Raw genomic sequence first — 57,139 nt, forward strand, 5'->3', positions numbered from 1 at the left:
CCCTGCCGGCGGAATGGCATCAGGCTCGGATGAGGGCCGGCTGGATTTCAAGAATGCCGTACCGGAATTTGAGAAGATGCTGGAAGCGGCTCAGAAACAATATGCTGGCGACGAAGCCATGACCCGGGCACTGAATCAGGTGGCGGTAAAGTGGAAATTCATTCGTCAGTCCATGGTAAAGTTCTATGAAAATGCGGTGCCGTTCCTGATTTACCGCTATACCAGACAGATGGTGGAAACAATGGAGCAGGCGATCAGTCTGGCATCCACAGATATGGCCAAGCCTACCTTCGGGCCAGTTGAATAGTCTTAACTGCCAGCTTGGCATGCATTCAGGCCCCCGCTAACGGCGGGGGTTTTTCGTGGGGTAAAGAAAGAGGAATTGGGGTGAAAAAACAAGGATTGTGGATGTTGGCGGGGGCGCTGATGGTCGCTGTTTCCGGCGCGCAAGCAGCATTCTCTGCAACGGAACTGGCAATGATGGAAGCGGACGCCTGGCGCGCCAGGATGGGATTCCATCTACTTTCGATTCGTGGTGATAACCCGGAGGACCGGGACGCACTTAGGCAGCTGCTTGATGATGGGGAGCGACGGGTGGTTAAGCTCAAAGGGCAAGCCGAGGGCGAAGAGGTGGCCCAGGCCAGGGCTTTTAACCAGGCCTGGGATGACCTGTCCAAACGCGCGCTCGACAACCCGCTGGCATCTCTGGGTTATGCGGACTATGGCGCCATGAGCGAGATGAACACGACCACTCTTGCTGTTGCCAAGCTGGCTGAGGAGGCCGACTCCACTGACAAAGGCAGCTATCTCAATATTGCGGAGTTGTCGGTCTCCATGCAGCGCTTGGCCAGTGAATACCTTGCGTTGGCCGCCTTCCCGTCGGCAGGCATGCCGACCGGTACTGGGCTGCCGCCAATGGATTTTGCCCTTGAAGCAAAAGCCATTGATGACCAGCTGGAGAATCTAAAGAGACACTATGCCAGTGATACGCAGGCGAGCGAGGTGCTGGCATTTGTTGATCAACGTTGGGTTTTCGTGCGCAATACCATCCCGCGGATGAACGAGAACGATGCCAATAAGGTCCCTTACCTCTTTTATCGCTACGCCAGCCAGGTCGCAGAGCACATAGAGGAGCTGGTAGCTCCCTGAGCTAAAAGGTAGCACTTTCCGGTGGAGCAAAAGGGGCGTTCTTCCGGAAAGTATGGCTATGGGGGTGTCAGTATCAATCTGAGCGTGTTGCCAGCCAGTCGGCGCTGATACGCCACGCTTGGCTGGGTGCCTTGGAGCCGGAGAATACCCCGGCATGGCCGCCAGGGACTTCTTCGAAACGTTTTTCCTGGCTGCCGACCAGCCGTAGCACTTCCTTTGCGGCGCGCAGGCTGACGATATTGTCGGTGGTGCCGGCAAACGCCAGCAGGTCCTGGCGAATCGCAGAAAAATCCACACCGCGACCACCGATACGGATTTTCCCCTTGGCCAGGCTGTTTGCCAGAATCATCTTCTCGATCACTTCGCGCACTACCGCACCCGGATAATCCACCATATCGTTGAACCATTGACCCATAGTCATGTACTCGGTGACGTATTCCCGGTCGGCAATGTTCTTCACCAGATCCAGATAAGCCTGCACCACCCCTGGCGGATTGGTCATTTTAAAGCCGAAAGTCAGCAGCCCTGCCGGGATATGGAACAGCTTATCGTCCAGTGGCTCTAGACGCAGCTTGAACCAGTCGTGGAGTTGCATGGCGGGGATGGATGCCAGGCCCAGGGCCTTGCCGAAAGGACCACTCTTGTGGAAATTCACCGGGCTGGCAATGGTGATCAGGCTGCGCACCGGCGCATCCAGGTGTCCCCCGAGGTACATCAGGCAAAGCAGGCCGCCCATGCAGTAGCCCATCAGGTTGACCTGCTCCTGCCCGGAATGTGCCTTGACCATTTCCACCGCTTCCGGCAGCCAACGATTCACATACGTATCCAGATCCAGGCTGCGCTCGGCCTGGGAGGGTTTGCCCCAATCTACCAAATAGATGTCATAGCCTCGCGCCATCAGATAGCGGACCATGGAGCGGTTCGGCATCAGGTCATAGGTCCAGCAATGAATCCCCAAAGCGGGCACCAGAATCAGGGGAGTGCGATATTTATGGCGCTCAACAGGCATGGTCTCGTCATTGACTGGGATTTCGGCCATGGGCGGCAGGCTATAATGGCGAACTGCCATGATGCCGTCGCGGTAGATTTCATCCCAGGGGCATTTATCAATCTGGATAAACCGCTGCGGATGCCGCCGACGCTCGACGATATGCCCAACTGCACGCAGACTGGTCTTCAAACGGGATGACGTCGCCATGGGAGGCCTCCGACAATGAGGGGGCTGGGATACTATCGGGAAAGCAGCGTATTACTAGGGTGAAAAAGTAACACTTTGCAGAGTAATGTCGACTCGTTAATCTAGCGCGCCCGAGGCACAGGAGGCATTGGCCGTCGTGACAACTTCATCGCAATCATTTACCCGTCTGGATGTCTGTAACCGCTTTCTGGAGTCGGTCAGGCACTCAGTCGTGCTGGGGCTGGAAGTGCTCAGCGCTGAAGAAAACGCTGTAAGGGTACGCGTGCCCTGGCGCGAAGACTTGGTCGGGAACCCGGAAACCGGTGTTATGCATGGTGGCGCCATCTTCGCCATGATGGATCATGCTGGCGGCATGGCAGTCACCTGCCGTACCTTCCCGACGTTTGAAATTACCCCCACCATCGACTTTCGCGTGGATCATCTGCGCGGCCCTGAAAAGGGCGCAGCCGTATTCTGCGAAGCCACCTGCTATCGCCTCACTACCCACGTGGCCTTTGTACGCATTACCACCTGGGAAGAGGGCAATGAAGATGAGCCCATCGCAACCGGTCTGGCAACCTATACCCGACTGAAAATCGAAACGGCAGGCAAGGTGGTGGGGCAATGAAAGCACTGAAAACCCTGATTGAAGAATGCCGCGCTGGTGAGGCGGATTACCAGAGCCTGATTGACCGGGTACCCTATGCCCGCTTTCTGGGCATCCAGGTAGTGGCGCAGGGTGACGAGCTGACCTTCGTCCTGCCCAAGCATGACAATGTGGTGGGCAATCCGACCTTGCCGGCCCTGCATGGTGGGGCGGTGGCTGGCTTTATGGAGCAGGCCGCGATTATCTTCATTCTGCTGCAAATGGGTGAGCCACGGGTACCCAAGACAATCGATTTCACCATCGATTACCTGCGGGCCGGTCTTTTCCGAGACACCTATGCGGAATGCAGCGTGACCCGGCTGGGGCGCCGAATTGCCAATGTGCATATCAGCGCCTGGCAAAAAAACCGCCAGGAACCCATCACCATCGCCCGGGCCCATTTCCTCTTGTCTGATGATGCGGGCTGACGTCGCAGACTTTTGAGGATCAAGCATCCGCTGTTTTGTAGGGTGCACTGAGTCTAAGCGAGCTGCACCCATTCGGCGTTGGATGGTGCAGTTTGCTTAGGCTAAGCGCACCCTGCGTCTTCCTGAGAGATTTTTCTGGTTTTGCGTTTATTGTGATTTTGCGCCAACCTTCGTCCCGATTGTCAGAACGCGACATTGTTCCAGCAACCACATCCGCCTAGCGTTTAAGTGAACCTGTTCAGGACGCAACGTTGCGTCCTTGAGTGTGCGCTACAACGCTAAAAAGGGTGTTTTCATGAAAATAACCAACGTCACCTCTCCACCCACATCGGTGAGCATTTACGAAAACTGGGACGGCCCCGGTGCCGATGATATTGAAGACAAGCTGACCCCTGGTCATGTGCAGGATGTGGTGGAAATCTTCCAGACCCCGCTCACCGGCCATTACAACTGGGACTACTCCAGTGCCGATGGGCGTATCCGCAAGCTCTACCGCCTGGGCAAGGAACTGAACTGGAATGCGGACATGGATCTGGACTGGAGCCAGACCTTTCCCAGGAGCGAGGTGCCCCTGGATCAGTCCTTCAACCCGTTCAATGGTTGGCCTACCTTCGAGGCACTTAGCGACGACGAAAAACTGCGCTTCGGGTGGCACAATCTTGCCTGGATGCTGGCGCAGTTCATGCACGGGGAGCAGGGTGCGTTACTGGTGGCTTCACAGCTGGCAAGTTGTGCACCTTCCTACGATGCCAAGCTCTATGCGGCCAGCCAGACCTTCGATGAAGCGCGGCATGTGGAAGTGTTCACCCGCTACCTGCAGGAAAAGATCGGCATTCTCTACCCGGTGAATCCAAATCTGAAAGCCCTCCTCGACAAGATCCTCTCGGACCCTCGCTGGGACCTGAAATTTATCGGTATGCAGATCATCATCGAAGGCCTGGCCCTGGCGGCTTTCAATACCCTCAAGCTGACCGCCCATGATCCGCTTCTCAAGCAGATCATCCACTTGGTTATTCGCGATGAAGCGCGGCACGTTACCTTTGGTGTCAACTACTTGGAGGACTTTGTTGAGACTCTTTCTGAAGAAGAAAAAGAAGAGCGGGCGCACTTTGCCTTTGAGGCCTGCGTGGTCATGCGTGAGCGTCTGATCAGCACCGAGGTGTTTGAACACTTTGGCTGGGATGTGGACGAGGCCCGTGAACAGGTCCTGTCTTCCACCATCATGGCCCAATTCCGCAATCTGCTGTTCACTCGCATCATGCCCAACCTGAAACGTATCGGTCTGCTCACCGAGTCGGTTCGCCCCCGTTTCGAAGAACTGGGCATCCTTCAGTTCGAAAACCTGGTGGATGACGGCGAAGTGGACTGGGCGGAGTTGTCGAAACCTCTCTACGACGAAGCCTCCTGAGGGCTGTCTCTGTAGGCTCTTACAAAAGTCTATAGTCAGCGTAGGGTGCACTGAGCCTAAGCGAACTGCACCATTCAAGCGCCAGATCGGTGCAGTTCGCCTGGGCTCAGTGCACCCTACGTTTCAACACGCTGTCGACGTTGACGATTCCCTGCCGAACCGGTTTGGCCAGCGCCTGAGTGGTCGCTTCATAGGCCTGCTGTAATGCCATGCGCCCCTGCTCCAGCTTCTCCGGACCGCTGCGGCTCAGGCCATCAATGGCCAGGGTGATCAGGTTGGGGCGCAAAGGCGCCTGCAGGGCAGGGCTATTGGCCCGTCGCCACGGGGATCGGGATTGCAGATGGTGATAGAGTACGCGCTCGACGGGCCAGGTGCCGGCGAGACCATGCCGGTCGGCAATGCCACCATCCCAGTAGTAACCACCGTCGATCCGCGCCGGCTGGAACAGGAAGGGCACGGCGCAGGACGCATAGACGGCTTCTACCGGGTCCCCGGTGCTCAGTACCCGGGTGCGGCGGCTGCCGGCATGCCAGGCGGAAATGGCCACCGGGGTGGGGCTAAGGGCCAGGTCCGTTATCGGTAGCAGCTCTTGCAGCAATGTGCGAAAACGCTTGCCGGCTAGCAAACCAAGTCCGGGAGACGGGTCCCAGAAATGCTCCCGGGACAGCCCGAGCAGAGTGCGCTCCATTCTTTCCGGACATGCCTGGCTGGCCATGCAGGCGGCTACCAGCGCGCCGGCACTGGAGCCGCAATAGCGGGCAGGCTGTAATTCATGTTCTTTCAGGGCTTTGACGACACCAAAATGGGCAAAGAAACCAAAAAAACCGGACGACATGGCCAGGGTAAAGGGGCGCTCGGCCAACCAGTCCGCCATGCTTGGGGCGGGAAATGTCTTCATTGAACTCTTCCTCTGCGGCGACAAACCCTAACCCGGGCACCCTCAGCCATACAATCCTGTTGACCGCCGTGGCGGTTACCGCACTGGGTCAGACCCTGGTATTCACGCTGCTTCCGTCCCTGGGCCGGGCCACCGGCCTGGCGGAAATGCAGGTGGGACTGATCATCAGTTGTTCGTCGCTGATTTTTGCCTTGGCCAGCCCGGTGTGGGGCACCCTCAGCGAATCCCTGGGCCGCAAGCGGGTGCTGGTGATCGGGCTGAGCGGCTATTCCCTGGGCACGCTGATGTTTGCGGTGGTGTTCGATATTGGTCTGCATGGCGGTCTGGTCGGTGGCTTGCTGGTGGCCGGTCTGGTGCTCAGTCGCATGGTGCAGGCGGCGATCATGGCCGCCACGCCGGCCGCCGCCGCAGCTTATACCGCAGATATCACTACCCCGGAGCAGCGCACCCAGGGTATGGGGCGTATTGGTGCAGCGAACAATCTGGGGACAGTGATCGGGCCGGTATCCGGTGGGCTGCTGGCGGCGGTGGGTTTGGTCTTTCCGCTCTATGGCGTGGCGGCCCTGACCGCACTGATGGCTATCGCAACAGCCTTGTGGCTGCCTCAATCCCCACACCAGCCTACGGCGCGCACCGTGTCCCTGGGCAAGGTGCTGCGCAGTGGTCTCGGCGCCTATGCGGACCCGCGACTGCGGGACTTGCTGCTCACCGGCGTGATGCTGTTCATGAGCTTTGCGCTGATTCAGCAGACCCTGGGCTTCCTGTTTCAGGACCACTTCGGGTTATCGCCCGCGGCGGCGGCCCGCGCACTTGGCCTGACCATGATGGCGGCGGCGGTCACCTCCCTGTTTGGTCAGATTGTCGTGGTGCAATGGCTGCGGGCACCGGCCACGTTGCTGGTGGCCCTGGCTGTTCCGGCGCTGGGCGTCGGCGCCTTGATTCTGTGGCTGGCAGACCGGCAACTGGTGATGAGTTTTGCGGTATTGCTGGTGGGGCTCGGCCTGGGCTTTGGCATGCCGGCGATCATGTCTCTGGCCAGCCTGCGAGTCAGTAGTGAAGAACAGGGGCGGGTGGCCGGTCTGGCCAGCGCCTGCCCGGCACTGGGCTTTATCCTCGGGCCGCTGGTTGGCACAGGCCTGTACACCCTGGATCATCGCTGGCCCTATCTGCTGGTATTGTCCCTGATGGTGCCGCTGGCCTGGCTGGCCTGGCGGCTGGTACGTTCTGCGGCGGCTAGTGCGTAGGGTGCCAGTGGCGAGGTCCGGGTTTCGAGTCGCGAAAACCGGTCAAAATACGTCAGCTTCGTAGGGTGCACTGAGCCTAAGGCGAACTGCACCGATTCGGCGCTGGGGATGGTGCAGTTCGCCTTAGGCTCAGTGCACCCTACGGTGAAAGTTGGGGCCGGTGAGTCATCAAGTCAGGCATTCACTGACAACGACTTCCACAGATGGGCCGCCATCAGGCTGCGCCAGGGGCGAAAGTCTGCCAACCAGAGCTCGGCTTCACGGGCAGTAGGTGGCGCGGCATTGCCCAATAACTGCTGGATGGCTCGGCGTACGGCCACATCCCCATGCAGGCTGCCGTCCATCCAGGCATACCCCCTCAGCAGTGCATAGTGAACGCTCCAGGGACCCAGCCCACGTATTTCCAGCAAGCTCTTCCGTAAGGCTTCCAGGTCGGGCTGTGCCGTGTGAATCTCGGGCAGAAGGGTCTCGTCAAGGCAGAGCCGGGCAACGGTGAGCAGACACTCCGCCTTGCTGCGCGAAAAACCGCAGGCCTTCAGTGTTTCCGCGTCCGTGTTGGCAGCATCCTTGGCATCGGGGTAGCAGTAAAGGCCGTTACTGTGCCTGCGGCCCAGGCGCTGTATAAAACGTCGGCGAATGGAAACGGCGGCCGCCACACTGATTTGCTGGCCGATGATGGCCCAGCTCAGTGCCTCAAACGGTGAGGCGGATTGTGGTACCCGCAATCCGGTCTGAGTGCGCACCATTGCGCCCACCAGGGGATGCCTGCCGGTCTGCGCCTCGAATTCTTGTGTTGGCTGATCCAGGCCAAGCAAGTGACGAGCAAAGGCGTCCAGTGAAACGCTGGCTGAGGGCGCCTCGGCGTCACATTGCAAGGTAATACGGGCCTGGCCTGGCTCATGGAATGCCACTGTCAGCAGGGTGGGTACCTGTTGCCAGATGAAGGCTTTCACCAGCATCCCGGCATCGACTTTCTCGGCCACTGCTTGAACATCCCGCCGGTGAAAATCAAGGAAGGCGTCGCGATTGAAATCCGCCGGTAGCGGTAAAACTAGCTCGGCTGTTTGTTCCCTCACTCACTCTCCTTGTTTTCAAGCTCGCGTTCCAGCAGGACCCGCTTGCGCTCCACGCCCCAGCGGTAGCCGGACAGGCTGCCATCGCGGCGTACAATCCGATGGCAGGGAATCGCCACGGCTAATGTATTGGCGGCGCAGGCCGACGCAACGGCCCGGGCGGCTCCCGGTTGGCCAAGCGTTTCGGCCAGAGCCTGATAGGACAGGGTGGTGCCCGGTGGTATCTGCTGCAGCGCCTGCCAGACCCGTTGCTGAAATGCGGTGCCGCGAATATCCAGTGGCAACGACAGACTCTGTTTTGGATCTTCGACCAGTGAAATAACCCGGGCCACTTTGCTGTCAAATGCCGGATCCGGTGGCAGCAGCTCGGCGCCGGCAAAACGTGCCTGAAACTCCTCTAGCAACGGCTCCGGCGCATCACCGAGACTGATGGCACAGAGGCCCTGCGACGTTTCTGCCACCAGCAGGCTTCCCAGGCTACATTCGGCTATGGCAAAGCGGATAGCTGTCCCCGTGCCGCCGGAACGATACTGGCCGGGCAACATGCCCAGCATCTGCTTGCCCTGGCTATAAAGCTGGCTGCCGGATTCCATTCCCCACTCCTGCATGGCACCACTGATGGATGCATGGCGCTGTAAATTCCCGGTCAGTCGCCGCCGGCGCACTGCCAGCCCATAGTCCCGTGGCGAAACACCGGTGACGGCCTTGAACTGGCGCTGCAGATGGTGGCGCGACCAGCCGCACTGAGCGGCAAGCTCTTTCAGCGTCGGCAGGCTGTGGCTTTGCTCAATATGGCGGCACAGGGCTGTGACGGTGTCTGTCACCGGTGAGCCAGCCAGGGAAAACGGATTGCAGCGACGACAAGGGCGAAAGCCTGCCTGCAAGGCTTCCTGCCCATTGGGGAAAACCCGCACATTAGCCGGGTTAGGTCGTCTTGCCGGGCAACTGGGCCGACAGAAAATACCGGTGGTGATGACGCCATAGACAAAGCGACCATCCGCGCTTCGGTCACGGTTCTGGATGGCATGCCACTGTGTGTCGGTAATCTGCGCCGTCACTGTGCTCACGATCTTGTTTCCTGGGCGTTAAGAGCCTGACTTCATCATGACCCGAAGAAAATCGCGATGCACTCTGGATGTTGCGGGGGAATTGAAAAAACTGGAAGGGGAGAAGAGGTGGGTGCCGGGCACCCACCTCCAGATTGCCTTACTCGGTGTAAGGCAACAGGGTCAGTTCAACACGACGGTTTTGCTCACGGCCGCTGGCAGTACCGTTGCTGGCAATGGGCTGGGTTTCGCCGAAACCGACGGTATCCATGCGCACTTGTTCAACGCCGAAGCCGCCCAGAATATTGGCGACAGACTGGGCGCGTTGCTGGGACAGCATCAGGTTGTACTTGTCGCCGCCGGTGCTATCGGTGTGGCCGGCTACCTGAATCATGGTGGACTTGTATTCCTTCAGCACTTCAGACACTGCGTCCAGTACCGGGCGGAAGGAAGACTTCACCGTGGTGCTGTCGGTGTCGAAGGTCAGGTTGCCCGGCATGTTCAGGATGATGTTGTCGCCGTCACGGGTAACCGACACACCGGCGCCTTCCAGTTTTTCGCGCAGCTTGGCTTCCTGTACATCCATGTAGTAGCCCACGCCACCACCGGCAACGGCGCCAATACCGGCGCCTTTCAGTGCCCGCTCTTTACGCTCTTTGGCACTGTCTGACGTGGCGATACCGATCAGCGCACCGGTGACGGCGCCAATACCGGCACCCATGCCAGCCTTGGAGGTCTGCTTTTCACCGGTGTAGGGGTTGATGGTGCTGCAGCCAGCCTGCAGGGACATAGCGCCTGCAAGCGCCAGACAGCCAACGAAACGTTTCATGGAAACTCCTTGTAAGTCTTATAAGGTATTGGTTTTTAAATAGTTTGGATGTGATATGAACCATAGCCCTGACAGCATGGCTGGTAAAGCGGCGTCTTCACGAGTTTACGAATTTGTACGAAAAAAACCGAGTGGCCGTCTGTAGAGGGTTGTTATCTATTCAATACAGCCTGTAACGGCGGCACAAATCAGCCGAATGTCAGAAATAGTCCATCTACTGTCCCGCTGCGCCAGTGAAACCCCTTGCCACCAGGGCTACCATGACAGCAGCCTGTTATACGATCCTGTCAGGCTTTCCCAAACCAAGGAGTAGTTGCATGCGACGCTGGAACGGCTGGGGCGACAGCGCCAATCATTACCCGTTGAAGGCCTCTGGCCTGACTTTTCTGCAATCCCGTCTTGGCACGGCGACTCCCTTGCCGGATGCGGAAATGGCAACGGTGTTGCAGGCGGTGCCCGCGTCGCGCATGCCTGACCACCCACTGATCCGCACCGATGCAGAAACCCGTATTCGTCATGCCCGTGGGCAAAGCCTGCCAGACTGGCTGGCCATGCGTTCCGGTGATTTCGGGCGTTTCCCGGACGGGGTCGCGATGCCGACCAAAAGCGCAGAGGTGAAGCGTCTGCTGGCCTGGGCCCAGGACAATGATGTGCTGGTGATTCCCTATGGCGGCGGCACCTCCGTGGCCGGGCATATCAATCCGCCAGCCAGCGACAAACCGGTGCTGACATTGTCACTGGCTGGCATGAACAAACTGCTCCACCTGGACAAGGAAAGTCAGATAGCCACCTTCGGGGCCGGTACCCCGGGACCGGAAGTAGAAAATCAGCTGCGCGAGCAGGGCTATATGCTGGGACATTTCCCGCAATCCTGGGAACTGTCTACGGTAGGCGGCTGGGTGGCCAGCCGCTCCAGCGGCCAGCAGTCCATGCGCTATGGGCGTATCGAACAGATGTTCGCCGGCGGGCGTATCGAAACGCCGAGAGGCACCCTGGATATCCCCACGATTCCGGCGTCTTCCGCCGGGCCGGATCTGCGGGAGATGATCATGGGCTCAGAAGGGCGCATGGGGGTGATCAGTGAGGTCAAGGTGCGCGTCACCCCCTTGCCGGAAACGGAAACCTTCCAGGTGGCATTCGCTCCGGACTGGGAAACGGCCAAGACGCTGGTGCGCAGCCTGACCCAGGCCAAGCTGCCGCTTTCCATGCTGCGGCTGTCCAATGCGGAAGAAACCCGCACCCACCTGATGCTCGCCGGCCATGAAAGGCTGGTGTCGGTACTGCACCGTTACCTGTCCCTTCGTGGCTGCCGGAATGAAAAATGCATGATCACCTTCGGGGTGACCGGTGAAAAGTCGCTGGTGCGCCATACCCTGGCCACGGTTAAAAAACGCATTCGTGCTGCCGGTGGCACAGTGGTGGGTGAGCTGCTGGGCAAGAAATGGGAAGAATCCCGTTTTCGTTCCCCTTATCTTCGTCATGGCCTGTGGGAGCATGGGTATGTGGTGGATACCTTTGAAACCGCAGTGGACTGGAACCAGGTTACCCCGGCCATGAATGCCATGGAGCAGGCGGTACGCGACAACGTGGGTGAGGGCGAAAAAGTGCATGTCTTTACCCATCTGTCACACCTTTATCCGCAGGGTTCCAGTATCTATACCACCTATGTGTTTCGCAGCTCGGACAGCTACCACAACACCTTGCAGCGCTGGCATGCCATGAAAGACGCGGCCAGTGAGGCCATCGTGGCGCACGGGGGCACCATCAGCCATCAGCACGGGGTAGGGCGCGATCATGCACCCTGGCTCCACCACGAGAAAGGCGAGCAGGGTATCGCGGCACTGACCTCATTGGTGAAGCACTTTGATCCGCAGCAGCGACTGAACCCGGGCTGTTTGCTCGACGACACCCAGCCGCGTATTGAAAAGGAATCTTGATGTTAGGCAAACGCCACTCCCTGGACTCCCTCGCTGACGAAAACTGGGACCTTATTGTCATCGGTGGCGGTATCACCGGTGCCGGCGTGCTGCTGGAAGCGGCTCGCCGGGGGCATCGGGTTCTGCTGCTGGAGCAGACCGATTTCGCCTGGGGCACCTCCAGTCGTTCCTCCAAGATGGTGCACGGCGGGCTACGCTATATCGCCCAGGGGGACATTCGCTTGACCCGCCACTCCCTGCTTGAGCGAGAACGTCTGATTGAAGAGTTGCCGGGGCTGGTGGAGCGAGCCACTTATCTGTTTCCGCTACGAAAGGGAGTATTCCCCGGTCGGTTGCCCATGAAGGCAATTCTCTGGCTGTACGATTTTCTTGCCGGCATCCGTGATCACCGTTACCTGAACCGCGAGCAACTGCTGGAACGGGTGCCGGGGCTCAATAGCCAGTCGCTGACAGGCGCCATGAGCTATACCGATGCCCTCACCGATGACTGTCGCTTGGTGGTTCGGGTGATATTGGAGGCAGCCCGCCACGGTGGACTGGCACAGAATTACTGCCGGGTAGAGCAAACCGAACCCAGTGGTGAGGGTTACGCCGTCACAGTGACGGATCGAACCACCGAGCAGACCGCTACCCTTCGCGCACGACGGGTGATCAGTGCCACCGGCGCCTGGGCAGACCGCTTTTCCGGCAGCGATCCCCGCGTCCGCCCCCTGCGGGGCAGTCACCTGTTCGTGAATCCCGAACGTCTGCCGGTGAAGGATTGCCTCACTGTCATGCACCCGGACGATGGGCGCCCGGTGTTTGTGTTCCCCTGGGAGGGGGTGACCTGCGTGGGCACCACGGATCTGGATCATCCCCAGGATATGGATATCGAGGCAGCGGCCAGTGGTCAGGAAGTGGATTACCTGCTCCGTTTGATCAACAGCCAGTTTCCGAAGGTGGATCTCAATCGGGACGATATCTATTCCACCATCGCCGGAGTCCGTCCGGTCATTGCCTCAGGCAAGGGCATGGACCCTTCCAAGGAGCGCCGGGATCATGCGGTATGGGGCGAAAACGGTATCGTTACCGTAAGCGGTGGCAAGCTCACCACGTTTCGGCTGATTGCCCTGGATGCCTTGCTGGCCAGCGGACTGATCGACAGTGCCGCCCACAAGCGCGGTCAGAAAACCACAGAGCCCGGCTTTATTCCCATCAGTGATGCCCCACAAGCCGTGGATGCTTTTCTGCATGCAAATCAGGGGGACCCGGTCTTCATTCAGTGGATTCTGGACAACGAGGATGTGGTGCACCTGGATGATTTGATGCTGCGCCGTACCCGGCTGGGTCTGTTGCTGCCTGAAGCCGGCAAGGGACTGCTGGATAGCCTGCGACAACAGATTCAGTCCACCCTGGGCTGGGACGATGCGTACTGGGAAGAGGAGAGGAGACGCTATCTGGAAATTCATCAGCGCTACTATGGTGTGCCAGCCTCCCCAGCACAGCAGGCCGTAGGATGAACGCGCCGCTGCTGCTTGCTCTGGATCAGGGTACACAAAGTGCCCGGGCTATGCTGTTCGATGGCAACGGCGAGCTGATTGCCAAATACCAGCAACATATTGAGCCCTATCTTCCAGACCGCCCAGGCGAGGCCGAGCAGGACGTCAATTATTTTTGGGAACAACTGGGCCAAGCCTGTCAGGGGTTATGGCTGGAGCATGGCGAGCTGCGATCCCGGGTGGTGGCGGTGTCTCTGACCACTCAACGTGCCTCGGTGGTCTGCCTGGACAAGGCCATGCGCCCATTGCGCCCGGCGGTGATCTGGCTGGATCAGCGTCGTACCCCGAATTTTCCTCGCCTGCCTTGGTGGTATGCGGCGCCAGTGAACTTGCTCGGCCAGGGAGAAACCCTGCGCCAGTTTCAGGCCAAGGCGGAGTGCAACTGGCTGGCGGAGGATGAGCCCGAGATCTGGCAACGAACCGCCCATTTCCTGCTGCTGTCCGGCTACCTAAACTATCGGCTGACCGGTGAGCTTCGTGACTGTACTGCCTCTCAGGTTGGCTACATTCCTTTTGATTACAAAGGGCAGTGCTGGGCGCCGCCCCACGACCTGAAATGGAAAGCCCTGCGGGTAAACCGCGAGCAGCTCCCTGAGCTGGTCGCACCCGGCGAGACATTGGGCAAGGTCACCGCCGCCGCCAGCCGACATACCGGCATTCCCGTCGGCCTGCCGGTGATCGCCAGCGGGGCGGACAAGGCCTGCGAAGTGCTTGGCGCCGGTGCCTTCACGCCGGAAATCGGTAACCTCAGCTACGGCACCACAGCCACCTTCAATACCTGTAACGAACGCTACGTGGAGCCAATTCCGTTTGTCCCCGCCTACAGCGCGGCCGTGCCGGGGCGCTACAACTCGGAAGTCATCGTTCAGCGTGGCTACTGGATGGTGAACTGGTTCAAGCGCGAGTTCGCCCAACAGGAAGTGCAGCAGGCCGAAGAGTTGGGTGTCAGTGCGGAAACCCTGTTCGAGTCCTTCCTGCACGACTCGCCCCCCGGCGCCATGGGACTGGTGCTGCAGCCCTTCTGGAATCCCGGCGTGCGCATCCCCGGACCGGAGGCCAAGGGCGCCATCATCGGTTTTGGCGATGTACATACCCGGGCACACCTTTACCGGGCGATTATCGAAGGCATTGCCTATGCCCTTCGCGAGGGCAAGGAGCGCTTGGAGAAACGCAATCGGGTGCCAGTGCAATCCTTGCGGGTGTCTGGTGGTGGCTCACAGAGCGATGCCATCATGCAGATCACCGCGAACCTGTTTAACCTCCCGGCGGAACGCCCGCATACCTCTGAAACCTCCGGCCTGGGGGCGGCCATCAATGCCGCCGTTGCCATGGGGTTGCACCCGGATTACGCCAGCGCTGTCGCGGCGATGACACGCCCCGGAAAACGGTTTGAGCCAGATCCTGAGGTGGCCCGTCAGTACGATGCGCTATACCGCCAAGTCTACCGAAAAATGTACCCGCGGCTGTCCCCGCTGTACCGCTCCATCCGACAGATCACCGGTTATCCGTCGAGATAACACCGCATTGGTTTTACCACAGAAAGCTTGGCGATCACCGGCCATCATTTGCACCATAAGGCACGGGTCTCCCGTGCGCACCCAGGGTGTGGCTAACCCCGGTGTTTTTGCCTAGTCTGTGCGGGATCAAATGGGGCTTCGCATGACTTACCGCTTTTTCATTTCGCTGTTATTTTTCCTGTTGGCGCAGACCGTTAGCGCTGACAGCCTTACCCTCGCGACACTAAGAGCGGATCTTGGCAGTGGTTCTCTGCAACCGGTACTGGCCCGGCAGACGTTAGTACCGGTGCCCGACCGGGTTCTTGCTCGTTGGGTGCAGGATGTGGACATTGAGCAGTTCGCCATCACCGGATTCAACGAAAACCGGAAGCGTTTCGCGGCCCGTATCAGACTGCATTTTTCTGACGGTGGTGTGGGGTTTCTCCGCCTGGAGGGCGAACCTGGTGCCCGTTATCGTCTTACCGAGTGGTACGACTACAGCAGCGGTCTGCAATTGAGCGAACTGGTGTCCTATGGCGATCGGTTTCAAGCCGGGAGGGGGAAGGCATTCCTGACCATGTTGCAGGATAACCCCGGCTCGGCGGAACTTGCCGATCTGGCTGCAGGCCAGCCGGCACTGCTGGCATTATGGCTTGTGCAGTGTACCGGCCAGCCCTGTGAAGAGCAGGCCCTGGCGGCTCAGGCAGAAACGGGCAAACCGGCACTCTGGCAGCTGAAACACGCACTGATGGCGTCCGATCAGAATGCTTACCGGGAAATCAGCGGGCAATTGCACCTGGCGCTCGGAGATGATCCTTACCTCTGGTGGCTGGAAGGGCAGCTCGCTCTGAGTCATCAGCGTTGCGACTGGGCTCACAGTCCATTGCGGCAGGCCTGGCAACGGTACCCGGAGAACCGGTCCCTGGCTGATGTCGCCCTGCAGTGTCACCTGGTGATGTCGCAGCGAGGAACCGCCTTTCTGGATAAGCTGTCTGAAGAATTGGGTGCTGACGCCCTGGCCATGGCCATTCACCGTTATTACCAGCAGCAGGATGCGGCCATTCCCGCTATCTACCGACCCTGGACGCAACCGGGAGAGAAATGACCATGCGTGTTTCCGATCTGGCCCGCAAGGCGGGAACCACCACCGAGACGGTGCGGCATTACACCGACATTGCTCTGCTGAAACCGGAAAGAGATCCCAACAACGGCTATCGCCGTTACGGAAATACGGATTTACGGTTGTTGCACTTTGCCCTGAAAGCCCGCTCCCTGGGTTTTACGCTCGCTGATATTCAGGCCCTGGCGGGGGCTTCCCGGGAAGGGGAAACACCCTGCGGCCAGGTCCGGACTCTGATTGAAACGCGCCTGGAACAGGTAGAGACACAGATTGCCGAGCTGCAATCGCTCAGTCTGCGTATGCGCAGCGCCATGGAGCAGTGGCAGGGCAGCCCGGATTGTCGCCTGGATGATGGCCGGGTCTGTGGGTTGATCGATGCCTTCGTCGATGCCCCGGACCCGGCAGGGTAGGTCAGCTTTTCTTGTTGGCTTTTTCAGCGCCTTTACCCTTGTCCGAGGCAGCTTTCTCTGCAGCCGCTTCGGCCCGCGCCTCGGTGCGGGCTTCTTCCTTGGCCGCATCTTCCTTGATCAATCCCAGCACGTGCCAGCCTGCCTTGGGGGCAGGCTGGCTTTCCTCACTGAACACATAGATACGATCACGGGTATCGATGGCGAAAAGCGGCCACACCCGGCGGTGCGGGGTTTGCTGGTAGGCGTTGAAATCGAACTCTTCAGTGAGGCGGGTCTTGCGAATTTCCGCTCCCTGGCTCAGCAGGCTTGCCAGACGAGCATAGGTCATCTCCGCAGCGAACAGGGTGGCACCACGGTGTTCCGGCGCCACTTCATGCTTTACTTCCTTGTCACTTCTCTGGGTAGGCAGACTGAAAATATTGGGTTCCCCGAATTCCAGACGATAGCGCATAGTGGCCATGGTGTTCAGCTCACGCCGCGGGCTCAGCCCGAGCAATTTACCGTAGCCCACCAGGTCCATGTATTGGTCCGCATGCTGGGAAACCGGGTTGCCATAAAACGTGCTCAGGCCTTCCATGCGGGCTAGCCGAATGGATTCCCAGCTTGAGTCCGTCACCATGACCGGGAACTGGTTTTTCTGCAGGGCAGAACCAATCGCCCGGGCTACCGGGTTGGCTCCCACAATCAGGAACCCCCGTGGTGCTGGCTCTGCGACCTTCAGTAAACGGGCCAGAGGTCTGGCAGTGAGACTCTGCAAGGCCACGGTGCCGATGATGACCATGAACGTGAGAGGAACCAGCATTTCGGCTCCTTCCACACCATTTTGCAGCAACCGTTCGGCAAACAGGGCGGAAATGGCCGCGGCCACGATACCCCGCGGGGCAATCCAGGCGAGCAGGGATTTTTCCCGCCAGTTAAGGTTGGAGCCCAGTGTGGCGACCAGCACGGAAGCCGGGCGAGCGATCAGTTGAATAATCGCCAGCACCACCAGTGCCATCAAACCGAGTTGCTCGAGTTCCTGCATTTCCAGGCGTGCCGCCAGCACGATAAACAGCCCGGAGATCAGAATGACCGAGAGGTTCTCCTTGAAGTGGAGAATATCGTTGGTGCGAACCCCCTTGAGATTGGCCAGCACGATACCGGTGACGGTAACTGCGACCAGGCCGGATTCCTCGCTGAGCGCATTGGCCAGTACGAATTCGCCGATCACCAGCGACAGCACCAGGAAGCTGCGCAGATATTCTGGCACCAGATGCCGGCGCAGCAGCGCTGCCAGGCCCATGGCGACCACAGCGCCGATGGCTGCACCGACGGTGATAGTCTGGAAAAACAGCCACAGGGTATGCAGTAACGCACCTTCCTGCCCGCTGGCCACCACCAGCTCATAGGCCAGTACCGCAAAAATGGCACCCAGCGGATCGATGACGATGCCTTCCCAGCGGAGCAGGCGGGCCACACTGCTGACGGGGCGTACGCTACGCAGCAGCGGAACAATCACGGTTGGCCCGGTGACGACCACCAGGGCGCCAAACAGCAGGGCAAGGTCAAACGACAGCTTTAGAAACCACCAGGCAGACACGGCTACAATCGACCAGGTGACCAGCGCCCCCCATGTCACCAGGCGGCGAACGGTTTTCTCCAGGCCACGAATTTCATCGAAGCGCAGGGTCATGGCCCCTTCAAAGAGAATGATAGATACCGCCAGCGATACGCCGGGCAGCAGCAGATCACCCAGCAATTCTTTGGGTTGCAGTACCCCGGTCAGTGGCCCCAGTGCCAGGCCAGTCAGTAGCAGCGGAAGAATGGCGGGTAGCTTGATACGCCAGGAAATCCACTGACACAGGAAGGCCACAACGGTAATGATGGCCAATTGGTACGCAATCTCTAAATTCATGCAGTTTCCGTTTGGTAATGACGGGTGGCGGGGCAGAAAGTGTCAGCAGAGCAAGCAGGGTCAGTCCCGGAAGGTTGGATCACGGGCACCGATGAGGACCGGTTCCGGTCCGTTGGTAGTGTTGTCATTGCGGTTACCCATTGCGTTTCTGGAATCCCCATGGGCAGGGGTGCTTTCATTAACCCGCCAAAGCGGCTAATGGTCACAGGACAACACGATGGCCGCAACCCGTTTTTCATAACAGGAAATGAATCAGGTTCATAAAATCACTGAAGCCCAGCGACACATGCGTTAACATCCCGCTCTCATTGCCTCACTGGACATTCCATGCAAGCGCAAATCTCTCCCCGTCGATTGGCGATTTTACTGGGCACCTTGGTCGCTCTGGGGCCTCTCGCCATTGATACCTATCTGCCGGCACTGTTGGCCATGTCCGAGCACTTTGCCGTGCCGATCCATGATGTGGAAATTTCCGTGAGTATCTATGTGCTCGGTGTGGCACTGGGCCAGTGGCTGGGTGGCCCGTTGTCGGATCACTTTGGTCGCAAGCCGGTCGCTTACGTGGGGCTGCTGCTGTTTATTACCGGCAGCTTGATCATTCCTTTCAGTAATGACATCCACATGCTCTACCTGCTGCGTTTCCTGCAAGCCATGGGTGGTGGTGCATCCGTGGTGATCGCCGCTGCCTCGGTACGGGACCATTTCACCGGCCAGCAGGCCGCCGGGGTGCTCACCAGTATTGGTCTGGTCATGCTGATTGCGCCGTTGGTGGCGCCGGCGGTGGGCGTGGCACTGCTCAATCTTGCCGGGTGGCAGAGCATTTTCTTCATGCTGGCCGGTTACGGGATGATGTTGATGCTGCTGGTTCGCTTCCCGCTGCCCACGGTCCCGCGACGGCAGGACAATGAGACGCTGTGGCACCGTTTGTTCAACGCCTATGGCCGAGTACTGCGCAATCGCCCAGCCATGGGTTTTATTCTTGCCAATGCGCTGGCATTTTCCGCCCTGTTTGTCTTCATTACCGATGCGGCCTTCCTCTACATGGATTATTTCGGCATCAGCCCCGACCGGTTTCCGCTCTATTTCGGTGCCAATGTGGTGACCATGCTCGGGCTCAACCGCCTGAATGTTGTGTTGCTACGCCGTTATGCCAGCGCCGACATCATGCGTGCAGGACTAATCTTGCAGGCCCTGGCCGGGGTGGCATTGCTGGGGCTGACACTGACAGACAATCTGGTTCTCTGGGCGGTGGTGCCATTGATCATGGTCACTGCGGGTATGGTGGCGTTGGTGATCCCCAACGGTATTGCCAGTTTCCTGAGCCTGTTCGACCGCGATAGCGGTGCGGCTACCGGCCTGAACGGCACGTTGCAATTTCTGCTGGCCGGGCTGATTGGCACGGTATTGGGAACCTGGCATGACGGCACGCCGGTGCCCATGACACTGTTGATGGCTGGCAGCAGCATGGCGGCGCTGGGGGCTTTTCTGTGGCTGAGGAAAGGGGTGAAAGGTTAGAAACGATACCTCTCGGCAACCACATCAACCGCAGGGTGTATTAACCTCAGGCGTAATCCGCAAAATCCACTGCAGCAGACTTCGAATCCCAGGAAGGTGGATTACGCCTTAGGCTAATCCACCCTACGAGGACGCGAACTTGTCTGCGTCAGACTTTCCCGCCACGGGAAGCTGGCCGCAACGGCGGGGCCAGCCGAGCCGCCAGCACCAGCAAAGCCGTCACCCCCCAGGGCAGCAGCAACCACAGGCTCAACGGCAACTCCCCGTCGAACAGTTTCTGGCCCAGTGGAAACAGCGCGGCAAAGTGAATCAGGTTGGCCAGCAGGGCGGCACCACCGATCAGGAACAGGGCCTGCAGGGCCGCAGTGCGTCGAAGCAGGCTCTGGCGGGCGCCGATGACGACCAGCAGCCGGTTGTCCTTGCGCATCTGGTCAGCGGTTGCCAGCAGGGCGGCAGCCAGTACCAGCAGGGCCGCCAGCATCAGCATCAGTCCCACAAAGAAAGCGGCTCGACTGGCCTGGGCGACGATGTCCTCCAGGGTGGCAAGGATGGCGTTCACGTCCAATAGACTGATCTGCGGAAACTGTTGCACCAGACTACCCAGTTCAGTGCTTTTCTCGGGGGCCAGATAAAAACTGGTGATCCAGGTGCGGCTCTGGGCATCCAGCGTGCCCGGGGAAAACATGAAATAGAAGTTAGGCGCAAAGCTTTCCCAGTCCACGTCTCGCAAGCCGACAATTTCCGCCTCGATGGGCGTGGACGACCCGGTAAAGGTCAGCTGGTCACCCAGCTTCAGCCCCAGTGACTCCGCCAGCTCACTTTCCACGGTGACTTCACCGGGCCGCTCGACCCAGCGGCCTTCCAGTAGCTCGTTGCTGTCAGGCAGGCTATCCGCCTCGGTGAGAGACAGATCCCGGTTCAATGCCCGATCGCCTTGGTCCTGCTCCTTGGTCACGGCATCACGCACCGGCTCGCCGTTAATGGCGGTAAGCCGGGCGCGAACCACGGGATAGAGAGGCTGGCTGTCGCTGTTGTGCCGTGTTAGCCAGTCATTGAAAGGCGCCAGATCCTGGTCAAACAGGTTGATGACAAAGTAGTTGGGTGCGTTTTCCGGCAGGGTAGAGCGCCAGTCGCTCAACAACTGCCTGCCGGTCTGGATCGACATGGACAATACCGCCAGCGATACCACCAGCGCCGCCAGCAGGGGGAGCGTGGTTGCCTTACGACGGCTCAGGCGACGCAGGGCCAGGCGGGCGGCCAGCGGCATCCTGCCGCTGGCACGGTCCAGTAGCGACACCAGTGGCCACAGCAGCAGCGGTAGCCCCACCGCGATGGCAAAGGTCAGTAGTAGCAAGGGCCACAGGCTGGTCAGTGAACCGCTCATGACGGCGGCCAGTGGGATCGGCGTGAGCAGGGCGATTAGCAGGGTCCAGCGCTGACGGCCGGGCTGGCTGTCACGCTGTTGCAGCAAGGCGGTGGCTGGCAGGCCCAGATGCGCCCACAGCGTCGGTGCAGCAAACCCCAGCCACAGTAGCACCGGGCCAAACAGGCCCAATACTGGAGCGGTAATGGGAAAGGCCATGCCTCCCCCCATCAGAGTGATCAGATACAGGCCCAGCGCACTGGCCAGGGCAATGCCGGCAAGTGTGGGGATCAGCAGGGCAAGGGCGTCGCCGCCCAGCAAGCGGCGGACAATGGCTGCCTGGCTGGCGCCCACGGTTTTCATCACGGCGCAGAGCGTTTGCTGGTGACGGGCACGGTGGCTCGAGGTCAGGTAGATAGCTGCCGCGCACAGCAACACCACCAGCATCACCGCCAATTGCGACCAGAGAAAAAGCTGCTCTACCGGCCCGCGACTGCGCAGCTCGGTATTGGCCACGGTTTCCAGTTCCTGGTCCGGACGCAGCCCCGGGGTCAGGCGACTCTCCAGCTGCTGGCGCGCGGCATCATCGGCAGCCACCAGTAGGTTATGACGGTAGCGACTGCCTTCACCGAGTATCCCGGCGCTTTGCAGATCATCAATATGGATCAGGGCCCGCGGGTTCATGCTGTAGAAACCGGCCTGTTGATCCGGTTCCTGGACGATGACTTTATCGATCAGCAGGCTGCGCTCGCCCAGGGTAATGAACTCGCCGGTCTGTAAACCCAGACGGTCCAGCCCGGTGCCGGCAATCCAGACATGGCCCTGTTGTGGACCATGGTCGACCGGATACGGATCCGCAAAGCGGCTGTCACTGATCTGGATCTCACCATAGAGCGGGAAGCCGGCAGATACCGCCCTGATGCTGGCGAGCAGGAAGCTGTCGTCATTCACCATCACGCTGGAAAATTTCACGCTTTCCGCGTGACGGGTTTCTGCCAGTTGCTGTCGTTGTGCCGGCTCTGGGAAGCGAGTGCCTTCCAGAATCAGGTCTGCACCCAGGGCAACGGCGGTCCGCTGGTTGAATCGTTGGTCCACGGTGTCGCGCAGAATCAGCATGGCGGTCATGGCAAAGGCTGCCACCAGCACCGCCAGTGCCTGAACGCGGAATGCGGGGGAACGCCAGGCCTTAAACACCAAGACGGCCCTCCACCAGGGACATGGCTCGGCTGCAACGCCGGGCCAGAGTCTGGTCATGGGTGACCAGTACCAGGGCGGTGCCCTGTTCCTGGTTCAGGGAAAACAGCAGGTCTGCCACATGCTCGCCATTGGCATAATCCAGGCTACCGGTGGGCTCATCGGCGAACAACAGGGAGGGCGACACCGCAAAGGCCCGGGCCAGCGCAACGCGTTGCTGTTCCCCGCCAGAAAGCTGCGCAGGGAAGTGATGGCAGCGCTTGCCCAGTCCGACCTGGTCGAGCCAATGGCGGGCAGTGTCCCGGGCTTTGCCACGGCCAAGGATTTCCAGCGGCAGCATCACGTTTTCCTGGGCGGTGAGATCAGCCACCAACTGGAAATGCTGGAACACAAACCCGCATTGCTCGCCACGCAGGCGGGCCCGTTGGTCTTCGCTGCCACTACTGAACGGCTTGTCTCCCAGCAGGACCTCGCCGCTGGTGGGCACATCCAGCCCGGCCAACAGGGACAGCAGGGTGGACTTGCCGGAACCTGACGGCCCGGTAATGGCCAGACTGTCACCGGCATTCACTTCCAGCGTGATATCCTGCAACAGATCCAGCCCGCCCTCTGGTCCCTGTACACGTTTGCCAAGGTTTCGGGCGCTTAATACGGGAGATTGTGTGTTCATGATTCGGCTTCTTTTAGTGGCAATTCTGACCATGGCGGCGCTGTCCGTGCAGGCCAGGGGCTTACTGGTTCTGGGCGATAGTATCAGTGCCGCCTACGGGATTGAAAAATCCGCAGGCTGGGTCGCCCTGCTGGAGAAAGAACTGGAACAGCGCTGCCGTGATTTCCCCGTGATCAATGCGTCGGTCAGCGGTGAAACCACCGCCGGCGGCAATAGCCGGCTGGTAGCATTGCTGGAAAAACATGCGCCGCAAATCTTGATCATCGAGCTGGGTGGTAATGATGGCCTGCGCGGTCTGTCCCCCATTGCCATGGGCAACAATCTGGCACAGATGATCGAGAAAAGCCGTGCGGCTGACGCCACACCGATATTACTCGGCATGCGTATTCCCCCCAATTACGGACCACAGTATACCCGTCTGTTCGAACAACAGTTCCGTCAGGTATCTGACGACAAACAGGTGCCGTTGTTCCCGTTTTTTCTGGAAGGCGTGGTGGAGCAGGGTTGGATGCAGAAAGATGGCATTCATCCCACCGCGGCAGCTCAGCCCCTGTTAAAGGCCCATGCCTCTTCCGTGCTTGAGCCTTTATTGCCGGAGCAGTGTGGTGAAGCCACTGGAGGTGACAGTGTTTGAATTGACGCCCCCCTGGCAGGACGTACTCAATTACTGGTTTGAGGATGGCCTGAGCCAGGAATGGCCACAGGCATCCGTGACCCGCAAATGGTTTCGCGCCAGTGCCGGTGATGATGCGGAGATTGAGCATCGCTTCGGCGTTTATGTGGAGGCGGCGATACAGCAGGAACTGGTGGACTGGGAGCGCCAGCCGCAGTCACGGCTGGCATTGATTCTGTTGCTGGACCAGTTCACCCGCCATATCTACCGTGGCCAGTCCCAGGCCTTTGCCGGCGATCACCGGGCGGCAACCCTGGCGGTGGAGGGTGTTTCCAGGCAGATGCACAGCAAACTGCCCCTGTGCGGCCAGGTGTTTTTCCTGATGCCACTGATGCATGCCGAAGATGAAGACCTGCAGGATCTCTGCCTGAACAGCATGACCGCCTTGCTGGAGCGCGCCCCGGATTCCTGTCGCAAGTCGGTACAAAGCAGTGTCGATGCAGCCAGGCAACATCGGGAGTTGATTCGCCGCTTCGGGCGTTTCCCACATCGCAATGCGGCTCTGGGTAGGGAAAGCACCGCCGAAGAACTCGCCTATCTGGAAAAAACAGGTAGCTTCGGGCAGTGACTGTAGGAGCCATGCTTGCATGGCGAACCATTGGCGCTTTTCAGATCAATCAGCGTCATCATGAGGGATGGCTCCCACGACAAGATCAGCTGCGGGGCTTCTTGCGGATATAGAGCGTCTTGTTGATTTTGGCCACTGTCTCGCCGTCATCGTTGACGATGATCACTGGCCAGCAAGGCAGGTATTTGTTGCCATCGGCAGTGTGCTGGTGGATCTCTTCCAGCATGGTATCAGTTAGTTGGAAGCGGGCATGGACCCGCCCGGTGCCAGGCTTGATGAAATCAATCTCGGCAGCCTTGTCCCAGACGATAAAATCCCGCCCCAGCACGTTCATGACCATGAGCATGTAGAACGGGTCCACCATGGAATAGAGGCTGCCACCAAAATGGGTGCCCACATAATTGCGGTTGTACCAGTGCAACCCCATGGACACCTTCAGCTCGCGAAAGTCTTCCGCCAGATAGTCCACCCGCACACCGGCGCCGAGATAGGGGCCGTAAAGATTCAGGAACCAGCGCAGTCCTCTCGGGGTGCGGGCAAAGCGGGTTAGCAGATTACTCACTGCCGGGCTCCAGCACGGCCAGGGCCTGGTGCAGGCGATTGCGCACGGGGACAGAGACCGGTTGATCGTGGTCCTTCAACAGGCGAGCCATTTCGTCCAGGGCGGCAAACTCTTGCTGCTTCATGGCCGAGGGCAGTTTCTCCAGTTGCCATTGAAGGCGGCGCTGTCGCTCGGCTTCCGGGCTGGGTACTCCGGCCAGTGCCTCGAAGGCAACCGCCAATGTCAGCGATTCGTCACCACATTCATTCACTTCAGAAAGACTTTCTACCGTCTGCTGCAGAGCTTGCCAGTGCTCCCATTCAGTCAGGCGGTCGAGCCTTTCACGGGCACGACGCCGAAGTTGCTGAGCCTGGCGACTCAGAGACTGGGGCAGGGCGGAGCTGTTGAATTGCTCAAGTGCGTGCAGCGCCTCTTTTAAAGCGTGGGCGCCTTCCCTTGAAAAAGGCGCATCCAGGCAGCTTTCCAGTTGTGTGACTGCACCTTGCGCTTCCTGTGAGCGGGTTTCCTGTTCCGCCTTTCGCTCGGCATGCTGGCGATTGCGCTCGGCAAACAGGGCATCCATGGCCTTCTTGAATTTTTTCTGGCCGGCGCGATGCTGGGCCGGCGGTAACCAGGGGGGTCGCGCCATTGCTTCTGTAATTGCTGCGCTTGCCGGGTGGCTTCGCCCACATCATTTAGCTCGGTCAGGTTTTTTGCCTGGGTGATCAGGGCCTGCCGAGAGGTTTCGGCGGCCTCGATATAGTCCTTCAGCCTTTCGTCCAGGCCGGACAGGATGGCGGAGAAGCGTTTCTGTACCTCACGAGCATGAGTAAAGCGCACCGGTTGAATCGCTTTCCAGTCTTTCGGTGCCTGTTGGCGGATTTGCCAGATGCCTTGCCAGTCGGCCTGGCTCCAGTCCTGCGCGTCAATAAATTGCTCGAGTTGCTCGCAAAGCTGGCGACGTTTTTCCAGATTGCTCTGGCGCAGCGCGTCCTGCTCGGCAAAATGGGCCTGGCAAGGCTCATAGGCTCGATCGGAGGCGGCCTTGAAGCGATCCCACAGTGCCTGATCCTCATCCTGATCGGAGCTCATCAAGGCGCGCCATTCATCGTGAAGCGCCTGGATGGCGGAAGCCAGTTGCGGGGCATCCATGCTGCTCTCGGCCAGAGCCTCCATGGATTCGCACAGCGACACCTTCTTCGGTTCGGCAGCAAAGCGGTGCCAGTCCTGCAGTTCGGCACGGCGGGCTTCCAGTTTTTTCAGCTGGCTGGCCAGAGCCGGATCACTTTGCTCGTCGATGATCGCCTGAGCCTTGTGCCAGAGACGGTTGGCATGGCGCAGATTGCCGTCGCGCAGCTCCCGCTTCAGTGCAACCAGCAGCCCCTGGTTGGGGCTCGGTGCGGGGCGAGCCCGGGCCGTTGATGGTTTTTCTTCGCGGGCAGGGGGGACGAGGGCAGTCAACAATGGTGGCTTGGGGTATCCCGTGGGCCACTCGGCCGCCAGGCTGTTCAGGCGAGCGGGATCATCGCGGGCTTCGAGAATATCGGCGGCCAGATTGAGCATGCGCTCGAAAGCACTGACCAGGTCCTCGAAGGCCAGTTTGTCATTGTCCGGCGCCGGGGCTTGCTCATTGGCGCTGTCCCAGCGACGCTTCTGGGTGGCAAGGGCAGAGCGCAACTCGCCCAACTGATCTTCCCAGGCCTGTGGGTCGCTCTGACTCAATAGTTGATACAGATTGTGGGCGGCCGCTTCGCGTTCTGCACGGGCGGTATCTGCCAGTGCTTGGCGGTGATTTTCCTCCTGTAGCGTCGCCAGTTGATGGCGGCATTGCTGGAGTGCCTGCTGAACCCGCTCGGCCAGGTCAGGTGTAGCCCGGTTGCTGCTGTCCTGCCATTGCTGTTCCAACTGTTCCAGACGCGGGCCATAAAGGGCGTCAACGGAACGGCGAGCGTGCTGCTCCAGCCGGTCGGCCAGTTGCACGACTCGTGCGGACTCGGCCTCTTCCAGCTGAATTTTTTCTTGCAGGGCCTTGGCTTGTTCCCGGGCCAACCGGGTGACGCGTTTGTCGCGACCTTCGCGGCTCAGACGTTTCAGTAGAGAGAGACTGCGAAGCTGCTGGGCGGCTTCGAGGCGGAGGGTCTCTGTTCTGCTTTCCAGGGCCAGTTCAAACAACAGATTGTCATCATCAAGACGTTCAATGGCGGCCTGTTGGCACATCTCATCGGGGCTGTTGCGGGCAATAAAGCCCAGCGCCTCGCGATTGCCGGTGAGGCGTATCAGTCTCAATCGGGTTTCGCTGTTCGGGGCGCCATCCACGGTGCCGGCCAGCAGTGCCATGATGCGCATGGAGGCGGCTTCGCGGACCGAGGGCTCTTCGTCACGCTGGTGGATTTCGTCCAGCAGTGAAAAGTCCATAATTCTGCCGCTGGCGGCGGCTCGCACCAGAGAGTTGGAGTCGCCACGGGCAAGACGGGCGAGGGTGGCCTCGTCGTCAACGGGGGATAGTTGTTCCACGGCCTTGAGCCGCATGTCGGGATTGCTGTGCTGCCAGCGTGGTTTCAGAAATCGGCCAAACATATCAATTCTCAAAAAGGCGCCAGACGCTTGACGCTCGATGCCTGACGCTGAAGCGGGGTGCGTCAGGCGCTTGGTGTGGTACGTCCGGCGTTATTATTTTCCAGTAAGGCATCCTTTTCCGCCCAGAGGTCGCCAATCCATTGCTGGAATCGGGCGCGGAATTCCTGGTCCGATTCGTAGTCGCCTTCCGAGGCCCAGGCGGGGATCACGCGCTGTTGAACGATGACGTCAACTTCATTCATGGCGCCGCCGAGAAAAGCCAGCAGAGAGCGGGGTGCCTCCGGGGGGTAAATAATGGTCACATCAAGTAAATTTCGCAAATGTCCTGACATGGCATTAAGGGTAAAGGCTGCGCCACCGGCTTTGGGTTTAAGCAGGTGCTTGTAGGGAGATTGCTGCTTGGCATGCTTTTCTGCCTCGAAGCGAGTGCCTTCAAAAAAATTCATCACCGAGGTTGGGAAGTAGGCAAATTTCTCGCAAGCCTTGCGGGTGGTTTCCAGGTCCTTGCCTTTCAGGGATGGGTTCTTTTCAAGCTCAGCCTTGCTGAAGCGCTTCATGAAAGGAAAGTCCAGGGCCCACCAGGCCAGACCGAGTAGCGGCACCTTTATCAATTCCTGCTTGAGGAAAAACTTCAGGAAGGGAATTCTGCGGTTGGAGATACGCTGCAGAACCAGAATATCCGCCCAGGACTGGTGGTTGCAGGTGACCAGATACCACTGATCACGATCCAGGGTGTCCATGCCGGTGATGTTCCACTTCACCTGACTGGTCAGGCCGATAATGGCGTTGTTGATGCCGATCCAGGTCTCAGCGATGAAGACCAGTATTTTCGACAATACCACCTGGGATTTTTCCCCGCGCAGCACCAGCCGAAGCAGGGCAAAAACGTAAAGCGGAAGGCAGAGAAGAAGGGTGTTAAGCAGGATGCCCACCAGGGCCAGTGCGCCACGAATCTTGTGCCAGATAGTCATAACTGTCGTCGTCAATAGCAGGGTAAACAGGCATGCTACCCAAAGCGCTTGGGCATGTCCCGTGTCCGTTTCGGTCATTTTTGCCGAAAATACAGGGCGTTGGGGTCCTGGATGCAGCAGAAAGGCCATGCCGGAATGGCATGGCCTTAGCTGGGATAATCAGTGGATGATCAGTTCGCCCAGCCACTATTGCGGCGGCGGCCTGAGCGTGAGCGCATGATCATGCCGGCCACCAGGCCGAGCAGCAGAATGCCGACCCCGGTAATCCATTGCTGGGAGGTGTTGTTGTTACGCAGCATCACGTTCTCGCCTTTCACTTGATCCAGCTCGGAACGGAGCAGGCTTAGCTCCTCATTCAGGCGTCGATTGGCCTGGTCCAGGCGGATTGGGTCAGAGGCCACGTCCTGCAGCTGTTCCAGCTCTTCACTACGGGAGCTCAGGGCATTCTTCAGTTCCGAGGACTGCTCGGAAAGTGCCTCATGCTCCCCTTTGAGCTCAGCCAGCTGAGTGCGCAATTTCGCCGCTTCCGCCTTGGCTTCTTCGCTTGCCTGATTGGCTCGCTCCAGCATGATTTCAGCGGTGGGGCTCTGGCTCAGGTACTGCTTGCCAATATAGCCTTCAATGTCTTTGTAGCGAATTTTTGCCCAGTCACCGTCGAAACCGAGAAACTCGATGCGGGTGCCGCTCTTGATGCCCCGGTGGAGAATGCGGCCAGCGGGGTTGGCAGATGAGCGAATCGGTACATAGATGCTGTCATCTACCCAGGCAGTGGAGGCGACAGCCGTATGGCTGGCTACCATTATTGCCAGGAAACAAACCAGTCTTGCGAGCATGGGGGTCTTTACTCCTTCGTGTCAGGCCGCGCAGTCTAGAGAAGTCATCAGGGTTGCGGCGCTACCATAATCACATTTCGTGCTGTGGGCCGTGGTGTCTTTGTAAAAAATGGCAATCTGTCCAGCTGAAGGTCAGGGCAGTACCTTCTTGAACGGTTTCACCGTCACGCCAGCGTAAACGCCGGCAGCAATGTAGGGATCGGCATCCGCCCATTGTTGAGCGGCTTCCAGCGAGGGGAATTCGGCGACGACCAATGAGCCGGTGAAGCCGGCTTCACCGGGATCGTTGCTGTCGATGGCCGGATGCGGGCCGGCCAGTATCAGCCGCCCCTGTTCTTTCAGGGCTTCCAGGCGGGCGAGATGGTCCGCCCGAGCCTCTTTACGCAAGGGAAGGGAGTTTGCCACGTCCTCACTGATAATCGCGTACAGCATGGTTTCGCTCTTTATTCAGGGTTAACGGTGGTGTGCGGCCATGATGTCTTCCAGCTTCAGCCCGGTCAGCTTGCCGATGCGGCGAAACAGAAAGACCATGGCAAGAATCAGCACAATCATGGAGGGCACGACAATAACCGGGTAGCTCAGGGCTGTCATCTTGCCCAACTCGGCATTGAACGCCTCGCTGCCCGGCGGGCTGGTCAGAATCACCTTGGCCAGAACGTAGTTGAGCACCGAAGACAGGAAAAAGGAGGCAGCCACCATCCAGGAGGCCTGTTTGAGGGTCAGCTCGAAGGCGCCGAGGTTGTTATTGTCTTCCAGTTTGGCTGCGATCTTGTCGGTATCCAGCACCTTGTCGTTATAGAGAAAGGTTTTTACCAGCGGCCAGCGGGTGCGCAGGGATACCACCGTTGCGATGCCCAGGAGGGCAGGAATGGCCGCCTCTTTCATGGCGATATACTTGGCGTCCAGCTCCATCAGGCTGATGCCGCCGGTAAGCAGAATGCTGACAACGCCGAGGCCGGAGAAGAAATTGGCCTTGCCGTTCTGCAGGAAATCCCGCAGGCCGTAGAGCAGGGGGAAGGCGAGCGCCACCACGATGGCCCACTTGGTGCCCAGCCAGTCATCCCCGGAGAGTTTGGCCAGGATCAGTGCGGGAATAGCGATATTGATCAGCAGATTGGCCAGCAGACTTTCCTGCTTCGGTGGCGTGGCGCTGGCTGGCTTGCTGTTCTGTTCCGGGGTGTTGCTTTCGCTCATTCGGGATTCCGTTTGATCAGTTTATGGCAGCCGGAGGGCTTTAAAGATGCCGGTGAAGGGCTCAAAAATGCTACCCTGCGCCTTGATTCCCGTCGTCGGCTTGCCGTAACAGGGCCGCATGACGAATTTGAGAGTCATTGCAGACACATCGAGCATCTTGAGAGGATCCGGCTATCTCCCGTAACCACACAATCGACCTGCACAGTCACAGCACGGCGTCCGACGGTATTCTAAGCCTTGCAGCGCTGGTGTCGAGGGCTGCGGACTACGGAGTGACCTGTCTGGCCCTGACGGACCACGATACCCTGGCCGGGTTGCCGGAGGCCCATGAGGCTGCCCGGCAGCACGATATCAGCCTGGTGAACGGTATCGAACTGTCCGTGCGCCACGAAAACCGCGAATACCATGTGCTAGGGCTGTGGCTGGATACCGATTGTGGGCAGTTGCAGGAAAGAGTTGCCGCCCAGCAAGAGGCACGAGTGAATCGTGCCCGGGAGATTGGCCGCCGTCTGGATCGTGCTGCGACCCTGGCCAACAGTTATGAGCGTACCTGTGAACTGGCGGGCACCGATGCGCCGGGCCGTCCTCTGTTTGCCCGGTTTCTTGAAGAAGCGGGCAGGGTGCGCAACCACCGACACGCCTTCAACCGTTACCTGAAGCAGGGCCAATCCGCTTTTGTGGCGACACCCTGGTGCACCCTGGAAGAGGCCATTGCCGATATTCATGCCGCCGGTGGCACCGCGGTGCTGGCCCATCCGCAGGCCTACGGCATGACGCGCAAAAAACTGCGCCAGTTTCTTGCCAGTTTCAAGGAGGCCGGCGGCGACGGCCTGGAAGTGGCCATGCCCGGGCTCTCCCCGCAACAGACCGCGTTGCTGGATGAATGCTGGCAACACTTTGATCTGCAGGTGTCCGCCGGTTCGGATTTTCATTCGCCAGAGCAGAAATGGCTGGCACTGGGGCGATTGCCGCCGGTGCCGAACGGCGCCAGGCCTGTGTGGGAAGGGCGGCTAACTAGTTGACAATTGACAGTGGACAGTTGACAACTAAAACAATGGGTTGCGGCAATGTTTTGACGTTAGCTGTCAACTGTCAATTATCAACTACCAACTGAAGTTATGACCGAAATTCTCTACATCCATCCCGAAACGCCTCAGCCGCGGCTTATCCGCCAGGCGGTAGACGTTATTCGTAACGGCGGGCTGATTGCCTACCCGACGGATACCACCTACGCGCTGGGCTGCGGTATCGGCGAAAAGAATGCGCTGGATCGGCTGATCCGCCTGCGGCAGCTGGACAAGAAGCACCAGTTCACTCTGCTTTGCCATGATCTGTCTGCGCTGGCCATCTATGCCAAGGTGGAAAATCCGGATTATCGCCTGCTCAAGGCCCACACCCCGGGCCCCTATACCTTCATCCTCAAGGGCACCACCGAGGTGCCGCGGCGTTTGATGGACCCGAAAAAGCGCAATATCGGTATTCGCGTGCCAGATCATGCCATCTGCCAAGCGCTGTTGGCCGAGCATGGCGAGCCGATCATGACGTCTACCTGCCATCTGCCCAACGACGAGTTCCCGCTCACTGATCCCCAGGATGTCCGCGACTTCCTGCAAGGGCAGGTGGATCTGGTCATTGATGGCGGTTTCTGTGGCGTAATGGAAACGACCGTGATTTCCATGGCTGACGGTGATGGCCCCGAAGTGGTGCGGGAAGGGGCCGGCCCTGTGGACAGTATTTTCTGAATCTTGCCCTGGCTGACTATGTTTTACCCAGAGTGCCGCAAAGGGGCTGCTTGCCACTGTCCCTGATACCCCGGTTCACCGTATAATCGCGGGCTTTCCCCCGCGTGATGCCTGTCGCATTGCGCGGCTGATCGGGTTTAGTGCGCTCCCGCCTGTGAGCGAGACACAGCGGCGTGCTGATATAACCCAAACAAGATTCTAAGGAGTAGGCTTTGAGTTCCGTGGTTCCTTCCCAGCGAGTTGTTTCCGGCATGCGCGCCACTGGCCGCCTGCATCTGGGTCATTACCATGGCGTGCTGAAAAACTGGGCGCGTCTGCAGCACGAATATGAATGCTTTTTCTTCGTGGCAGACTGGCACGGGCTCACCACCGAATACGAAAACCCGCACAAGATCGAACAGCACGTCTGGGACCTGGTGATCGACTGGCTGGCCGCCGGGGTCAACCCGGGTTCTGCCACGCTGTTCATTCAGAGCCAGGTGCCGGAGCACGCGGAACTGCATCTGCTGCTGTCCATGATGACTCCGCTGTCCTGGCTGGAACGGGTGCCCACCTATAAGGACCAGCAGGAAAAGCTGCGCGAAAAGGATCTCAGTACCTATGGGTTTCTGGGCTATCCGCTGCTGCAATCCGCAGACATCCTCGCCTACCGGGCCGGCCAGGTGCCGGTGGGGGCCGATCAGGTCGCTCACGTGGAGCTGACCCGGGAAGTGGCCCGTCGCTTCAATCACCTCTATGGCCGTGAGCCGGGCTTCGAGGAAGCCGTGGATGCAGCCATCAAGAAAATGGGCAAGAAGCAGTCGAAGGTATACCTCAATCATCGCCGCCAGTATCAGGAACAGGGCGATGAAGCCTCCCTGGAGACTGCGCGTGCCCTGGTGGAAAGCCAGCAGAATATCACTCTGGGTGACAAGGAGCGCTTGATGGGTGACCTGGAGGGCGGCGGCAAGGTAATCCTGCCCGAACCCCAGGCACTGCTGACACCGGCCTCCAAAATGCCGGGGCTGGATGGGCAGAAAATGTCCAAGTCCTACGGCAACTTCATCACCATGCGTGAGGAAGAGGCGGATATCGACAGCAAGATTCGCCGTATGCCCACCGATCCTGCACGGGTTCGCCGGACCGATCCAGGTAACCCGGATAACTGCCCGGTATGGCAGTTCCACATGGTTTATTCCGATGACAACACCCGCCAGTGGGTGCAAGAAGGTTGCACCAGTGCCGGCATCGGTTGTCTGGATTGCAAGAAACCTATCATCGAGGCCGTGCAGGAAGAGCTTGAGCCGATCCGCAAGCGTGCGGAGGAGCATCTTCGCAATCCGGATCTGGTCCGCACCCTGGTCGCTGAGGGTTGTGAGGAAGCCCGCGAGGCTGCCCGCGCCACCCTGGAAGAAGTCCGCGCCGCTATGGGGCTCAATTACCGCTGAGGCGCACTAGCGCACTCGGGAGAGAGAGATGACTGAACCGGCAGAACCCACAGTCACACCCATTATGAAGCCGCTGCATCCCAGCCAGGCAGAGATGCCCTTTGGCTTGATGTATGGCAAGGCGATCACCAAACTGCCGGACGATCTGTATATACCGCCCGACGCCCTGGAGGTCTTCCTGGAAGCCTTTGAGGGCCCGCTGGATCTGTTGCTGTACCTGATCAAGCGACAGAATCTGGACATTCTCGACATTCCTGTCTCCACCATCACGACTCAGTACATGGAGTACGTGGAGCTGATGAAGGCGATGAACTTCGAGCTGGCGGCGGAATATCTGGTGATGGCCGCCATGCTGGGCGAGATCAAGTCGCGCATGTTGCTGCCTCGCCAGAAAGAGGACGAGGAAGACGAAGAACACGATCCGCGTGCAGAGCTGATTCGCCGTTTGCAGGAATACGAGCGCTTCAAGCAGGCAGCAGAAGACATCGATCAGCTGCCGCGCCTGGAAAGGGACATCTTTCCGGCAGAAGCCAAACGCCCTGAATTTACCCGGGAAAAGGCCCAGCCGGATGTGGACATGCGAGAGCTGCTGCTGGCCCTGAAAGAGGTCATGCACCGGGCCGATATGTTCGAGAGCCATCAGGTATCCCGGGAAAAGCTGTCTACCCGGGAGCGCATGGCCAATGTGCTGGACAAGCTCAAGGGCCGGGATTTTGTGCCCTTCGTGGAGCTTTTCACCCCGGAAGAAGGGCGGCTTGGCGTGGTGGTCACCTTTCTTGCCACCCTGGAGCTGGTCAAGGGCAGCCTGATTGAGCTGGTACAGAACGGGCCTTTCGCTCCCATTCATGTGAAGGCGAAGACCCTGGTACTGGAAGAATCTGATGTGCTGGCCCAACTTGAACTGGAAGACGAACCCGATGACGGCGTGGATGATGAACCCGATGCCCATGACGGAACCGAGGGGTAGCTGTGGAAGCTGAACAGATAAAAAGAATCATTGAAGCCGCCATTCTGGTGGCGGAAGGCCCGCTTGACCGGGATGCACTGCAGACTCTGTTTGATGAGGAAGACCGCCCCAGCAAGCAGGATCTGGGTAAATATCTGGAAGAGATCGGTGAGGCCTATGCTGACCGTGGCATCTTTCTCAAAGAAGTCGCTTCTGGTTTTCGTTTCCAGGCCCGCCCGGAACTGGGTCAGTGGGTAAGCCGCCTGTGGCAGGAAAAACCTCCCCGTTACAGCCGGGCCATTCTGGAAACCCTGGCATTGATCGCCTATCGCCAGCCTATTACCCGTGGCGAAATCGAAGAAATTCGTGGTGTTTCAGTAAGCTCTCATATCGTCAAAAGCCTGCTGGAGAGAAACTGGGTACGCGTGGTGGGGCACCGGGATGTACCGGGCCGGCCGGCCATGTTTGCCACCACCAAGCAGTTTCTCGACTATTTTGATCTGAAGAGCCTGGAGGACCTGCCATCGCTGTCGGAGATCCGTGATCTGGACAAGATCAATGAAGAACTGGCTCTCAGCGATGTGCCCCCTGCCAATGCCAGGCCGGGCGATATGGATGAAGCGCCGGAAGGCGAAGATGGCCATGGCATGCTGGAGGGTGAGCGTGAACAGCGGCTGCCAGGCGACCAGGAAGCCTTCCCGGGCCTGGAGCAGGAACCGGAAATTGATGATGACACCTTGATGAGTATGGACAAGGTAGATTCGGTGTTATCCGACTTCGAACAGGAATTCCGCCGCAAACCGGCTGCCGACAAGGACAAGCAGGAAGCCGTTGCCAGCGATGAAAGTGTGGCCGAACAGGCCGAGACGGCTGACAATAGCCCCAATGACGCTGACGGCGAGGATGCCGCTGCGGAAAATAGTGCAGAGGACAGCCAGACACGTCATGACTGAAACTGAAAAATTGCAGAAAGTACTGGCGCGAGCCGGACTGGGCTCCCGCCGGGAGCTGGAGAAATGGATCGCTGATGGCCGGGTTTCGGTCAACGGCGCAGTGGCAACCCTGGGTGATCGGGTTGGCAGTGAAGATACCCTACGCGTAGATGGCAGGATTATTAAAGTGAAGGCGGAAGAAGAAATCGTTCAGCGCGTGATCATGTACCACAAGCCGCCCGGCGAAGTGTGCTCCCGCAACGATCCGGAAGGGCGCGCCACGGTGTTTGATAACCTGCCGCGACTGCAGGGCATGCGCTGGGTACAGGTGGGCCGTCTGGACATCAATACCACCGGCCTGCTGTTGTTCACCACCGATGGTGAGCTGGCCCACCGCCTCATGCATCCCTCCAACGGTTTCGTGCGTGAATACGCCGTGCGTGTACGTGGCGGCATGACCCCGGAAAAGCGTCAGGCGATGCTCGACGGCGTGCTGCTGGAAGATGGTGTCTCCAAGTTCGACAGCATTGAAGATGCCGGCGGCGCGGAAGAGGGCGCCAACCACTGGTACAAGGTGACACTGACCGGGGGTAAATACCGGGAAGTGCGTCGCCTGTTCCAGTCCCAGGATCTGGATGTGGCGCGCTTGATGCGGATCCGTTTCGGCGACCTGACCTTGCCGCCCCAGTTGCGCCAGGGCCGCTGGATGGAGCTGGAGCCTGAGCAGATACAGGCACTGATCGGCAAGGTAGAGCTGAAGGGCAAGAAATACACCGGCCTCTACGGCCGCGCCCGCCTGCGTCACCAGCGCGCCGGCAGCAAACCTCCCCGCAAGGCCCGCGGTCCTTACCGCCGTTAAGACCATAAACAATAGGCACACAAAAAAAAGGGAGGCATAAGCCTCCCTTTTTTTCAGGCTTCAACTGCTGCTTATTGCTGACTCTCCACCACGCCACTCTGCCGCCGGATGACGAGTTCCTTCAATGGGTTGTTGCCGTTTTCGAGCATCTTTTTCGCCAACCACTCGGAGCCGACCTGATTAAGGTGATCATCATCCCGGTAGAGCGGAACTCCTTCCAGTTCGGTATAGCAGCTCTCTTTGCTACAGAGTAGAGAGTTAGGGTCGATGAATTTCAGCTGTGGAAATTCATCTGCCAGCTGGGCGAAGAGGGCTCGTTTAAGTCTTTGTTGCTCTTCTACATAGCTGAGAGGGAAGCTACAAGGCTCATCATGGAAGGGTAGAAGATTCATTCTCGAACACTTGAAATCGCGTTTTTCCACCTGAGGGTTGTCGTAAATGAGTACTGGCGTGGAGCCAGCTTTTGTAATGCGGCGTAACGTTTCCCTTAGACCGGCGGCAATATTCGCGTTGGAATTGGCCTGTGACGGCTCTGGATTAGCATTGGTGACAAAGAAATAGCGGTCGCCCTTAATATCGGTCAGGGACCAGTAACCGGCAAGTACAATTGCTCCATAATTGTCGGCCTCATCAAGAATAGCGTCATTCACCTGGGGGCATTCTTCGTCAATTTCCACCTCTTCGCCCTTGTAATTCAGAGGCATGAGGCCGGCGTAGGCTGGGCAGCCGGCGCGCCACTTCACGTTATATGACAATCCAGCATCCTTCGCCAGTATCCCTATGAAGTCCCCGAAATGCTGAGCATGGGAATCTCCCAGCAGAAGTACATCCGCACACAGCCCATCTTCCTGATTATCACACTGGGAGGGGAAGCGGCCCGGCTCGCTTTCCAGAGCATGAATTTTGGCCACTGTGCTACTGTCGAACCGGTTGATTAGGCCATCACCTTCATAGATGGCCACAGCGACGCCAGCGAGCAACAGCAAAGGGACCACAAATAGGCGCAGCGCTGTCTGCTTTGGGGGGAATGTCCAGCGGTAGCGGAATGGCTGCTCGACAAACTTCCAGGTGAGGTGAGATAGCACAACAGCCAAAGCGATGCCGGCCAGAGCGCTTATGGTGTCGATTTCACCGGTAGCATAGGTCGTAAAACTGAAAATAGGCCAGTGCCAAAGGTAAAGTGAATAGGAAAGCATACCCAGCCAGACCATGACACGGCGCGTAAGCAGCCAGTTGATTGAGGATTTTCCGTCGCCGGCGTAGATAAGAATCACTGTGCCAAGGCACGGTATGGCTGCCAGATAGCCGGGGAAAGCGATCTCGGCAGTCCAGGCCACAGCGGGTACCAGAATCATCAAAAGCCCAGCCCAGCCCATCACTTCCCGAGCCGAGCGGGGCAGGGCAGGCACCTTGTTTGCCTGGAAGGCAATAGCCAGCATCGCGCCGATGAACAATTCGTGGAAACGTGCGGGCAGCAGGTAATAGGCCCGCATGGGGTCCGCGTGAGTATACCAGACCGAAAACGCCAGGGAGGTTAGGAAGATGCCGGCAAGCAGACCGGGCCGCCAGAAGCGGGCACCAAACTTGAGGAACACCAGCAGAAACAGCGGCCAGATCAGGTAGTACTGTTCTTCCACGGCCAGCGACCAGGTGTGCAGTAAGGCAATTTCATCGGTTTCCGTCTCGAAATAACCGCCGGTGGTATTAGCCAAGTAAAAATTGCTGGCACTTAGCACGGCTAGGGCTGCAAGGCGGGAAAGATAGATCAGGTCTTCGGGGAGGAGAACAAAGGCCCCTGCAAGCAATGTGGCGAGCAGAACAACCAGCATGGCAGGGGCCAGGCGACGAATTCTACGCATATAGAACTGGGCAAAGGAGAACTTTCCCTCCTGCATGTTATGCACCAGCTGCCCAGTGATAAGGAAACCGGACAATACGAAGAATACGTCCACACCAATGAAGCCGGCACCGAAGACACCTAGTCCTGCGTGATAAACCACCACAAGCCCAACGGCAATGGCCCTGAGCCCGTCCAGATGAGCCAGATATCGTTGTTGCATTGACCCGCTTCCCCGCTAAAAAAGCGAAAGGATACTCGGGTTCATTTGTGTGGTCGAGAGAGGGGCGTGCCAGTGCTTGCACTCATGGCAATTGCATCATGCGTCCTACCAGAGCCGGCAGCGCTGTCTCCACTCTGAGAATGCGCGTCCCGAAGCTGTGACAGGCAAAACCCTGTCTTTGCAGCATCTCCACTTCGTAGTCGGTCCAGCCCCCCTCCGGGCCGATGGCCAGCGTGACAGGCTCGGCCAGGTCACAGGGCATGGCCGGGTAGTCACCGGGGTTGGCGAGAAGGCGGCGGCCGGGGCCGGCCCAGGTGTCCAGGTCATCTTCCACAAACGGTTTGAAGCGTGGGGCGAGAACCAGCTCCGGCAGTGTGGTGTCGCGGGCTTGCTCCAGTCCCAGCAGCATTTTCTCGCGGAGCAGGTCGGCTTTCAGGTTGGGGGTCTGCCAGTAGCTCTTGTCCACCTTCCAGCTATTGATCAGCACGATGCGCTTGATGCCAAGGCTGGTCGCGTCAATCAGAATCCGCTTGAGCATCTTGGGGCGCGGCAGCGCCAGCAGCAGGGAAAGTGGCAGAGGAGGGAAGGGGTGAGAATCCTCTTTAAATAAAACTTGTATCTCATTGTTTTCTATTGATTCTATCTGCGCTTTTCCCATGCCGCCACCAACGATCCCGGCCCGGCAGCTACCCCCTTCCGCCAATCCCAGAATGTCGCGCACATGGCGGCACTGGCGCTCGTCCAGACGCCAGAGATTGCCATGAAGATGTTGATGAGGGTGCAGCAGCAGCAGATTCATGGGGCCGATTATGGCACAGCCTGCCCGGGAATCCGCGCTCAAATCCTCACAGCAAAGTGACGTAAATCGCTGTTTACTTGGCTGTTCTCGCCCTTTGCCGGGTGGCGCAGCCTTGCTAAATTGCCTGCATTAAGCCTTATCCGCTGCAGGAGCCTGCCTGTAGTGAGGGTGGCGATTGGCCCGCGGGTAACTGGCGGCCTCTTCGGGCCGCTGGTAGAGTGTGCCGCCCGTTCACCCGTTCGATTAACTGTTCAAGTGTGGAGAGTTTCATGCAGTTTCAGGGTACTGACCAATATGTGGCCACCGACGACCTGAAAATGGCCGTTAACGCAGCGATTGCGCTCAAGCGCCCGTTGCTGATCAAGGGTGAGCCGGGTACCGGCAAGACCCTGCTGGCCGAGCAGGTAGCTGAATCCCTGGGCCTGCCTCTGCTGTCCTGGAATATCAAATCCACCACCAAGGCCCAGCAGGGCTTGTATGAGTACGACGCGGTGTCTCGCCTACGCGATTCCCAGCTCGGTGCTGAAGGGGTGGAAGATGTGGCCAACTACCTGAAGAAAGGCAAGCTGTGGGAAGCCTTTACCCATGACGGACAGGTGGTTCTGCTGATCGACGAAATCGACAAGGCCGACATCGAGTTCCCCAATGATTTGCTGCAAGAACTGGATCGCATGGAATTCTTCGTCTACGAGACCGGGGAAACCATCCGCGCCGAGCAGCGCCCGATCGTGATCATCACGTCCAACAACGAAAAAGAGCTGCCCGACGCTTTCCTGCGTCGTTGTTTCTTCCATTACATCAATTTCCCCGATGCCCAGACCATGCAGGCCATCGTCGATGTGCATTTCCCGGAGATCAAAAAGAACCTGGTCACCGAGGCCCTGGAAATCTTCTTCGACCTGCGCAAGGTGCCCGGTCTGAAGAAGAAGCCCTCCACCAGCGAGTTGATCGACTGGCTGAAGCTGCTCATGGCCGACGATATTCCGGCGGACATCCTTCAGAATCGCGATACCAAGAGCGCGGTGCCACCGCTCTACGGTGCATTGTTGAAAAACGAGTCGGACGTACAACTGCTTGAACGCCTGGCGTTCATGAACCGTCGCGAACGCTAACCGCAACGCTGGCTGATTATGCTGATTGGTTTCTTCGAAAATCTGCGCCGTTACCGGGTCCCGGTAACCCTGCGCGAATTGCTGGATCTCTTTGATGCCCTGCAGGCCCACGTGGCTTTCGGCTCCATCGAGGATTTCTATCTGCTCAGCCGGGCGGTAATGGTCAAGGATGAAAAGTTCTACGACCGTTTCGACCAGGCTTTTGCCAACTACTTTGAAGGGCTGGAAAACCTGGAGCCCGATTGGCTCAACAAGGTGATCCCGGATGAGTGGCTGCGCAAGGAGCTGGAGAAGAACCTGAGCCCGGAAGAGTTCGAAAAACTCAAGGGTCTGGGTAGCCTGGAAAAGATCATGGACGAGCTGCGCAAGCGGCTCGAAGAGCAGGAAAAGCGCCACCAGGGCGGCAACAAGTGGGTCGGTACCGGCGGCACCAGTCCCTTTGGTGGCTACGGCGCCAACCCGGAAGGGGTGCGCATGGTCGGGCCATCCCGCAACAAGCGGGCGGTGAAGGTCTGGGAAAAGCGGGAATTCCGCAATCTGGACGATTCCGTGGAGCTGGGAACGCGTAATATCAAGCTCGCCCTGCGCCGGCTGCGCAAGTTTGCCCGTATTGGTCGCGAGGAAGAGCTGGATATGGATGACACCATCCGTTCCACCGCTCGTAACGCCGGCCTGCTCGACATCAAGATGCGTGCGCAGAAGGAAAACCGCGTCAAGGTGCTGATCTTCTTTGACGTAGGCGGCTCCATGGACCCCTACATCAAACTCTGCGAAGAGCTTTTCTCCGCCGCCCGGCTGGAGTTCAAGCACATGGAGTATTTCTACTTCCATAACTTCATCTATGAGTATGTATGGAAGGACAACCGTCGTCGCTGGGACGAGAAGATTTCCACCTGGGATGTGCTGCATAAATACGGCAGTGACTACAAGGTGATCTTTGTCGGTGATGCGGCCATGAGCCCCTACGAAGTGAACTCCGTGGGCGGCAGCGTGGAGCACTGGAACGAAGAGGCCGGTGCGGTCTGGTTCCAGCGTCTTATGGAAACCTACGATAAGGTGGCCTGGCTCAACCCGGAACCGGAGCGTGCCTGGCAGATGACCACCTCCACGCAGTGGATCAAGCAGCTCAGCGAGCACAAGATGTATCCGCTCACTATCGAAGGCCTGGAAAAGGCCATGCGCTATTTGAGCAAGTAATGGTCTTTTTGTAGGAGGCTGCCTGCAGCCGAACGCCACAATCGGGTTCGCGTGCAGGCAAGCTATTCCCTACGTCCCTCAAGAGCAAAAATCTGCATCCCGCTCGTCTGCCCACCCCTGTATTTTGCCGCACTAAACATTTGTCTAGTAGCGCACAGAGCCCTGCATCCGTATTCTCCGCGCCTTTCGCGTTTCACGCCCCGAACAGCCCACAAGGCACGGAACCCCGGGACGCCGAAGCACAAAGATGAACGCCCACCGTGATCCGGTGGACTTCAGGAGAGATTCCCATGTCCAGGGTGCGAACCACCATCTGGACGACCGTTTTCAGCAGTACCGCATTGGCCGCAGCCGGCCTCTATGCGGATACCACCAAGTCTGAAATCCGTCGTCTTCAAAAGGAGCTGGATCGGCTCAAGGCCAACCTGACCCAGGATGCGCCAACCCATTCCCCGTCAAACCATCTGCAGTGGCCCGGCTTTGCCGTGTTCGGCAAGGTCAGCGTGGATGCCATCTACGATGACAAGAATGCGGGGCTCGATGATCTGTTGATCCCCAGCACCATCCCTGCCGGTGATACTCATCAGCAGAATTTTGAGCTACACAGCAAGAACAGCCAGTTAGGCCTACGGGTAGGAGAGGGCAGTGGGCCCCATGCGGTGTTCGCCGTGGATCTGTTCGGCAGCATCGATGGCTACGATTTGCGAGTCCGGGATTTCTATTTTGAGTATGGCGCCCTGCGTGCCGGCTACGGCTACACCGCCTTGCTGGATGGTGCGGCCTGGCCGTTGACGCTGGATTCCCAGGGCCCCAACAGCGCCATTTTCGCCCGCCAGACCGGCGTGCGCTGGCAGGGCGAGCACCTAACGGTGGCTCTGGAGGATCCCAATCCGGAAGTGTATGACCCGGATAACCTGAGCAGCGCCAGCGGCCGCCGGCCTGACATTATTGCCGCCTGGATCCAGTCCAATGGCCGAGGCCACTTGCGGGTCGGCCTGATGAACCGGGAAATCGGTGTGGAATTTGCCGATGGCGGCCAGCAGTTCGCCAATGCCACCGGCGGTGTGCTCAGTGGCACCCTGGCTGTGACCGACAGCCTGACCCTGCTGGCCAGCGGCAGTTATGGTGAAGCCATGGCCCATTACTACAATGACCTGTCTGGCTTCGGTGACAGCAGTATGGATGGCTACGTATTCGCTACCGACGGACTGAAGCCGCTACTGGCTCAAGGCGGCTATCTGGCCGGGCAGTGGCAGTTCCGCCGGGATTGGACGCTGGCCATGGTTGGCGGCGAAATTACCCTGGAAAAGAACAATGAGCTGCCCGGAAATGCCATGCGTCGCACCCGCTACGGCACCCTGAGCCTGATTCGCCAGCACGACGACAGCCTCAGCTATGGGGCCGAGCTGGCTTACGGGATGCGCGACAATCAGGCAGGGGATCGCAGCGAAGCGCCTCGTGTGCAGTTAAACCTGACTTATCGTTTCGAACATACCCACAGCCGCGATCACTGATCAATGCTTAGGCGTAAGGGCTGGAAATGGAGCTCTTTACGCCTCAGGCAACGCCTGGGGTGTTAGCAGGTCAGCTGTTGTTGGAGCTAAAACCTTTAACAGCTGATCATTGGGCGAGAGCGTTATCCCGAGAAAAGATATTGTCGCGACATCTCCTATTTAACATAATATACATTATGCGTAGTTATGGTTGGTCCTTTGCCAGGTCAGCCCGATACAATCCTTACCCTGCTTTTCACCCGGATTTGCCTCCGGCCCTGATAGACTCTCGATTTGCATAATTCCTAGAATAACTGACAAGGACACGCATGCGGTTACTGTCCCTGCTATATCAATTCTTTTTCCGGGTTGTCCTGCTGTCGTTACTGGCCGTGTCCGCGCTGGCGGATGATCGCAAGCCGGTATCCCTGGCTGTGGTGGATTTATCGCGCTCCCAGGATGCGCTGCTGGTAAACGGCACCCTGGTAGCAGATCGAGCAGCCCGGCTTTCCGCGTCTGTTTCCGGGCTGGTGAGCAAATTGCTCGTGGATATCGGCGACAAGGTTGAGACCGGCGCCCCTCTGATTGAGCTGGATGCCGAGCTGACCCGTCTGGAGCTACAGCGTTCCCGGGCTGACTATCAGCAGCAACAGGCCACACTGGAAGACGCCCGCCGGCGACTGCAGGAAGCCAACAGCCTGGTGGCGAAGCGAAGCATCGCCGCCAGCGAAGTACGCAGCCTGGAATCTGAGGTTCAGGTGGCCACCTCGGGACTGGCCTCAAGCCAGGCTGACGTGGCGAGGCAGCAAGCCTTGCTCAAGCGACATACCCTTCGCGCCCCTTTCAGTGGTGTTATCAGCGCAAAGCTTACCGAGGTAGGTGAATGGCTGACACCTGGCACCACGGTCTTTGAGCTGGTGGGAAGCGATGATCTGCACGCGGATTTTGCGGTCCCACAACAGTATTTTCCGCAGTTGTCCCTGGATACCGGCCTGGAGGTCTGGCTGGAGAAGGAAGACGACTCGGAGAGCTCGATAGCCGCAAGCATTACCGCAATTGTGCCTGTTAACGACCCTACTGCCAGAACCTTCACGGTGAGAGCCAGTGTTGACGGGAAATCCCTGACGCCGGGCATGGCGATCAATGGCCGGCTACAAATGCCCTCAGCAAATACACGGCCCTCCGTACCCCGAGACGCCCTGCTCCGTGACAGCCAGGGCAATGTGACGGTCTGGATTGCCGAGGGCGACGATAAAAACCTGGTGGCGCGCCGCAAGGTCGTCAAAATCGCCTCGGGCCAGTCACAGCAGGTCACTATAGTCGAGGGCCTGAATCGTGGTGATCGTGTGGTTATCCGCGGCAACGAGAGCTTGCGGGACGGTGACAAGATCCGGGTGGTGGACTGATGTTCGAGAAGATTGTCCGCAATGGCACCCTGATGACGGTAGTGGTGTTGATCATCACCCTGCTCGGCGTTCTCGCTGCACTGCGCATTCCGGTTCAGATGATTCCCGATCTGGAAGTGCGAACCATTTCCGTGGTGACAAGCTGGCCCGGTGCCACGCCCCAGGATGTGGAAAAGGAAATCCTCATCGAGCAGGAAGAGTACCTGCGCAATCTTCCCAACTTGCGGCGGATGACCTCCTCCGCCGGCAGTGGCGAGGCGGAAATCGAGCTGGAATTCCCCTTCGGCGTGGATATCACCGACGCACTGATCCGGGTCAATAATGCCCTCAGTCAGGTCCCTACCTATCCGGATAATGTGGATCAGCCGCGCATTCTCTCCAGTTCGTTTTCCAGTAACGCCTTCATGTATTACCGCGTCTCTCCCCTGCCCGATAATCCTCGCGGGCTGGACATGGACATGATGCAGGATTTCATCGACGACGAAGTACGCTCGCGCATGGAGAGCGTGGCCGGGGTCTCCCAGGTGGAAGTGCGCGGCGGTGCCGAACGGCAGGTGCAGTTGCTGCTGGATGCCCAGAAACTGGCCCAGTTCGGGCTCAGTGTGGTGGATGTAAGGGATGCCCTGCGTGAGCGAAACCGGGATGTGTCCGGCGGCGAGCTGGAAAGCGGTAAGCGGCGCTATTTGCTGCGTACTGTGGGGCGCTTCAAGGATATCGACAGCCTCAATGAACTGATTCTGGTCCGCAGCGGTGACTCCCAGGTACGCCTGAAAGATGTGGCTACTGTAGTACTCGATCACTTCCCTGTTCGCAGCCTGTCACGGGTCAATGGCGAGCCGGTGATCAGCCTGGCGGTGCGCCGGGAAACCGGCTCCAATGTCATCGACATCAAGTACGCCATGTTCGACCAGGTAACGCAGATCAACCGTGAGGTGCTGGAGCCGGCAGGCATGCGCATGGCACTGATCGCTGATGATGTGCGTTACGTGGAAGCCTCGGTGGCCAATGTGTGGACCAATCTGGCCATTGGTGCGGTGTTTGCCACCCTGGTCATGTTCCTGTTCCTGCGCTCGGTGAAGATCACCGCCGTGGGCGTGATCGGCATTCCCATCTGCACTATTGCCGCATTTCTTGGCCTGCTGCTTGCCGGGCGCACCATCAATGTGATTTCCCTGGCGGGTATCGCCTTTGCTATCGGCATGACACTGGATAATTCCATCGTGGTGCTGGAAAGTATCGAGACGGAACGGCGCAAGGGGCTGGATCGCTTTCGCGCGGCGGTGAGCGGCATCCAGAAGGTGTGGCCCGCGGTGTTCGCCTCCACCATGACCACGGTGCTGGTATTTCTGCCGGTGGTGTTTATTCAGGAAGAGGCCGGCCAGCTTTATTCCGATATCGCCATTGCCGTATCCGCGTCGATTCTGGTCTCCATGCTGGTGGCCATGACGGTAATTCCCACCCTCTCAGCCCGGCTGGATTTCAGTGCCGTGGTGGCCCATGACGGCCAGCACAGCCGCTGGATGACCGCCCTGCACCGCCTTTCCGGTCGCCTATCCAGTAGTCGTCCTCGGCAAGTGATCACCCTGCTGGCAACCGTGTTGATAGGTGGCGCTATTGTGCTGTTTCTGACGCCGCCAGCAGAATATCTGCCTGAGGGCGAGGAACCGAAAACCTTTGCCAGCATGAGTGCCCCGCCGGGTTACAACCTGAGCACCATGGAAGCCATTGCTGACGAAGTAGAAGCAGAGTTCTTGCCGCTGGTGGGGGCCGACCCGGCGGACTACGAGTCAGGAAAGCTGGCCATGCCGCCAATGAAGTATGTGAATATGGGTGTGGATGCGGAGCGCCTGCGCATCATCGCCGAGCCGGTGGATCCGGCGCACATGGAAGCGATGATGGATGCCATCACCGAGGTCTATCAACGCTATCCAGGCATGGGTGCTTTCGCGGCTCGCGGATCGATCATATCCAGTAACGACGGCGGTACCCGCAGCGTGACCCTGGACGTGGCCGGGGCTGATCTGGCGGAAATCTACACAGTGGCCTCACGGCTGGAGCGCGAGGCCGAACAAGTATTTGATAATCCGCGCATCCAGTCCCAGCCTGCCAGCCTGTCCCTGGCCCAGCCGCTGATCGAGGTCCATCCGCGCTGGAGCCGTGCCGCCGAAGTGCAGTTTTCCACGCAAGAACTGGGCTTTACGGTAGCGGCACTGACCGATGGTGCCTATCTGGATGAGTTTTTCCTGGGTGACGACAAGATCGACATCTATGCCTACAGCCACCGTACCGGCACCCGGCCGGATCTGGCTGCCCTCCCCGGCTTGCCAGTCCATACGCCTATCGGTGCGACGGTGCCACTATCATCCCTGGCTACCCTGAAGGAAACCGTGGACACCAGTGTGGTGCGGCGGGTCAACGGCCGGCGCACAGTAACGCTGAATATCATCCCGCCCCGGGGTGTGGCCCTGGAAACCGGGGTCAGCCGGGTGCGCGGCATGATTCAGCAATTGCGCGATGCCGGCGAGATTCCGGGTACCATCAGCATCAGCCTGTCCGGCGCCAGCGACCAGTTGCAGGCTACCCAGGAATCCCTGTCCGGCAATTATATTGTGGCGCTGATGCTGGTCTACCTGTTGCTGGTGGCTATTTTTACCCATTGGGGCTTCCCGTTGCTGATCATGACTACGATTCCACTGGGCATCGCCAGCGGCCTGCTGGGTCTGGCAATGATGAATGGTGTGGGCGCCTTGCTGCCAGTCCTGGGGCTGCCACCGCTAACCCAGCCCTTCGACATGATCACCATGCTCGGTTTTCTGATTCTGATGGGCACAGTGGTAAACAATCCGATCCTGATCGTGCATCAGGCGACGCTGAATTTCCGCGATAATGCCATGAGCGCCGTGGATGCCGTGAGCGAGGCCGTGGCCTCACGATTGCGCCCCATCGCCATGACCACCATTACCACGGTCTGTGGCCTGGCGCCGCTGGTGCTGATCCCCGGTGAGGGCACAGAGCTCTATCGGGGGGTCGGGGCGATTGTCCTGTTCGGGCTGCTCGGCACTGCCATTGTGACCATCACTTTCCTGCCAGCGCTCACTGCGCTGGTGCTTTCACTTTTCAAAAAGAGGGTCTGAATTTCGCAGCGTTCCTTTCTGACGGTTGACGGAAGCGCCAAAGTGACCACAAAGTAACTGAGGTTATCTCATAGTAGGTGAGACATTTTGTCCCAGGGTTACGAACGGCGCAGTTGATCTATATCAAGAAAGCCGGGGAACGTGCTTGGTATCGTCTCCCGGCGCATCATTCGGAAGGGAACGTACATGGAAAACTCAGCGGTTTCACCCTCTTACAACTACACGGTGGTACGGCAATTCACCATCATGTCCGTTGTATGGGGGATAGTGGGTATGCTGGTGGGGGTGATCATCGCCGCCCAGCTTGCCTGGCCAGTCCTCAATTTCGAGTTACCCTGGTTCAGTTTTGGCCGGTTACGGCCACTGCACACCAACGCGGTGATCTTTGCCTTTGGCGGCTCTGCCCTCATCGGCACCAGTTACTACGTTGTGCAGCGAACCTGCCAGGCCACCCTGGCGTTTCCCAAGCTGGCTGCTTTCAGCTTCTGGGGTTGGCAGGCGGTGATTGTGGCTGCCGCCATCACCCTGCCCATGGGGTATACCAGCACCAAGGAATATGCGGAGCTGGAATGGCCCATCGACATCCTGATCACCCTGGTCTGGGTGGCCTATGCCATCGTCTTCTTTGCCACTATCGCCCGGCGTAAACAACCTCACATCTACGTGGCGAACTGGTTCTATGGGGCCTTCATCATTGCAGTTGCCCTGCTTCATGTGATCAACAACATCGCCATTCCCGTCTCGGCGATGAAATCCTACTCCGTCTATTCCGGGTCGATCGACGCCATGGTGCAGTGGTGGTACGGGCACAATGCGGTGGGCTTTTTCCTGACCGCAGGCTTCCTCGGCATGATGTATTACTACGTGCCGGTACAGGCCCAGCGCCCGGTATACTCCTACCGTCTTTCCATCGTGCATTTCTGGGCCCTGATCGCAGTGTACATGTGGGCCGGCCCGCATCATCTGCACTACTCTTCCCTGCCCGACTGGGCGCAGTCCGTGGGCATGGCATTTTCCATCGTACTGCTGGCGCCCAGCTGGGGCGGCATGATCAACGGCATGATGACCCTGTCCGGGGCCTGGCATAAGTTGCGCACGGATCCGATCATCCGCTTCATGATCGTTGCCCTCTCCTTCTACGGCATGAGCACCTTCGAAGGGCCGATGATGTCCATCAAGACCGTCAACGCGCTCAGCCACAACACGGACTGGACCATCGGCCATGTGCATTCCGGTGCGCTGGGCTGGGTAGCCATGATCACCATCGGCGCTATCTACGTCATGATTCCCCGCTTGTTTGAGCGCAAGCAGATGTACTCCATCGGCTGGATCAATGCCCACTTCTGGCTGAGCACCATCGGTACGGTGTTGTACATCGCCTCCATGTGGGTGTCCGGGATCATGCAGGGTCTGATGTGGCGAGCGGTAAACAGCGATGGCACCCTGACCTACAACTTTGTCCAGGAACTGGTGGAAAGGCAGCCGTTCTACGCCATCCGCCTGCTCGGTGGGGTGGTGTTCTTCGCCGGCATGGTGCTGATGGCTGTCAACGTCTACAAGACCATCGTTGCCGAGCGCGATACCCACGGTGACGACAACGTGCTGCAGGCTGCCTGAGGAGACCGACATGTCCAATGCCCATGAAAGAGTGGAAAAGAATGTCGGCCTGATGATTGTGCTGACGTTGATTGCGGTGAGTTTCGGTGGCCTGGCGGAAATCGTGCCACTGTTCTGGCAGAAGGCCACCACTGAGCCACTGGAAACTCTGGAGCCTTACACAGCTCTGGAAATGGAAGGTCGCGACATCTATATCCGCGAAGGCTGCCACGTCTGCCATACGCAGATGGTGCGCCCCCTTCGTGCGGAAACGGAACGCTATGGCGCCTACTCAGTGGCCGGCGAAGATGTCTGGGAGCACCCCTTCCTGTGGGGCTCCAAGCGTACCGGGCCGGATCTGGCTCGTGTCGGTCTGCGGCCGATCACCGAGCAATGGCACCGTGAACATTTGCGCGATCCGCGCCAGGTAGTGCCGGAATCGAATATGCCGGCTTATCCCTGGTTGCAGGAAAATCTCGTGGACTGGGGCGACACGGAACGAACCTTGCGATTGTTCAAGGACACCTTTGGTGTGCCCTACAGCGAACAGGATATCACCGAGCAAATGAACAAGATCAAGGGTGAGTGGGCTGATGCCACGGAAGAAGATGCCCTGGTGGCCTATCTGCTTTCCCTGGGCCAGGAACGTAAGGAGGTAGCACAATGAGCTTTCAAGCCCTGTTTACGCTGGTCTTCTTCGTCGCTTTTATGGCGATGACGATATGGGTGTATCGCCCCAGCCGAAAAAAAGACTACGAAAAACTCTCACACATGGCCCTTGAGGCTGACCGCCGCAAAGAGAGGGACGAGCAATGAGTGATTTCTGGAGCTGGTTCATCATCATTATCGTTGCCATCAATCTGCTCGGTTGTGCGGGCCTGTTGTTGTGGAACAATCAGATCTCTCCGGAGGAGGCTGCCAAGGAAACCACTGGGCACAGCTTTGACGGTATTCAGGAACGCAATGCCCCGCTTCCCCGCTGGTGGCTGTTCCTGTTTATCGGCACATTGATCTTCGCATGTGTGTATCTGGTGCTTTATCCCGGTCTGGGAAAGTTCCCGGGGGTGCTGAACTGGAGCAGTACACTGCAATACGAAAAGGAAGTCGCCCTGGTGGCGCGGCAGACGGACCCGCTGTTTGAGCAGTTTGGCAAAGTGCCGGTGGATGAACTGATCGAGTACCCGGAGGCTTTGGCCGTGGGTGGTCGTCTATTTGCCAACAATTGCGCCATCTGTCATGGCTCGGATGCCCGCGGCGCGAAAGGCTACCCGAATCTGGCGGATGATGACTGGCTATATGGTGGTGAGCCCAAACAGATCATTGCCAGTATTGCCCAGGGCCGCACAGGCATGATGCCCCCCATGGCCGCTGCTATCGGCAATACCGACAAGGCAGTGCGCGACATGGCCATCTACGTGCAAAGCCTGAGCCGACCGGATCTGGCCAACGACGCGGATAAGGCCGCCGCCATCGAGCGAGCGAAGCCCAAATTCGCAGTTTGTGCCGCGTGCCATGGCCAGGACGGCAAAGGAAATCAGGCCATGGGTGCGCCCGATCTTACGGACACCACCTGGCTTTACGGTCCGCGTCTGGAGGACATCGAGACCACTATTCGCGAAGGACGAAAAGGGGAAATGCCCAAGCATGAAAATCTACTCAGCAAAGAGAAGATTCATGTCATTGCGGCCTACGTTTACAGCCTGTCCAACAAGTCAGCCCCGTAACCCCAGGGCCATTGTCGCAGCCTGCAAAAGGCTGCGACAGGCCGAGTCGGCGGATCACGCCAGCAGTCTTCGAGGTGCGTAATGAGTGAGCGCGACCGCATTAAAACCGTTGATGACAGCCCGGAAGCACAGGGCCCCATTAGCCTCTATGCCAAGCGTAAACGGATCCAGGTGAAATCCATCAGTGGCCGTTTCCAGCGCATTCGCGATTTCAGCATCATCAGCACCATGGGGCTTTATCTTGCCCTACCCTGGATTCGCTGGGATGGACAGCAAGCTGTTCTCTTTGATCTGCCGAACCGGCAGTTCCATATTTTTGGCCTGACTCTCTGGCCGCAGGATTTCCTGTTTCTTTCCTGGGCGCTGATCATTGCTGCGTTCGCCTTGTTTTTTTTCACGGTTCTGGCCGGGCGAGTCTATTGTGGGTATGTATGTCCCCAGACTACCTGGACCCGCTTTTTCCAGTGGATAGAACAACTTTTTGAAGGTGACCGGCATAGTCGAATGAAGATGGACGAGGCGCCCTGGTCCATGAGTAAGTTGCTACGGCGCGGCAGTAAACATGTGCTGTGGTTGGCGCTGGCCTTTCTTACCGGCCTCACTTTTGTCGGCTATTTTTCACCGATTACGGATCTGACTGTTCGTATCTTCAGTGTTGAATGGGGTGGCTGGGAATTGTTCTGGGTAGGTTTCTTTACCGTTGCCACTTATATGAACGCCGGTTTCATGCGCGAGCAGGTGTGCCTGTATATGTGCCCCTATGCCCGTTTCCAGAGCGTCATGTTCGATCGTGAAACGCTCATCGTTTCCTATGACGAAGATCGTGGCGAACCCCGTGGCCGGGGTAGCAAGAAACGCAATCAGGAGCCGCAGGCTGTCGAAAAAGGCGACTGCATTGACTGTGGACTGTGTGTTCAGGTCTGCCCTACAGGCATTGATATTCGCGATGGGCTCCAATACGAATGTATTACCTGCGCGGCCTGTATTGATGCCTGCGACGATGTCATGGATCACATCGACAAGCCCAGGGGCTTGATCCGCTACACCACCGAGAATGCGCTGGAAGGGAAGGAATCCCGGGTGCTGCGTCCCCGGTTGATCGGTTATGGCATTGTCCTGCTGGCCATGGCTACCCTGTTTATGGCCACGCTCTATAACCGTGTGCCCTTGCAGGTGGATGTTCTGCGCGATCGCAATCAGCTTTTCCGGGTTGCCAGCAGCGGCCGCGTGGAGAACGTCTATCGCCTGGAAATTCTCAACAAGGGCCAGGATGCCCATCGTTATACACTGAGTCTGGAAGGCCCTGAGGGGCTGCGCATGGAAAACCGCACTGAGTTTACTATCCAGCCCGGGCAGCACCTGTCATTGCCGGTGACGGTAAGTTATGACCCCTATGAGGTGGAAATGCAGTCATCCACCATCTGGTTTTCAGTAAGGTCACTGAACGACCCGGACCTGGAGAAACAGCATGAATCCCGTTTCATCACCCCACGTCGATGATCGCCCCTGGTATCGATACCCGCTGCTCTGGCTGGCCATTCTGCTGCCGGCCAGTTCAGTGATTGCCGGCCTGACCACCCTGTATATTGCCGTCATCAATGCAGACAGCCCGGTGGTCGACGAGTGGTACAAGGAGGGCCGTGGAATTAACCGCTCCGCGGAACAGGAACAGATTGCCGCGCGACTGGGCATTGGCCTGGTGCTGTCCCAGGTGGGCGCCGGTGTTCAGGCAAGGCTGACCAGCGATGCCGGAATCCCTGCGCCAGAATTGATTACCGTGGCGCTGCGACACCCCACCCTCAAGGAAAAGGATGTGTTGCTGACACTCCATCACCAGGGCAATGGCGTTTTTCGTGGCGACGGAGCTCTCCCCTCAATGGGCCGTTTTATCGCTACCGCCTCTACCCCTGAGGGGCACTGGCGTCTTTACCAAAGTGGCAGCATTGAAGACGGTACGGTGCGCCTGGGTTACGCTACCAAGCCATGAATCAGAGCCTCACCCCACCCTGCTGGCACTGCGGGCAGCCTGCCCCGTCTGGTGCTTTCACCGCCCGCACCCCGGAGGGAAGCCGTGATGCCTGCTGCCCGGGATGTGCTGCCGCCATCGAGACCATTTACGGCATGGGGCTGGATGACTATTACCGGATTCGACAGGACGAAGCCCCGGCACCGGATGCACGCCGGGCAGAACTGGACCTGGCTCTGTTCGAGATCCCCGACCTGCTTGCGCCACACTGTGCGTCGCTGCCTGACGGCGAACGCCTGCAGCTGCAACTGAGCGGACTGACCTGTGCGGCCTGCAGCTGGTTAATCGAAAAAGCCCTGTCCACACAGCCTGGTGTCAGTCGCGCCAGTGTCAATCTGGCGGGCATGACACTGACAGTGGACTACCAGGGGGCACCGCAAGCCCGGGAAACCGCCCGCCGCATCCAGCAACTGGGTTATGGCGTTAGCCTGCCCGGTGATCCTGCCGCCACCGCAGCCAATCGCCGCGAGCACAAGCGCCTGCTGGGCAGGCTGATACTGGCCGGACTGGGCGCCATGCAGGCCATGATGTATTCCATGGCGTTGTATATCGGCGTCTTTGATGGTTCGGATGCGGTTTACGAGTGGGTCTTCCGCCTGGCCAGCTTTTTTGTCGCCACCCCGGTGGTCTTTTATGCTGGCTGGCCCTTCTTTCAAGGCGCATGGCGTGGGTTGCGCAATCGCAATCTGACCATGGACACCCCCATCGCCCTGGCTCTTTTCCTGGCCTGGGGCGGCAGCCTGGTAGCCATGTTCACCGGCGGCAGCCACGTGTACTTCGATTCCGCCGCCATGTTCGTTTTCTTCCTGTTGATCAGCCGCTGGCTGGAACACCGTCAGCGCCAGGCTATTAATGCGGGCTATGCGAGGCTTGGCGATACCCTGCCCCGTGCGGTTCGCCGTCTCAGTGGTGATCAGGCGCAATGGGTCAGTCTCAGGCAGGTGGCAGCCGGCGACCGATTGCTGCTGATTCAGGGTGATGTGGTACCGGTGGATGGCCGTATCATCGACGGCCAGGGCACCTTCGATGAAGCGGCACTGACCGGTGAATCTGTGCCGATAAGCCGGGGGCTCCATTCTTGCCTGGTGGCCGGAGCCCGCCTGCAGGAAGGCTCAATCACGCTGCAGGCAGAGTGCGCCGCAGACCACAGTCAGATTGCCCGAATCGCTGAACAGGTGGAGCTGGCCAGCCGCGAGCGGCTGGATGTGATCCGTGACTGGCACCGCATCGCCCCACTTTTTACCGCTGCGGTTCTTCTGCTGGCTGCCTTTACGTTGCTTTGGCACTGGCCGGCCGGGCCCGGCGAGGCTTTTGACCACACCCTGGCGGTACTGGTGATCACCTGCCCATGCGCGCTGGCGCTGGCTGTACCTCTGACTCTTTCGGCGACCCTGGGTACCGCCCTGCGCGAAGGAGTGCTGGTGGCATCGCCTCGCCAGCTGCTGCGATTACCCCATATCGGCGGGGTGCTCTTTGATAAAACCGGGACGCTGACTCTGGGACGTTTCTCGTTGGTAGACACCCAGGTTGCCGGTGAAGGGCAAAAGGCCGATCTGCTTGCCATTGTTTCCGCTCTGGAATGGAACAACCCTCACCCGCTGGCCCAGGCCTTTCGCGACATTGCGCGCAACCCGCAAATGACAGACATCCTGCCGGATGGAAATGGTATTACCGGCAACCTTCAGGGCCAGCAATGGCGCATCAGTGGCGCACCGCAACAGGCTCGCCCCGGTACAACCTGCCTGCAACTGAGCCGTGACGGCGCCGTGCAGTTGTATTTGTGGTTGCAGGACAGCATTCGCGAGGAGAGTGCTGCGGTAACACGGGCTCTTCGCCAGCAAGGGTTGGCTGTACGCATGGCAACCGGCGACAACGATGCCGCTGCCGGGCCGGTGGCCAGGGAATTATCGCTGGAGGAATGGCGTGCCGGCATGAAGCCCGCTGACAAGACCCGCTGGCTCAAGGAGCTGCAGACGACCACGACGCAAATGATGGTGGGTGACGGCATCAATGATGCGGAGGCCATGCTGGCGGCGGACGTATCCGTGGCCACCGCCAACGCCACCAGCCTGGCCCAGCGGGCAGCAGGATTGTATCTGCTCAAGGACAATCTGCAGGCGATACCGGCTTTGCCTGCACTTGCCAGGCGTTGCCAGCGCACCATTCGCCAGAATCTCACCTGGGCCCTGCTCTATAATCTGTTGGCGGTGCCCTTTGCCGTGGCCGGGTGGATTCCGCCCTGGGCTGCGGCCATCGGCATGTCTGCCAGTTCACTGCTAGTCACCCTCAACGCAACGCGAGTTACCCGATGGAAATCGTCCTCCTGCTGATCCCTCTGGCACTGCTGTTTCTTGCCGGGGCGATCTGGGCCCTGTTCTGGGCCCTGCGCAAGGATCAGTTTGATGATCTGGATAATGCCTCTTGGCGGGTGGTGTTCGAAGATCGTGAACAGCGCAAAGGCCTCCCTACGAGTAAAGAGGCTGCAGATCACGACAACGAGCGGGACTCATGATGCCAGAGAGCCCGGAATCCCTGCTGACTCTGCTTGCCAGTGCTCTTCTGCTGGCGTCTGCCGGCAGTGTTCACTGTATCGGCATGTGTGGCGGCATCAGCAGCGCGCTCACCTTCTCGATTCCAGAATCGCGCCGCCAGGGTAAGTCCCTGTGGGGCTGGCAGCTACTCTTCGGCATCGGCCGGGTCTCGACCTATATGGTGCTTGGTAGCCTTGCAGGGATGCTGGGCAAGGCGTTGCTGGATTGGCTGCCTGGCCCCTCCATGGCCATTGGGCTAGCCCTGTCCGGCGTTCTGATGTTGCTGCTCAGTGGTTATCTGCTCGGGCAAGGCGTGTGGCTAAAAAAACTGGAAGGTATTGGTGCCGGGCTGTGGCGCCGATTACAGCCCCTGACCCGGCGGCTACTCCCGGTAGATCGCCCGCTAAAGGCGCTGGCGCTGGGCGGACTATGGGGCCTGCTGCCCTGTGGCCTGATTTATACCGCCCTGGCCCTTGCCGTTACGGCCGGCAGCGCACCGGCTGGTGCATTGGTGATGCTGGTCTTCGGTATAGTAACCATCATCCCCGTGGCCATTACCGGTGTGATCGCCTCCCGGCTGCAGCATTTTCGCAACGGCATCTGGCCAAAGGTGGCGGCATCACTGACGTTTCTGCTGGCGCTGGCATTCTTCTGGCAGGCCTGGTCCATGAGCCAGATGCCCCATCACGTTCACCCTGGTCCTGCCGATTCAGGCAAACACAGCCACCACCATCAGCCCGAGACTTGATCCAGGTCAACACAGTCAATTCAGGGCCCGCAATAATGGAGTAAATCACTTAACTGGAGAGCGGGTGTGGCTACCTGGGACAAAACATTGATCAGCCGGCATGGCGGTCCCGGACCGCGCTACACGTCTTACCCGCCTGCTCCCCAGTTTCACGAGGAAGTCAGTGAGTCGGATTATGCCGAGGCCATTGATGCTGGCAATGCCGCTCGCCGGCCGTTGTCGCTGTATATGCACATTCCGTTCTGCAGCACCGTCTGCTATTACTGCGCCTGCAATCGGGTTGTCACCGCCAACCGTGGCAGAGCGGCGGAATACCTGAAACGTCTGAAGCAGGAAATCGGCCTGCGCGCCGAACAGGTAGACAGGCAAAGGCCGGTCACCCAGATTCACTGGGGTGGCGGCACCCCCACCTTTCTAAGTGATGCCCAGATCACCGAACTGGTCTATTACATGGCCAGACACTTCACCCTGCGTGAAGATGACCGTGGCGACTATGCCATCGAGATTGATCCACGCACCGTGGACCAGGCTCGTCTGGGGCTGCTTCGTGGCCTGGGCTTCAATCGTATCAGCCTCGGGGTTCAGGACCTGGATTTGCGTGTGCAGCAGGCGGTCAATCGGGTCCAGCCCTATGAAATGATTCGTCAGACCATGGGCTGGGCGCGGGATTTCGGTTTCAAATCCATTAACACCGATCTGATTTACGGCCTCCCCTGGCAGTCGGAATCCAGTCTGGCCCGCACCATCGAGCAGATTGCAGACCTTCGGCCCGAGCGAATTTCGCTGTACAACTACGCCCATCTGCCGGCGCGCTTCAAAATTCAGCGGCAGATACCGGATATGGCCTTGCCCAGCCCGGAAGAAAAGCTGTCCATGTTCGTCCGTGCCGGGCGCATCCTCCAGGATGCCGGCTATACCTTTATCGGCATGGATCACTTTGCTCTGGAAAGCGACGAGATTGCCGTGGCTCAGCGCAACGGGCTTCTGCACCGCAATTTTCAGGGATACACCCTCC

The 57,139-nt window shown here is 58.9% G+C and carries 51 protein-coding genes (2 of these 51 only partly in view); 35 read left to right on the forward strand and 16 right to left on the reverse strand.

Annotated features, from left to right (window positions below):
• Both ACMG4M_RS09045 and ACMG4M_RS09050 read left to right on the forward strand, forming a co-directional pair.
• Window positions 1-307 carry the 3' portion of a hypothetical protein gene (locus ACMG4M_RS09045; protein WP_035244346.1) on the forward strand. It extends 488 nt beyond the left edge of the window, so only the last 307 of its 795 coding nucleotides appear in the window; the start codon falls outside the window, past its left edge; it ends in the stop codon at window positions 305-307.
• Window positions 308-387: 80 nt separating this feature from the next.
• Window positions 388-1,149, forward strand: coding sequence for a hypothetical protein (locus ACMG4M_RS09050; RefSeq protein WP_232221946.1), 762 nt, complete (start codon window positions 388-390; stop codon window positions 1,147-1,149).
• Between the two features lie 73 nt (window positions 1,150-1,222).
• Here ACMG4M_RS09050 and ACMG4M_RS09055 read toward each other — a convergent pair whose 3' ends face one another.
• Window positions 1,223-2,347, reverse strand: coding sequence for an alpha/beta fold hydrolase (locus ACMG4M_RS09055; protein ID WP_035244350.1), 1,125 nt, complete (start codon window positions 2,345-2,347; stop codon window positions 1,223-1,225).
• Window positions 2,348-2,483: 136 nt separating this feature from the next.
• On the opposite strand from ACMG4M_RS09055, the gene ACMG4M_RS09060 reads away from it, so the two are divergent.
• The 3 genes from ACMG4M_RS09060 (at window position 2,484) to ACMG4M_RS09070 (ending at window position 4,808) form a co-directional block, all read left to right on the forward strand.
• Entirely contained in the window at window positions 2,484-2,954 is a 471-nt protein-coding gene (locus ACMG4M_RS09060) for a PaaI family thioesterase (RefSeq protein WP_232221947.1), read from the forward strand.
• Window positions 2,951-3,400: a PaaI family thioesterase gene (locus tag ACMG4M_RS09065; RefSeq protein ID WP_035244352.1), complete on the forward strand. Its 450-nt coding sequence runs from the start codon at window positions 2,951-2,953 to the stop codon at window positions 3,398-3,400. Before ACMG4M_RS09060 ends, ACMG4M_RS09065 begins: the two co-directional genes overlap by 4 nt.
• Before the next feature lie 295 nt (window positions 3,401-3,695).
• On the forward strand, window positions 3,696-4,808 hold the full coding sequence (locus ACMG4M_RS09070) for a ferritin-like domain-containing protein (protein ID WP_156964802.1): 1,113 nt from the start codon (window positions 3,696-3,698) through the stop codon (window positions 4,806-4,808).
• A gap of 106 nt (window positions 4,809-4,914) precedes the next feature.
• On the opposite strand, the gene ACMG4M_RS09075 is transcribed toward ACMG4M_RS09070, so the two are convergent.
• Window positions 4,915-5,706: a patatin-like phospholipase family protein gene (locus tag ACMG4M_RS09075; RefSeq protein ID WP_414429842.1), complete on the reverse strand. Its 792-nt coding sequence runs from the start codon at window positions 5,704-5,706 to the stop codon at window positions 4,915-4,917.
• On the opposite strand from ACMG4M_RS09075, the gene ACMG4M_RS09080 reads away from it, so the two are divergent.
• Window positions 5,697-6,950, forward strand: a complete 1,254-nt coding sequence (locus ACMG4M_RS09080) for an MFS transporter (protein ID WP_272961823.1) — start codon at window positions 5,697-5,699, stop codon at window positions 6,948-6,950. The genes ACMG4M_RS09075 and ACMG4M_RS09080 overlap by 10 nt on opposite strands.
• 173 nt (window positions 6,951-7,123) lie before the next feature.
• Here ACMG4M_RS09080 and ACMG4M_RS09085 read toward each other — a convergent pair whose 3' ends face one another.
• The 3 genes from ACMG4M_RS09085 to ACMG4M_RS09095 all read right to left on the reverse strand — a co-directional run bounded on the left by ACMG4M_RS09085 (window position 7,124) and on the right by ACMG4M_RS09095 (window position 9,898).
• The gene (locus tag ACMG4M_RS09085) at window positions 7,124-8,026 is read right to left on the reverse strand and encodes a DNA-3-methyladenine glycosylase family protein (protein ID WP_414429843.1); all 903 of its coding nucleotides are present in this window, start codon (window positions 8,024-8,026) and stop codon (window positions 7,124-7,126) included.
• Window positions 8,023-9,090 (reverse strand): bifunctional DNA-binding transcriptional regulator/O6-methylguanine-DNA methyltransferase Ada, encoded by a 1,068-nt coding sequence (gene ada / locus ACMG4M_RS09090; protein WP_414429844.1) that lies wholly within the window; start codon window positions 9,088-9,090, stop codon window positions 8,023-8,025. Before ada ends, ACMG4M_RS09085 begins: the two co-directional genes overlap by 4 nt.
• A 139-nt stretch (window positions 9,091-9,229) precedes the next feature.
• Entirely contained in the window at window positions 9,230-9,898 is a 669-nt protein-coding gene (locus tag ACMG4M_RS09095) for an OmpA family protein (RefSeq protein WP_035244359.1), read from the reverse strand.
• A gap of 317 nt (window positions 9,899-10,215) precedes the next feature.
• Here ACMG4M_RS09095 and ACMG4M_RS09100 point away from each other — a divergent pair, with 317 nt between their 5' ends.
• The 5 genes from ACMG4M_RS09100 (at window position 10,216) to ACMG4M_RS09120 (ending at window position 16,399) form a co-directional block, all read left to right on the forward strand.
• Window positions 10,216-11,835, forward strand: coding sequence for an FAD-binding oxidoreductase (locus ACMG4M_RS09100; RefSeq protein ID WP_277673007.1), 1,620 nt, complete (start codon window positions 10,216-10,218; stop codon window positions 11,833-11,835).
• Window positions 11,835-13,334, forward strand: a complete 1,500-nt coding sequence (locus ACMG4M_RS09105; RefSeq protein WP_035244363.1) for a glycerol-3-phosphate dehydrogenase/oxidase — start codon at window positions 11,835-11,837, stop codon at window positions 13,332-13,334. Before ACMG4M_RS09100 ends, ACMG4M_RS09105 begins: the two co-directional genes overlap by 1 nt.
• A complete protein-coding gene (locus ACMG4M_RS09110; protein ID WP_035244364.1) occupies window positions 13,331-14,890 on the forward strand; it encodes an FGGY-family carbohydrate kinase in 1,560 nt (519 codons plus the stop codon). The genes ACMG4M_RS09105 and ACMG4M_RS09110 overlap by 4 nt, the downstream gene beginning before the upstream one ends.
• A 142-nt stretch (window positions 14,891-15,032) precedes the next feature.
• The gene (locus tag ACMG4M_RS09115; RefSeq protein WP_052042411.1) at window positions 15,033-15,974 is read left to right on the forward strand and encodes a hypothetical protein; all 942 of its coding nucleotides are present in this window, start codon (window positions 15,033-15,035) and stop codon (window positions 15,972-15,974) included.
• On the forward strand, window positions 15,971-16,399 hold the full coding sequence (locus ACMG4M_RS09120; RefSeq protein ID WP_232221948.1) for a MerR family transcriptional regulator: 429 nt from the start codon (window positions 15,971-15,973) through the stop codon (window positions 16,397-16,399). The genes ACMG4M_RS09115 and ACMG4M_RS09120 overlap by 4 nt, the downstream gene beginning before the upstream one ends.
• A 1-nt stretch (window position 16,400) precedes the next feature.
• Here the strand turns inward: ACMG4M_RS09120 and ACMG4M_RS09125 are convergent, their stop codons facing one another.
• A complete protein-coding gene (locus tag ACMG4M_RS09125) occupies window positions 16,401-18,293 on the reverse strand; it encodes a cation:proton antiporter (protein ID WP_035244365.1) in 1,893 nt (630 codons plus the stop codon).
• A gap of 327 nt (window positions 18,294-18,620) precedes the next feature.
• Here ACMG4M_RS09125 and ACMG4M_RS09130 point away from each other — a divergent pair, with 327 nt between their 5' ends.
• Complete coding sequence (locus tag ACMG4M_RS09130) at window positions 18,621-19,808, forward strand: multidrug effflux MFS transporter (RefSeq protein ID WP_414429845.1); 1,188 nt, start codon at window positions 18,621-18,623, stop codon at window positions 19,806-19,808.
• 148 nt (window positions 19,809-19,956) lie between these two features.
• On the opposite strand, the gene ACMG4M_RS09135 is transcribed toward ACMG4M_RS09130, so the two are convergent.
• Together ACMG4M_RS09135 and ACMG4M_RS09140 are read right to left on the reverse strand one after the other, a co-directional pair.
• Window positions 19,957-22,365: an ABC transporter permease gene (locus ACMG4M_RS09135; protein WP_414429846.1), complete on the reverse strand. Its 2,409-nt coding sequence runs from the start codon at window positions 22,363-22,365 to the stop codon at window positions 19,957-19,959.
• On the reverse strand, window positions 22,358-23,035 hold the full coding sequence (locus tag ACMG4M_RS09140; protein ID WP_035244367.1) for an ABC transporter ATP-binding protein: 678 nt from the start codon (window positions 23,033-23,035) through the stop codon (window positions 22,358-22,360). The genes ACMG4M_RS09135 and ACMG4M_RS09140 overlap by 8 nt, the downstream gene beginning before the upstream one ends.
• On the opposite strand from ACMG4M_RS09140, the gene ACMG4M_RS09145 reads away from it, so the two are divergent.
• Window positions 23,034-23,669 (forward strand): arylesterase, encoded by a 636-nt coding sequence (locus ACMG4M_RS09145; RefSeq protein ID WP_035244368.1) that lies wholly within the window; start codon window positions 23,034-23,036, stop codon window positions 23,667-23,669. The genes ACMG4M_RS09140 and ACMG4M_RS09145 overlap by 2 nt on opposite strands.
• Window positions 23,662-24,276 carry a DUF924 family protein gene (locus tag ACMG4M_RS09150; RefSeq protein WP_035244369.1) on the forward strand — a complete coding sequence of 205 codons (615 nt, stop codon included), beginning with the start codon at window positions 23,662-23,664 and terminating at the stop codon, window positions 24,274-24,276. Before ACMG4M_RS09145 ends, ACMG4M_RS09150 begins: the two co-directional genes overlap by 8 nt.
• An 85-nt stretch (window positions 24,277-24,361) precedes the next feature.
• On the opposite strand, the gene ACMG4M_RS09155 is transcribed toward ACMG4M_RS09150, so the two are convergent.
• The 6 genes from ACMG4M_RS09155 to ACMG4M_RS09180 form a co-directional block, all read right to left on the reverse strand.
• Window positions 24,362-24,838: a DUF4442 domain-containing protein gene (locus tag ACMG4M_RS09155; protein WP_052042412.1), complete on the reverse strand. Its 477-nt coding sequence runs from the start codon at window positions 24,836-24,838 to the stop codon at window positions 24,362-24,364.
• Between the two features lie 414 nt (window positions 24,839-25,252).
• A complete protein-coding gene (locus ACMG4M_RS09160) occupies window positions 25,253-27,394 on the reverse strand; it encodes a DUF349 domain-containing protein (RefSeq protein ID WP_414429847.1) in 2,142 nt (713 codons plus the stop codon).
• 62 nt (window positions 27,395-27,456) lie between these two features.
• A complete protein-coding gene (locus tag ACMG4M_RS09165) occupies window positions 27,457-28,365 on the reverse strand; it encodes an acyltransferase (RefSeq protein WP_414429848.1) in 909 nt (302 codons plus the stop codon).
• A 170-nt stretch (window positions 28,366-28,535) separates the two neighbouring features.
• Window positions 28,536-29,198 carry a TIGR04211 family SH3 domain-containing protein gene (locus ACMG4M_RS09170; protein ID WP_035244372.1) on the reverse strand — a complete coding sequence of 221 codons (663 nt, stop codon included), beginning with the start codon at window positions 29,196-29,198 and terminating at the stop codon, window positions 28,536-28,538.
• A gap of 132 nt (window positions 29,199-29,330) precedes the next feature.
• Window positions 29,331-29,630: a YciI family protein gene (locus ACMG4M_RS09175; RefSeq protein WP_035244373.1), complete on the reverse strand. Its 300-nt coding sequence runs from the start codon at window positions 29,628-29,630 to the stop codon at window positions 29,331-29,333.
• Window positions 29,631-29,651: 21 nt separating this feature from the next.
• The gene (locus ACMG4M_RS09180; protein WP_272961810.1) at window positions 29,652-30,392 is read right to left on the reverse strand and encodes a VC0807 family protein; all 741 of its coding nucleotides are present in this window, start codon (window positions 30,390-30,392) and stop codon (window positions 29,652-29,654) included.
• Between the two features lie 227 nt (window positions 30,393-30,619).
• Here ACMG4M_RS09180 and ACMG4M_RS09185 point away from each other — a divergent pair, with 227 nt between their 5' ends.
• The 6 genes from ACMG4M_RS09185 (at window position 30,620) to rluB (ending at window position 36,298) form a co-directional block, all read left to right on the forward strand.
• Window positions 30,620-31,414, forward strand: coding sequence for a PHP domain-containing protein (locus tag ACMG4M_RS09185; RefSeq protein ID WP_414431128.1), 795 nt, complete (start codon window positions 30,620-30,622; stop codon window positions 31,412-31,414).
• Between the two features lie 96 nt (window positions 31,415-31,510).
• On the forward strand, window positions 31,511-32,134 hold the full coding sequence (locus ACMG4M_RS09190) for an L-threonylcarbamoyladenylate synthase (RefSeq protein WP_035244377.1): 624 nt from the start codon (window positions 31,511-31,513) through the stop codon (window positions 32,132-32,134).
• A gap of 251 nt (window positions 32,135-32,385) precedes the next feature.
• Window positions 32,386-33,561, forward strand: coding sequence for a tryptophan--tRNA ligase (locus ACMG4M_RS09195; RefSeq protein WP_035244800.1), 1,176 nt, complete (start codon window positions 32,386-32,388; stop codon window positions 33,559-33,561).
• A gap of 28 nt (window positions 33,562-33,589) precedes the next feature.
• Window positions 33,590-34,528 (forward strand): segregation and condensation protein A, encoded by a 939-nt coding sequence (locus ACMG4M_RS09200; protein WP_035244379.1) that lies wholly within the window; start codon window positions 33,590-33,592, stop codon window positions 34,526-34,528.
• A 2-nt stretch (window positions 34,529-34,530) separates the two neighbouring features.
• Window positions 34,531-35,460 carry an SMC-Scp complex subunit ScpB gene (gene scpB / locus ACMG4M_RS09205; protein WP_035244380.1) on the forward strand — a complete coding sequence of 310 codons (930 nt, stop codon included), beginning with the start codon at window positions 34,531-34,533 and terminating at the stop codon, window positions 35,458-35,460.
• Window positions 35,453-36,298: a 23S rRNA pseudouridine(2605) synthase RluB gene (gene rluB / locus ACMG4M_RS09210; protein ID WP_035244382.1), complete on the forward strand. Its 846-nt coding sequence runs from the start codon at window positions 35,453-35,455 to the stop codon at window positions 36,296-36,298. The genes scpB and rluB overlap by 8 nt, the downstream gene beginning before the upstream one ends.
• A gap of 71 nt (window positions 36,299-36,369) precedes the next feature.
• On the opposite strand, the gene ACMG4M_RS09215 is transcribed toward rluB, so the two are convergent.
• Both ACMG4M_RS09215 and ACMG4M_RS09220 read right to left on the reverse strand, forming a co-directional pair.
• A complete protein-coding gene (locus tag ACMG4M_RS09215) occupies window positions 36,370-38,358 on the reverse strand; it encodes an acyltransferase family protein (RefSeq protein WP_084573352.1) in 1,989 nt (662 codons plus the stop codon).
• Window positions 38,359-38,440: 82 nt separating this feature from the next.
• Window positions 38,441-39,157, reverse strand: coding sequence for a 16S rRNA (uracil(1498)-N(3))-methyltransferase (locus ACMG4M_RS09220; protein WP_414429849.1), 717 nt, complete (start codon window positions 39,155-39,157; stop codon window positions 38,441-38,443).
• A gap of 269 nt (window positions 39,158-39,426) precedes the next feature.
• Between ACMG4M_RS09220 and ACMG4M_RS09225 the strand changes: the two genes are divergently transcribed.
• From ACMG4M_RS09225 to hemN, 15 genes are all read left to right on the forward strand, one after another.
• A complete protein-coding gene (locus ACMG4M_RS09225) occupies window positions 39,427-40,269 on the forward strand; it encodes an AAA family ATPase (protein WP_035244387.1) in 843 nt (280 codons plus the stop codon).
• Window positions 40,270-40,287: 18 nt separating this feature from the next.
• Window positions 40,288-41,466, forward strand: a complete 1,179-nt coding sequence (locus ACMG4M_RS09230) for a vWA domain-containing protein (protein ID WP_272961808.1) — start codon at window positions 40,288-40,290, stop codon at window positions 41,464-41,466.
• Window positions 41,467-41,756: 290 nt separating this feature from the next.
• Window positions 41,757-42,980: a hypothetical protein gene (locus ACMG4M_RS09235; RefSeq protein ID WP_414429850.1), complete on the forward strand. Its 1,224-nt coding sequence runs from the start codon at window positions 41,757-41,759 to the stop codon at window positions 42,978-42,980.
• Between the two features lie 308 nt (window positions 42,981-43,288).
• The gene (locus ACMG4M_RS09240; protein WP_414429851.1) at window positions 43,289-44,365 is read left to right on the forward strand and encodes an efflux RND transporter periplasmic adaptor subunit; all 1,077 of its coding nucleotides are present in this window, start codon (window positions 43,289-43,291) and stop codon (window positions 44,363-44,365) included.
• Complete coding sequence (locus ACMG4M_RS09245; RefSeq protein WP_414429852.1) at window positions 44,365-47,499, forward strand: efflux RND transporter permease subunit; 3,135 nt, start codon at window positions 44,365-44,367, stop codon at window positions 47,497-47,499. Before ACMG4M_RS09240 ends, ACMG4M_RS09245 begins: the two co-directional genes overlap by 1 nt.
• A gap of 186 nt (window positions 47,500-47,685) precedes the next feature.
• The gene (gene ccoN / locus ACMG4M_RS09250) at window positions 47,686-49,116 is read left to right on the forward strand and encodes a cytochrome-c oxidase, cbb3-type subunit I (protein ID WP_035244404.1); all 1,431 of its coding nucleotides are present in this window, start codon (window positions 47,686-47,688) and stop codon (window positions 49,114-49,116) included.
• A 10-nt stretch (window positions 49,117-49,126) separates the two neighbouring features.
• Entirely contained in the window at window positions 49,127-49,762 is a 636-nt protein-coding gene (gene ccoO / locus ACMG4M_RS09255) for a cytochrome-c oxidase, cbb3-type subunit II (RefSeq protein ID WP_035244405.1), read from the forward strand.
• Window positions 49,759-49,911: a cbb3-type cytochrome oxidase subunit 3 gene (locus ACMG4M_RS09260; RefSeq protein ID WP_035244407.1), complete on the forward strand. Its 153-nt coding sequence runs from the start codon at window positions 49,759-49,761 to the stop codon at window positions 49,909-49,911. Before ccoO ends, ACMG4M_RS09260 begins: the two co-directional genes overlap by 4 nt.
• Window positions 49,908-50,819 carry a cytochrome-c oxidase, cbb3-type subunit III gene (ccoP, locus tag ACMG4M_RS09265; RefSeq protein ID WP_414429853.1) on the forward strand — a complete coding sequence of 304 codons (912 nt, stop codon included), beginning with the start codon at window positions 49,908-49,910 and terminating at the stop codon, window positions 50,817-50,819. The genes ACMG4M_RS09260 and ccoP overlap by 4 nt, the downstream gene beginning before the upstream one ends.
• A gap of 81 nt (window positions 50,820-50,900) precedes the next feature.
• Window positions 50,901-52,319 carry a cytochrome c oxidase accessory protein CcoG gene (ccoG, locus tag ACMG4M_RS09270; protein ID WP_035244410.1) on the forward strand — a complete coding sequence of 473 codons (1,419 nt, stop codon included), beginning with the start codon at window positions 50,901-50,903 and terminating at the stop codon, window positions 52,317-52,319.
• Window positions 52,288-52,806 (forward strand): FixH family protein, encoded by a 519-nt coding sequence (locus ACMG4M_RS09275; protein WP_414429854.1) that lies wholly within the window; start codon window positions 52,288-52,290, stop codon window positions 52,804-52,806. Before ccoG ends, ACMG4M_RS09275 begins: the two co-directional genes overlap by 32 nt.
• Window positions 52,803-55,175: a heavy metal translocating P-type ATPase gene (locus ACMG4M_RS09280; RefSeq protein WP_035244413.1), complete on the forward strand. Its 2,373-nt coding sequence runs from the start codon at window positions 52,803-52,805 to the stop codon at window positions 55,173-55,175. Before ACMG4M_RS09275 ends, ACMG4M_RS09280 begins: the two co-directional genes overlap by 4 nt.
• Window positions 55,154-55,357, forward strand: coding sequence for a cbb3-type cytochrome oxidase assembly protein CcoS (gene ccoS, locus ACMG4M_RS09285; RefSeq protein WP_035244415.1), 204 nt, complete (start codon window positions 55,154-55,156; stop codon window positions 55,355-55,357). Before ACMG4M_RS09280 ends, ccoS begins: the two co-directional genes overlap by 22 nt.
• Window positions 55,354-56,124, forward strand: coding sequence for a sulfite exporter TauE/SafE family protein (locus ACMG4M_RS09290; protein WP_232221951.1), 771 nt, complete (start codon window positions 55,354-55,356; stop codon window positions 56,122-56,124). Before ccoS ends, ACMG4M_RS09290 begins: the two co-directional genes overlap by 4 nt.
• A 66-nt stretch (window positions 56,125-56,190) precedes the next feature.
• Window positions 56,191-57,139: the 5' portion of an oxygen-independent coproporphyrinogen III oxidase gene (gene hemN / locus ACMG4M_RS09295; RefSeq protein WP_414429855.1), read on the forward strand. 425 nt of this gene lie beyond the right edge of the window; the window shows 949 of its 1,374 coding nt (coding positions 1-949); the start codon lies at window positions 56,191-56,193; the stop codon falls past the right edge of the window.

The sequence above is a fragment of the Alcanivorax sp. IL3 genome, from assembly GCF_047495465.1.
Lineage (GTDB): Bacteria > Pseudomonadota > Gammaproteobacteria > Pseudomonadales > Alcanivoracaceae > Alcanivorax > Alcanivorax jadensis.

What these genes read in the sequence shown, in the direction of transcription:
- ACMG4M_RS09095 (WP_035244359.1), bottom strand. Translation starts at nt 9,898, where the DNA reads ATGAAACGTTTCGTTGGCTGTCTGGCGCTTGCAGGCGCTATGTCCCTG.
- ACMG4M_RS09240 (WP_414429851.1), top strand. Translation starts at nt 43,289, where the DNA reads ATGCGGTTACTGTCCCTGCTATATCAATTCTTTTTCCGGGTTGTCCTG.
- ACMG4M_RS09260 (WP_035244407.1), top strand. Translation starts at nt 49,759, where the DNA reads ATGAGCTTTCAAGCCCTGTTTACGCTGGTCTTCTTCGTCGCTTTTATG.
- ACMG4M_RS09225 (WP_035244387.1), top strand. Translation starts at nt 39,427, where the DNA reads ATGCAGTTTCAGGGTACTGACCAATATGTGGCCACCGACGACCTGAAA.
- ACMG4M_RS09110 (WP_035244364.1), top strand. Translation starts at nt 13,331, where the DNA reads ATGAACGCGCCGCTGCTGCTTGCTCTGGATCAGGGTACACAAAGTGCC.
- ACMG4M_RS09120 (WP_232221948.1), top strand. Translation starts at nt 15,971, where the DNA reads ATGACCATGCGTGTTTCCGATCTGGCCCGCAAGGCGGGAACCACCACC.
- ACMG4M_RS09290 (WP_232221951.1), top strand. Translation starts at nt 55,354, where the DNA reads ATGATGCCAGAGAGCCCGGAATCCCTGCTGACTCTGCTTGCCAGTGCT.
- ccoG (WP_035244410.1), top strand. Translation starts at nt 50,901, where the DNA reads ATGAGTGAGCGCGACCGCATTAAAACCGTTGATGACAGCCCGGAAGCA.
- ACMG4M_RS09280 (WP_035244413.1), top strand. Translation starts at nt 52,803, where the DNA reads ATGAATCAGAGCCTCACCCCACCCTGCTGGCACTGCGGGCAGCCTGCC.
- ACMG4M_RS09145 (WP_035244368.1), top strand. Translation starts at nt 23,034, where the DNA reads ATGATTCGGCTTCTTTTAGTGGCAATTCTGACCATGGCGGCGCTGTCC.
- ACMG4M_RS09055 (WP_035244350.1), bottom strand. Translation starts at nt 2,347, where the DNA reads ATGGCGACGTCATCCCGTTTGAAGACCAGTCTGCGTGCAGTTGGGCAT.
- ACMG4M_RS09065 (WP_035244352.1), top strand. Translation starts at nt 2,951, where the DNA reads ATGAAAGCACTGAAAACCCTGATTGAAGAATGCCGCGCTGGTGAGGCG.
- rluB (WP_035244382.1), top strand. Translation starts at nt 35,453, where the DNA reads ATGACTGAAACTGAAAAATTGCAGAAAGTACTGGCGCGAGCCGGACTG.
- ACMG4M_RS09230 (WP_272961808.1), top strand. Translation starts at nt 40,288, where the DNA reads ATGCTGATTGGTTTCTTCGAAAATCTGCGCCGTTACCGGGTCCCGGTA.
- ACMG4M_RS09100 (WP_277673007.1), top strand. Translation starts at nt 10,216, where the DNA reads ATGCGACGCTGGAACGGCTGGGGCGACAGCGCCAATCATTACCCGTTG.
- ACMG4M_RS09215 (WP_084573352.1), bottom strand. Translation starts at nt 38,358, where the DNA reads ATGCAACAACGATATCTGGCTCATCTGGACGGGCTCAGGGCCATTGCC.
- ACMG4M_RS09165 (WP_414429848.1), bottom strand. Translation starts at nt 28,365, where the DNA reads ATGACTATCTGGCACAAGATTCGTGGCGCACTGGCCCTGGTGGGCATC.
- ACMG4M_RS09130 (WP_414429845.1), top strand. Translation starts at nt 18,621, where the DNA reads ATGCAAGCGCAAATCTCTCCCCGTCGATTGGCGATTTTACTGGGCACC.
- ACMG4M_RS09105 (WP_035244363.1), top strand. Translation starts at nt 11,835, where the DNA reads ATGTTAGGCAAACGCCACTCCCTGGACTCCCTCGCTGACGAAAACTGG.
- ACMG4M_RS09220 (WP_414429849.1), bottom strand. Translation starts at nt 39,157, where the DNA reads ATGAATCTGCTGCTGCTGCACCCTCATCAACATCTTCATGGCAATCTC.
- ACMG4M_RS09195 (WP_035244800.1), top strand. Translation starts at nt 32,386, where the DNA reads ATGCGCGCCACTGGCCGCCTGCATCTGGGTCATTACCATGGCGTGCTG.
- ACMG4M_RS09075 (WP_414429842.1), bottom strand. Translation starts at nt 5,706, where the DNA reads ATGAAGACATTTCCCGCCCCAAGCATGGCGGACTGGTTGGCCGAGCGC.
- ACMG4M_RS09245 (WP_414429852.1), top strand. Translation starts at nt 44,365, where the DNA reads ATGTTCGAGAAGATTGTCCGCAATGGCACCCTGATGACGGTAGTGGTG.
- ccoS (WP_035244415.1), top strand. Translation starts at nt 55,154, where the DNA reads ATGGAAATCGTCCTCCTGCTGATCCCTCTGGCACTGCTGTTTCTTGCC.
- ACMG4M_RS09190 (WP_035244377.1), top strand. Translation starts at nt 31,511, where the DNA reads ATGACCGAAATTCTCTACATCCATCCCGAAACGCCTCAGCCGCGGCTT.
- ccoO (WP_035244405.1), top strand. Translation starts at nt 49,127, where the DNA reads ATGTCCAATGCCCATGAAAGAGTGGAAAAGAATGTCGGCCTGATGATT.
- ACMG4M_RS09275 (WP_414429854.1), top strand. Translation starts at nt 52,288, where the DNA reads ATGAATCCCGTTTCATCACCCCACGTCGATGATCGCCCCTGGTATCGA.
- ACMG4M_RS09125 (WP_035244365.1), bottom strand. Translation starts at nt 18,293, where the DNA reads ATGAATTTAGAGATTGCGTACCAATTGGCCATCATTACCGTTGTGGCC.
- ACMG4M_RS09200 (WP_035244379.1), top strand. Translation starts at nt 33,590, where the DNA reads ATGACTGAACCGGCAGAACCCACAGTCACACCCATTATGAAGCCGCTG.
- ACMG4M_RS09180 (WP_272961810.1), bottom strand. Translation starts at nt 30,392, where the DNA reads ATGAGCGAAAGCAACACCCCGGAACAGAACAGCAAGCCAGCCAGCGCC.
- ACMG4M_RS09175 (WP_035244373.1), bottom strand. Translation starts at nt 29,630, where the DNA reads ATGCTGTACGCGATTATCAGTGAGGACGTGGCAAACTCCCTTCCCTTG.
- ACMG4M_RS09115 (WP_052042411.1), top strand. Translation starts at nt 15,033, where the DNA reads ATGACTTACCGCTTTTTCATTTCGCTGTTATTTTTCCTGTTGGCGCAG.
- ccoP (WP_414429853.1), top strand. Translation starts at nt 49,908, where the DNA reads ATGAGTGATTTCTGGAGCTGGTTCATCATCATTATCGTTGCCATCAAT.
- ACMG4M_RS09160 (WP_414429847.1), bottom strand. Translation starts at nt 27,394, where the DNA reads ATGTTTGGCCGATTTCTGAAACCACGCTGGCAGCACAGCAATCCCGAC.
- ACMG4M_RS09235 (WP_414429850.1), top strand. Translation starts at nt 41,757, where the DNA reads ATGTCCAGGGTGCGAACCACCATCTGGACGACCGTTTTCAGCAGTACC.
- ACMG4M_RS09070 (WP_156964802.1), top strand. Translation starts at nt 3,696, where the DNA reads ATGAAAATAACCAACGTCACCTCTCCACCCACATCGGTGAGCATTTAC.
- ACMG4M_RS09140 (WP_035244367.1), bottom strand. Translation starts at nt 23,035, where the DNA reads ATGAACACACAATCTCCCGTATTAAGCGCCCGAAACCTTGGCAAACGT.
- ACMG4M_RS09170 (WP_035244372.1), bottom strand. Translation starts at nt 29,198, where the DNA reads ATGCTCGCAAGACTGGTTTGTTTCCTGGCAATAATGGTAGCCAGCCAT.
- ACMG4M_RS09080 (WP_272961823.1), top strand. Translation starts at nt 5,697, where the DNA reads ATGTCTTCATTGAACTCTTCCTCTGCGGCGACAAACCCTAACCCGGGC.
- ccoN (WP_035244404.1), top strand. Translation starts at nt 47,686, where the DNA reads ATGGAAAACTCAGCGGTTTCACCCTCTTACAACTACACGGTGGTACGG.